The organism is Paraburkholderia fungorum, assembly GCF_003610895.1.
GTDB lineage: Bacteria > Pseudomonadota > Gammaproteobacteria > Burkholderiales > Burkholderiaceae > Paraburkholderia > Paraburkholderia fungorum_B.
Genome location: NZ_MCAS01000014.1, coordinates 1 through 56145, shown reverse-complemented (window position 1 = coordinate 56145; position 56145 = coordinate 1). Strand labels below are relative to the sequence as shown.

The window sequence follows — 56145 nt, the reverse complement described above, 5'->3', positions numbered from 1 at the left end:
CCCTCGCACCAGTTGCCCGCATGCGCCGCGGAGGCCGCAGCCAGGCTCGCGACGAGCGCCACGGCGCTACGCCGAATGTTCTTCTTGATCTGCCGAAAATGCATGTGTTCTCCGTCACCGGTCGAGCGCCGGTGTCATCTACGTTCTGGTTATTTCCGCTTGCCGTCCGTCGCGCACTGTACCTCAACCCGCACGGACGATGTGGAGGACACGCTCGGACACACGGGCATAGCATGTGCCGCGCGGCGCAGACGCAACCATAACGGACAACCGATGGCAGAGCGGTGAACATCCGGCAGATGTTCACCTTCGATGGAGGAAAAGGGGGCTAGAGGCCGAGGTCGGACAAACCCGGATGGTCGTCGGGACGGCGGCCGAGCGGCCAATGATAAAGACGGTCGGCTTCGCGAATCGGCAGATCGTTGATGCTGGCATGACGGCGCGCCATTAGTCCGTGTTCATCGAACTCCCAATTCTCGTTGCCATAGGAACGGAACCAGTTGTTCGAATCGTCGTGCCATTCGTAGGCGAAGCGCACGGCGATGCGGTTGTCCGTGAACGCCCAGAGTTCCTTTATCAGGCGGTAGTCGAGTTCCTTCGCCCATTTGCGGCGCAATAGTCCGACGATCTCCGCGCGCCCACGCGTGAACTCGGCACGGTTGCGCCAGACGCTGTCGGGCGTATAGGCGAGCGACACGCGCTCGGGGTCACGGGTATTCCAGCCGTCTTCCGCGGCGCGCACCTTCTGGATCGCGGTTTCCCGTGTGAAGGGCGGGAGTGGCGGGCGGGTTTCGATCGGTTCGGCCATAGTGGTTCCTCAGTCAGGTTGTGGTGCGCCGGGAGGGCGGTCGTTTGCCTGGCGCTTTGCCGGGAGACCCGCTCGCTGATCGACCTGCGGGCGGGTCGGATTCGCTTGCGAACCCGGTATCGAGCAGCGCTTGCGCGGCGGCTCGCGCGTCGAGCGCGGCGTCAGCTTCGCCGCTCACCAGCGCCACGGCGATGGCGCCGTCGAGCAGGATCAGCCATTGGCGCGACAAGCGCGCGGCGCGGCGCACGTCCATGCCCGATTCGCTTGCGTATTCGTCGCACTGGCTTCGCACGAAGGCGAGCAGGCGTTCCTTGTGTTTGCGCGCGACGATCCGGATCGGGTCATCCGCGGCGGCGATTTCGCCGGCGGCGTTCAGGAACGCGCAACCATGGAAATCGTCCGATGCAAACCATTCGCGCAGCACGTCGAACATGCCGAGCAGGTGTTTGCGAGCCGTCTTGCCATGCTTCAGCGTGCCCGCGATAAACCAGTTCATCCAGCGTTCGTCGCGCCGCTCCAGTGCGGCGACGACAAGCGCATCTTTCGATTCGAAATGCGTGTAGAAGCTTTTACGGGCCGTGCCGGACTGCTTGACGATCGCATCTACGCCGGTGGCGTGGATGCCGCCGGCGTAGATCAACGCCTCCGCGGTGTCGAGCAGCCTTTCACGCGCGCTGCCCGGTGCGGCAGATTCGATTGGGTTCTGAGTAGCCATGTGCGAAGGGTAGAACGATCATTCTCCTTCGTCAAGTTTTTGTGCACTTCGGCGGATGAGTACGCTTGCTGTTATCGTGTTGACGATCGATCAACTGGAACGAATCTCATGAGTCGCTCTACCCTGCGCGCGATGTTTTTACCCGTGCTGTTCAGTGCAACGCTGCTGACCGTGGCGGCCTGTACGCCTGTGCGCGTGCTGACTCACACGGTCAGCCAGAATGAAACGCGCGTGCCGCCCGGACGCTACGACATCGACCCGGACCACACCAGCATTACGTTCGACATCGATCACTTCAAGTATTCGCGCTTCACCATGCGCTTCGACCGTAAGCAGGGGCAGCTCGACTGGAATGAAGGGGGGCTGGACCGGAGTAGCGCGACAATCACGATCGACGCCGCGAGCATCGACACGAATGTGCCGCTCCTCGACAAGATGGTGAAAAGCGAAAGCATGCTCGACGTGTCACGCTATCCAGACCTGCGGTTCGTCACCACGCACTTTGAGCGCACGGGCGAATCGCGCGGCATGTTGAGCGGCGATCTGACGATTCACGGCGTCACGCAACCCGTGACGCTAGACGTGAGCTTCAATGGTTTCGCGCCTGATCCGCTCACGAAGAAAGACACGCTCGGTTTTTCCGCGGACGGTCATTTCAGCCGTGCGAAATTCGGTTTGGCAACCTGGTACCCGGCTGTCGGCGACGATATTCATGTGCGCATTCAGGCCGAGTTCGTTAAAACGCCCGCAGGCGCGTAAGCGCGGTGCGGGCGTTTCTTTGTCTGCGGCTGCTTGAGCGCGCCGTTTTTAGCTTACGCAGCAGTCCAGTCGAGAATCACCTTGCCGCTCTCACCTGAAAGCATCGTGGCGAACGCTTCCTGATAGTCGTCGACCTTGAAATGATGCGTGAGGATCGGCGACAGATCCAAACCGCTTTGCAGCATCGCGACCATCTTGTACCAGGTCTCGAACATCTCGCGGCCGTAAATGCCCTTGATTTCGAGGCCCTTGAAAATAACCTGGGTCCAGTCGATCGCGGTTTGCGCCGGTGGAATGCCGAGCAGTGCGATCTTGCCACCGTGGTTCATTGCTTCGAGCATGCTGGTGAAAGCGCTCGGTACACCTGACATTTCCAGTCCGACGTCGAATCCTTCGGTCATGTGTAAATCCGCCATCACGTCGCGCAGCGATTCACGCGAGACGTTCACCGCGCGCGTCGCGCCCATCTTGCGCGCGAGCTCGAGGCGATAGTCGTTGACGTCGGTGATCACCACATTGCGCGCGCCGACGTGTTTCGCAATCGCCACCGCCATGATGCCGATCGGCCCCGCGCCCGTGATCAGCACGTCTTCGCCCACCAGGTTGAACGACAGCGCCGTATGCGTGGCATTGCCGAACGGGTCGAAGATCGCGGCGAGATCGTCGGATATCTCGGGCGGAATCTTGAATGCGTTGAACGCCGGAATCACGAGGTATTCTGCGAATGCGCCTTCACGATTCACACCGACGCCTACTGTATTGCGGCACAGATGGCGGCGTCCTGCCCGGCAGTTGCGACAGAAGCCGCAGGTAATATGCCCTTCGCCCGACACGCGATCGCCGATCGCAAAGCCGCGCACTTCCTGACCCATTTCGACGATTTCACCGACGTATTCGTGGCCGACATGCATCGGCACCGGAATCGTCTTTTGTGCCCAGTCGTCCCATTTCCAGATATGAATATCCGTGCCGCAGATCGCAGTGCGCGTGATACGGATCATCACGTCGTTGTGACCGACTTCGGGCTTCTTCACATCCGTCAGCGTGAGGCCCGGTGCGCGCTCGAGTTTTGCCAATGCTTTCATGTGCGCCTCCGCTTCAGATGACGCCGAGTTGACGGCCGACGCGTGCGAACGCTTCGACAGCCCGATCGATTTGTTGCGGCGTATGCGCGGCGCTCATTTGCGTGCGGATTCGCGCACGGCCCTTGGGCACCACGGGGAACGAGAAGCCGATCACGTACACGCCTTCCTTCAGCAACGCGTCGGCCATATTCGACGCGAGTTGCGCGTCGCCCAGCATGACCGGAATGATCGGATGCTCGCCAGGCACGAGCGTGAAGCCGAGTGCGCTCATTGCGCGGCGGAAATGTGCACCGTTTTCGCGCACGCGCGCGCGCAGTTGCGCGCCTTCGTCGCTAGCGAGCAATTCGAGTACTTTCAGCGAAGCGGCCGCAATGCTCGGCGTCAGCGTGTTCGAAAACAGATAGGGGCGCGAACGTTGGCGAAGCAGATCGACAACTTCCTGGCGCGCGGCGACATAGCCGCCTGATGCGCCGCCCAGCGCTTTGCCCAGCGTGCCGGTGATGATGTCGACGCGCGAGAGCACACCGCAATGCTCCGGCGTGCCGCGCCCATGTTCGCCGACGAAACCGACCGCGTGCGAATCGTCGACCATGACCAGCGCGCCGTAGCGGTCAGCCAGATCGCAGATGCCGGCGAGGTCGGCGATGATGCCGTCCATCGAAAACACGCCGTCGGTAGCGATCAGCTTGAAGCGCGCGCCCGCGGCATCGGCTTCTTTCAGCCTGGCTTCGAGATCGGTGAGGTCGTTGTTCTTGTAGCGAAAGCGCTTCGCCTTTGAAAGCCGCACCCCGTCGATGATGCTCGCGTGGTTCAGCTCGTCGCTGATGATCGCGTCGTTTTCGTCGAGCAAGGTTTCGAACAGACCGCCGTTCGCATCGAAACAACTGGAGTAAAGAATGCAGTCGTCGGTTTGCAGGAATGCGGCCAGCGCTTTTTCGAGGTCTTTGTGCACGGTTTGCGTGCCGCAAATGAAACGCACCGACGCCATGCCAAAGCCGTCGTTATCCAGACCGAGCTTGGCGGCCTCGATCAGCCGCGCGTCGTTGGCGAGGCCGAGATAGTTGTTCGCGCAGAAATTCAGCACTTCCGTGCCGTTGGCGAGACGCACGTCAGCCGACTGCGGGCTGGCGATCACGCGCTCGTTCTTGTAAAAACCGTCAGCGCGGATCTGCTCGAGAGTGCCGCGCAGATGAGCGAGGTAAAGGTCACGCATGAACCAGACTCCTGAAAGGGTGGTGCGCTCCGACACGTCCGGCATCTGCTGACGTCTGCTGGCATCTGCGGCATATTCGACGTCGAGGCGGGCTGTTATAGTCGGTCGTCAGTTTTATCGGATATTTTCGTTTTTCCGAACTAAAATCCGGTATGTCGAACAACTCTAAACGATAGGTCAGTAAATGGCAAGTTCGGGAAACCGCCGTGCAGCAGCCAACACGGCACCTTCTTCCGGCGCGGGCACGGTAGCGGCGATCGCGGCGCCGCCTCGTGTGGGCGAGCAGATTCAGCGTCTGCGCGCCGAACGGCGCATGACGCTCGACGACCTGTCGCGCGCGGCCGGCGTATCGAAATCGATGCTCTCGGAGATCGAGCGCGACAAGGCCAATCCGACGATCGCGGTCGCGTGGCGCCTGACCAACGCGCTCGGCGTCAGCCTCGATTCACTGTTCGCGCCGCAAAAACCGCCGGAGGCGATCGCCGTCTCCGGTCCGCACGACATCCCGACGTTGAGCGGGCACGAGGCCAAGTATCAGTTACGTGTTTGGGGGCCGATCGAGTTGGCCGGCAAGTTCGAGTGGTATGAACTGACGCTGCAAGCGGGCGGGGCGCTGGTGTCGAACGCGCACGAGCCCGGCACGCGTGAGCATCTGACGGTGCTGCAGGGATCGATCGAGATCGAGGCGGCGAGCACGACGAAACGGCTCAAGGCTGCGGACACCGCGCGTTACGTCGCCGACGAGCCGCACGCGATCCGCAACGCCGGCAAGGGCGAGGCGAAAGCCCTGCTAGTGGTGATTCACGGCTGACAGGCAGGCGCACCGTTGCGGGCTTTTGGCGGAATTGTCCGTTCGGCCAAGGTTGCACGAGACACTGTATATTTGTACAGTACAGGGTATCGACTGGAGCCGATAATGAACGACCTGACGACCGACCAAACCGAGCATGCTCTGGCCGCGCTGCGCTATCAAACCGCGGCGCGCGATCTTGAACACATCGTACGCAACATCGCTGCACGCTACATCGTTCAGCAGGTGCCGCTCTCGTGGCGCCTGCTCCATGCAATCGAAGCCGAAGCGCTGGCGGATCTCGGGTTTGCCAGCCGTCACGACGCCATCATGCTCGGCCTGTTCCAGCGGCCGTCGGAGCTGCCGTATCCGGAAACGGACGAAGCCGTGGACTTCGGCACGTCCACCGCGTTGCCTGCGGTGTTTGCATTTGCCGTCTCGGCCTATGAAGAGGCGGCACGCCGCGCCGCGCAACCCGCCTCCAAAGACGCGCCGCTAAAACACGCGCGGGCCTGGGGCGACTGATCTCAGGCGCTGTACTTTCACCGGTTGCCACCTACAATATGCGCAACTAACGGAAAGCTAGCGCATGTCACCTCCCAATCTGTCCGACCCGGTCCCTCGCCCTGCGCCGTCAACCGATCTTTTCGATCGGGAACGCGAAGACTGGCGCCGCGATCCTCAAATTGCTTTCGACGCATGGCTTGCCAAGCAGCATTTCCGACGTTCCTCCGCGGAAGTCTATCAAGCGCAGTGGGGGCTTTTCCTCGACTGGCTTGCCGTTCGCCGAAAGAGTCTGGTCACGGTCGATACCCAAACCATCGCTGAGTTCGTGGGCGGCCTTGCGATCAGAAAACCGCAACGCGTCAGGTATTTGCGGCTCATTGAAAGGGTGTTGGACCACGTGCGCGAGATTGAATCCGCGTCCACCAATCCGGCACGTTTCATTGCTCAGGATGGGGACGCGGCATGGCGAAATGCACGCGATAACGAGCCAACCGGTTTTCTCAACCATGCCGAACGGGCCGCGCTCATTGCACAACTGTTTTCGCCTTTGCCAGCCTTGTCCGCAGCGCAACGCTGGAGAGAGCGACGCGATCGTGCGTTGATTGCAGTGTTTCTTGGTGGTGGGCTAAAGACAGGGGAGGCCGCCGTTCTTACGGTTAGTTGCGTGAATGTGGGATCCCCCTGGGTCACGATCGAATCCGCGAATCCGATGCTAACGCGGCGTACGCGACTCGCGCCTTTTGCGGCCGCGATTCTCGATGCATGGCTCGCCGAACGGCGCCTGTCCGAACTGGCCGGCAATCTCGTTTTTCCCGCTTCACCTTCCGGGCGGCCAATGCACAAGGCAACCATGCTCCGCGCAGTCGACGCATTGATCGACGCGGCGGGCGTTGCGGCGTCGCGAGTTTCACGCGCGAGTCCGCAAACCTTGCGCAACACCTTTGCTGCAGACCTGTTCGAGAGCGGGGTTGAGGCGGAACTGGTTGGGCAATGGTTGGGATTTGTGCAGGCGGTGTCTTCCAACCGTTTGTATCGAGCGTGGCAAAAGTGGATGGATCAGCAGGATTCGCCGATCGCCGATGCACCGGATCCAGCCGCTCCACCATTGCCGACGCCTAGGCACGACGGGCGTTTGACGAGAAAAGGGTGATCGGGCGAGCCCTGAAAATACTCACCCTTGGGGTCCCGAATTTCCTCACCTTTGACGATTTAGCCGCTATGACGGCCACGCCGGGCCGTCATGCCGACGCCGCAATCGAGCCATTCGACAGAAACCGGCTAACCGCCTCCAGCCTTGATTCGCCGAGTCCTGACGAGTGATCGCACTCGGGGCACTGTAGTTCGAAGCGGTGATCCACTTGGGATAGCTCAGGCTCACCTTCGTCACATTTCGGGCAGCGCAGCGGCAGAGTGACATGACCGTCTGCTGCGGTGCCGATCACGGACAACTCGGTGCTCGTGAGGCGGCCCGCTTCGACCAACGAACACAGCAGGCCCGCGATCGCCGGGTCGATACCTTGCTGGCCGCGCAACACGGCGATTTCCTTTGTCAACGCGTCCACTTCGTCCGATTGCTCGCGCAGTTGCGCGTCGAGCCGGTCGCTGCGTGCCTTGGCTGCGGCGATCTGCTGGATAAACTCGAACTCCTTGCGGCTCGCGTCACGTACCCCCGATTGATAGGTGGCCGCCATGCTGCGCAACGAATCCAGTTCGACGAGCATTGGCTTCACACGCCGTTCGGCTTCCGCGACTGCGTCTTTGATCTGCTGCGCATAGTGTTCGGTGCTTTGGCGCAATTCGACATGCAGTGCATCAATTCGGTCGCGAAGCGTCGCGTTGGTCGCCTGTTCGGTTTCGAGGCGTTGACGCAGCGTTTCGTTCTCGCTGTCGAGCCGGCGCACTGTTGCCAGCAAGCCTTCCTGGTGAGCGGCCCCGTGTGTTGCGCTGCTGGATAGCTCAGTCTCCAGCGCGCGAACCCGTTCCCACGCGACTTCCGCTCTCAACTCGCTGCGTTTGATGGCCTCTTCCGACACGTCGCGGCGAATTTCGGCTTCTCGCGCAAGTTGGTCCGCGGCGGTGAGTTGGGCCCGAATTTCTTCGCGTTCGCTCTCCATGGTCGCACGCGCCTGGACGACGGCTTCTTCAAAGAGCGCCCCCAACAATTCTCCGGCACGCTCTTCCAATGCTTTCGGAATGGCGCCGGCACCGACTTTCACGCGCGACACCGTTCTGATGCGTTCCCAAAAGTGATCGATGTCCTTCGGAATGTCGCTTGCACTGCCTGTTTGGGTCAGGTCACGAACGGCAGCCATAGACGGGCGAATGCCCAAATCGAAAAAGAGTCGCTTGCAAGCATGCAGCGACAGTTCTTGACGTCGCGCCCCACTTGCTCTCAACGACTCAAGCTCGTGGCGGATCGCTTGCCGCTCCTGGTCCAGATTCATGTACACCTCGATATCGCACGAATTGGATGAATCATAACAATTTACGTATCGTTTGCTACGTATTTATTGATGGAGGGTGTTAGTCGGGCAATTAGCGTGTTTCTGAGCCGCTGGAAGGTGGCTAGATCGGGGCAAGCCTGGTTTTTCCGTGAAACAAAACGAAGACTAGCCAATAAGCCTTTGTAAATAAAGCGCTTTCAGTAGTTTCTTTCTGATCGCGCACTGTTTCACGGGCGAATGATGAGAGCGGGGTGGTGGAGAGGTTTTGTCCGAAGGACACGCGGGGGGAATTCTAGAGAGTAATAAAAGTAAACACCTTTGAACCCATGTTAAAAACGTTAACGCCATGGCAAACCCTTACCTGGCGGGAGTTTCAGCCCGGTAAGGTGAAGCTTTGCGGGAGAGGTGGTGAGGTCTTGCGGGAGCATTGAGTGATGAGGTTCGGGGACCTCGGTGAGTGGGTCCGGGACAGAACGTGAGCGGGTTCAGGAGCCTGCCCCAAAGTGCAGTTTGGCTAAAGGTGAGATTTTGCGGGACCTGGTCGTCCGGGATCGCCCGGCAGCGCTCAAAAGTTGATGCTGAGGGCGGCAATCGTAAAGGTGAGCACTTTCGGGACCACCTTGGATCCCGTTTTTTGACCTTATTTGGGCCTCGTAAACCCCATTGGTGAGTCGAGACGGGAGAAAACGCGAACTGAAGGTGAGGCTTTCCGGGGTTGGGGTGTCATTTTTGCCTCAATTTTGTGCATTTCGAAGCTTAAGGTGAGCGTTTTCGGGAGCCGGATCGGATTTGGGCCGAAATCCAACGCATCTGCGTCGACGGGTTCTCAACCACGCTTCAGGAAAGGTGAGCGAATTCGGGAGATGAGGATCAGTACGAATGCTGGGTCATCGGATAGCCTGTTTTTGGCTAAAGGTGAGGTTTTTCAGGAGCCTTTTGGGGCGCTCGCGATCGCTAAGGTGAGGAAATACAGGATCGAAATCGTCGTAATGGGTCGGAAAAGCCCTACAGACGCTGTTGGAGTCGTTTGGATTTTGAGGCTGCTCAATTCTTAAGGTGAGGCTTTTCGGGGCTCCTTTGGCTGCAATCGGAAACGCCGGATTTCGATGAAAAGCTGCTAAAGGTGAGGAAATACGGGAGCATGTGTGCGGGAGCTGGCTAGAAGTGATTGGCTAACCCAATGAAATCATTGGTTATTTTTTGTGCGCTGCGCAAAGGTGAGGTTTTTCGGGGGGCCGTTTTCAGGACTCGGAAAACCTCTTTCCAGCTCATTGGTGAGACTTTTCGGGAGTATTTATCGGTGCTTTTTAGGACCTCCAGGTCTGAAGGCCTCGTCATTCCAAGCGCTCAGCTTGGGCTAAGGTGAGCTTTTTCGGGGGCATTTGTCCCGCGTTGGATATATCGCCTGCGTTGCCGCGCGCTGTTTGTCTGTTTATCTGCTTGCGAGCACGGCATCCGTTTACCCAAACGGACGTGTAGTGGTTGCGGTATGTCTCTCCGCACGACGAAGGCCACAGGATCACAAGCGAGGGATGCCGGGGCCGACGAGCTTCGCTGCGGTGCACACGTGGATAGGAGGCCCGATGGCCTTGCCGGGCGCCTACCCCTTCCCTCTCCGCTGAAATAGGCCGAAGCGCTTTCGCGCCATCAGCTCGGTGCAAGTGCGCGCTATTCGTTACGTGCGCCTCGCCAAAATTCAAGAGAATTTTTTTGAGGTGAGAAGATTCGGGATCGGATAGCTGCCATTCGCCGGAGGCCGAAATCGGTCGACATTTCGGGAGGCCGCGGCCTGTAAGGATGCCCTGAACCTGGTGTGAAACGCGTGAGGTGAGGGTTTTCGGGAGTTGCTCGAGGTGAGTCACGCCTCGTAAGCTCACTTCACCGGGAACGGTGAGACCCATGCTATAGACGCCTATCACCACAGCCGGTATGCTCTCGCCAAATCCCTCCCCGACCAGACGCATGGCCACGAAGCGCGCGAAGAAGACAGATGTAGTCAGCCCGAGCTCGGCCGAATTGCGCAAGGCCGTCGAGGCGATCGCTATCCAGCCCAAGAGCGGCAAGATCACGCTCCTCACCCGCAAGCTGTTCAACGTTCTCCTTGCCGTCGCTCAGCAAGCTGACGAGTCCGGCGACACTTATCGGGCCTTGCTCTCCGACATCGTTGCCAATTCCGCGTTCGATTCGAATGACACGGCGCTCGTGAAAGAGCACCTGCGGCGTATGGTGTCGGTGCAGGTCGAATGGAGTACCGGTACATCCAGCCAGAAGCCGGGCCGGAAATGGGGTATCTCCACGCTGATTGCCGACGCGGAAATTCTCGAAGATCCCACCACTCGCCGCGTCTGGGTAGAGTTCTCGTTCGCGCCAAAGATCAAGAAGAAGCTGCTCGATCCGGTTCAGTATGCGCGGCTGAGTCTGCAGTTCCAGAGCCAGTTGCGCAGCAGCGCGGGTCTCGCACTTTACGAGATTTGCGTTCGCTACCTGACTAACCCGAGCCATCTCACGATGCGCGAGTCATGGGAATGGTGGCGCCCTATCCTCTCCGGCACCCCCGACACCGAAGCGGGCGACGAGGCGAAGCGCGAGTACAAATACTTCAAGCGCGATTACCTGCGCCCGGCCATTGCCGAAGTGAATGCAGTCACCAATATCTTTGTCGAGTTGATCGAGCATCGGGAAGGGCGGCGGGTCGCCGAGATCCAGTTCCGCGTGACCGAGCGCAAGCAGCCCATGCTTGCACTCGACGAACACCCGAATGTGTTCGACAGCACCCTGGTCGACCGGATGGTGAAGATCGGCATTCCGCTGAAGGAAGCACAAACGCTGTATGCCGATAGCGAAGAAAACCGCATTCGCGCGGCTCTTCAGATGACCGAGCAACGCATGCGCAGCACGTCCTTACCTGCGGTGCGCAGTGCACCGGCTCTGTTCAAGGATGCGTTGAAGAAGGGCTATGCGCCGCCGGTTGAGGCGCTGCCGTCCGGAAGCGGTGGCAAAGCCGCGGTGGCCGCGCCGGCAGACGATCTGAAGGCGCGTCTGCTTGGCGAGTACTCGGCGGTTCGCCGCAAGGAAGCGCGGGGGCTTTACGAAGAGCAAGGTGAGTCCGAGCGGGAGCTCGCACGCAAGTCGTTCGAAGAGGACGAGTTGCCGGATCTCGGCACCCATATGCGGGACGACTGGCGCCGGCGCGGGCTGGACTCGAAGATTGTCGAAACGGCGTTCTTCGATTGGCTGGCTCGCAAAACCTGGGGCGAACCCACCGACGGCGACCTGCTCGCCTTCACGCTGAGCCAATCGCGCGCGGCGTAATCGTCAGATCGCATCAAAAAACGGCGGCCACTTTCGTGTGCCGCCGTTTTTTTTCCCGCTAAGGCTTTCCCTTCCGTTACTTCAACATCTTTTCGATCTGGCGAAGAATGTCGTCCCGCTTCTCACGCGTAAGGCCCTTCAGACGAAGTTCGATCCGATCGTCCCCATACGATTTCAGATCGCCGACGGCGACACCGCCAAGCTTGATTTCCAGACGCTGCGCATAGCGCTGCCGGCCTGCTGGCTTGGTACTTTCCTGGGCGCTCGCCCTGCCCTTCACGATGTCCGCGACTTGCCGCGTGCTCAGGTCGTCCGAGAGGATCTTGTTGATCAGGCGCAGCGTAGCGTCGGCGCCGCGGGCAGTGTGATATCGGCCCACCTGATACGCCATGTTTGAACCAAAGCGGTCAGGCCGCGCGACCATCTCATGCATTACCGCCTCGGGCAGCTTTGCGATCGACAGGGCGACCGCGACGGTCGACTCGTCCAGGCCAAGATGTTCGGCGAGCTCCTTCTGGCTCTGGAAATGCCGATCGTCGAGAAAGCGTTTCCAGACGACGGCGTTATCGAACACCGTCTGCGAATCGCGCTGGACGTTGAGGTCGTAGCCGAGCTTGTAGCTTTCGAGGCCGATCGGCAGATCGATAACGATCGCCTTCACGGCTTCCTTGTTCGCTTCTTTAAGTGCGCGTACGCGTCGGCCGCCATCGCTGACAAAGTAGCTGCCGGGATTGTCGTAATCGGGGATGACGTGAATCGCCTGCTGCTGCCCCTGCTTCGCCAGATTGACGGCGAGTTCGGCAATCGACGATTTCAGATAGAAATGGCGCGGATTGAATGGACTCGGCTTGATCGTTTTGAGCGCAAGGTCGATGACCTGGCCCGGACGGTAAGCGTGTTCGATCCGCCACGCGCGATAGGCCGCTGACTCATTGGCGGTATCGATGTTGTCGGCTTCCGCGGCGTCCTGCGCTACCAGGGGTTGAGTGGTACGGCTCGGTACCTCGCCGGTCTTGACCATGCTGTCGATCGCATTCAGGCGATCGAGGGCGGTTCGCTTTTCACTGCTGGTCGTATCAGGACGTGCTTGAAAGCCTTTGGCGAATTGGGAGGGTTTCATTCAGGGTCCTTTATGCGCATAAATTCAGGGGAGCAGGGCTGCGATCTCATTGGCGCACGCCCGTACTTCGATGGCGGCGAGCTTGGCACCGCGATCGTTCATCTGAAGCACTGTTTGTCCTAACGCCATCGCCTGCTTGTAGGCTTCGCGCGTTGGGATCTGGGTCTTGAGTAGTGGGAAACCGAGTTCTTCCAACGCGCGCTTCAGTTCGCGCGTCAGCATCCGTTTCTCTTCGGTCTTATTCAGCAGAAAGACTGCGCGCAGGTCTTCGTTCATCACCTGGGCCTGTTGTACGAGCTTCACCAATCCGACGCTGGACCAATAGTCCGCTGGCGACGACGACGTCGGCATAATCGCTACGCTCGCTGCGAGCAACACGACGCCGGACACTTTCTCGGTGATCGAGGGCGGGCAGTCGACAACGATGATGTCGTAGTCCGCCACGAATTTCTTGATCTCGCGATGGATCTGGCTGCCGGCTTCGGAGAGATTGACGACCGGAAAAGGGATGCCGGTTTCGCCGTCGGATGATGCGCTGGCCCAATGGATCAGCGTGTTTTGACCATCTGCGTCTACGACAAGGACACGCTTGCCTTTCTCATGGAACGCAGCCCCGAGATGCATCGCGATTGTGCTCTTCCCGACCCCGCCCTTCTGCTGAGTTACCGCGATGATTTCTGCTGCCACAATCTTAACCTCCTCTTTTTAGACGCAAATGGATTTTACCTGGTTGAATTTTCATTTCAATCGTTTTTGTGTAAACACGAGAAGAACTAGCCGTTCAGGATAGGTTTATGCGCATAAAGGATGTGGGCATGGCTGGCGATGGCGCCACAGCAATGGTGACGCGAGCAGTTCTAACACCGCGGTGAAGTCCGGGAGATGTCAGAAGGTGTGAGGGCGAAGAGAATGAAGAGGCCGCGATCCAGCCGATTGACGTGCGCTCGGAGATGGACCGGGAAGTGTCAACCATGTCCCCGCACACCTGTCTGTTATGTCTCCGGTCCATACACTGAGCCAGGTCTGGTCTTGTTACCCCGGGTTTTGCATGACCAGGTCAGGCTGACGACCCTAATGGGTAGGTGCGCATCGCTATCGCCCGCCTGCCGCTTCGCGTAGACACCTTTATGCGCATAAACCTTTCGGACATGGCTCATGGGCCGATTCGGCGCAGAGCTTGCCCGCGCGCGGGGGGGGCGGCGCATGATCTCGTTGGCTTGGCTTGGCTTGGCTTGGCTTGGCTTGGCACGGCACGGCACGGCACGGCACGGCACGGCACGGCACGGCACGGCACGGCACGGCACGGCACGGCACGGCACGGCACGGCACGGCACGGCCACCTGGGACCAAGGCCGGCGATAGTGCTCCCTCCTCAACGCAAACAGATGCGATTCCACACGATACGAACCGAAGCATCGCGCGGAGCAACCTACGCCGTGCCCAATCACGTGGCGGCAAAAACGCCAGCCGGTACTTTATGCGCATAAACCGGACGGCTTCACTCGCCAACAGACCAGGGCCAAACCAAACTCAATCGCCCCAACACACCGCCTCGGCTAGTGCCCCACTCGATCCGTCGCTCCCGCTAAAATCTCCGCAAGAATCGCCACGCAACCCAGAACCAACACAGCCCAGCCAACCATGATCACCATCTACCACAACCCTCGTTGTTCAAAATCTCGCGCCACGTGTGACCTGGTCGCCAGCGCCTACAACAGCACAAGCGAACCAACGGAAATTGTCGAATACCTGAAGCAGCCACTCACGGTCGCGCAGCTTGAACAACTCCACGCGCAGTTAGGCTGCACAGTCCGCGAGATGATTCGCGACACCGAAGCCGAATACAAGACGCTGGACCTCGCCAACCCCACGTTGAGCGACGCTCAGTTATACGAAGCATTGGCAACGCACCCCATCCTCCTGCAACGACCGATCGTCGTGCGAAACGGGCGAGCCGTGATTGGCCGCCCGCCGGAAAATGTCGAAGCGCTATTCGCCTGAACGTCGAAACATCACGACCCAGGTGATCTCTAGGCCTTGGCCGGCAAGGCAGCGTCTTTCGTCACGATCTTTGTCGGGATGATGCGTAATTCGCTGAACGTGTCGGCGATACGTTGTTGTTCCGCGAGTACGTTCGCGTCGATGGGTTTGTAGATGTGCGCGTAATGCCGCAAACCCGCTTCGATCACGCTGGCGTCGAGCCCTTGAATCGGCGCGAGCTGTGCGGCCGCTTCGCTGTAGTGACCGCGCACCCACACCCCCTCCTTGCCCACCTCATCCATCACGATCGCGAGCACGTCACCGTTTTGTTCTGCAAACGGCCGCGCGCTCAGGAAGAACTGGTGGTGGCTCACGATACCTTCGGCGTCCGCAAGCAGGCGGGCGTTCGACTGACGTTTTGCCGCCTCGAGGAAAGGATCCCAGATCGCCCATGCGTCGATCGACCCGCGTTCGAAGGCCGCGCGCGCATCGGCGGGTGCGAGAAAGACGGGTTGAATTTCGCTGTATTTCACGCCGTTCTTCTGTAATGCGGCAACCAGAAACCAGTGAACGTCCGAGCCCTTGTTGAAGGCGATTTTTTTGCCCTTCAGATCCGCGAGTGTTTTGATCGGCGCGTCCTGATGCACGAGGATGCCTTCGGCGTGCGGCGTCGGGATCTCATAAGCGGTGTAGACGAAATTCGCGCCGGCTGCCTGCGCGAATACCGGCGGCGCCTCGCCGACATAACCGAAGTCGATCGCGCCGACATTCAATCCTTCGAGCAATTGCGGCCCGGCGGGAAACTCCGTCCACTTGACCGTGATGCCAAGCGGCGCGAGCCGCTTTTCGAGCGTGCCATGCGCTTTTAGCAGCACAAGCGTGTTGGCCGCCTTCTGATAGCCGATGCGAAATTCCTTCGCATGCGCATCCGCCGCGAAGACCGACGTGGAGACAATGGGCAAGGCCGCGGCGGCCAGCGAGGCGCCCACGCCGGCGATGAACGCGCGGCGATTGAGCTGCGGATGACGGGACATAAAAGTGCTCGTTAAAAAACGGACGCAAAACGGACCGATTGGCTCCGACGATAATTCGTCTGCAAGCCTGGATGAACCGATAAATTCGCATAAGCAAATCACTCGCAAGGGCACAGGCACATCCGCGGTTCCTGGCTGCGCGCCTCGCAGCGTCAAATCATCGTGCCCCGCTACAATCCGTCATCCGCGCGCAGTAGCGGCTGCGTCTATTGAAAAAAGGGACATCGTGCATCTGACGACAACACTCGCGCCGTGGTCATCCCACGACACTCAACTGATCTTGTCGTGCTTGCTTGGGCTCGCACTGATCATCGTCTTCATTAGCGTGCTGAAGCTCGCGCCGTTTCTCTCGATTCTGGTCGGCACGTTCGCGGCCGGCTTTTCGGCCGGTCTGCCGCTGGAAGCGGTGGCCAGCGCATTCAGCAAAGGTGCCGGCGCATTGCTCGGGGACGTCGGCATCATCATCGCGCTTGGGGCGATGCTCGGTGCGCTGATGGCGGACTCAGGCGCCGCCGACCGGCTCGTCTCGACCATCCTGAAGCACTCCACGCCACGCACGCTGCCGTGGTTGATGGCGCTCGTGGCGATCATCGTCGGCTTGCCGCTCTTCTTTGAAGTCGGTCTGGTGATGATGGTGCCGATCATCTTCGTTATGGCGCGCCGCTCGCAGCAGCCGATCCTGCGTATCGCGATTCCCGCGCTGGCCGGCATGACCACGCTGCACGCGCTGCTGCCGCCGCATCCGGGTCCGCTGATTGCGGTGAGCGCGCTGCATGCCGACCTCGGCCTGACGCTCGGTTTCGGCCTGATCGTCGCGATCCCGGCGGTCATTCTCGCGGGTCCGGTCTACGGCATCTGGTTGTCGAAACGGATGCACGTGGTCGAGCCGGAAGAAATGGGCAAGCTTTTCAGCGCGTCGCAAAACACCGGTGAGCCGCCGAGTTTCGCGATCTCGCTCATCACCATCCTGCTGCCGGTCGTGATGATGCTGGGCCGCACGGTCGCCAAACTGCTGCTTCAACCTGAGACCTTCCTGTTCAACGCGCTCAATTTTCTCGGTGAGCCTCTGGTCGCGCTCGGCCTCACCGTGCTATTCGCGGTGGTGGCGCTCGGCTGGTCGCGTGGCATGCCGCGCGACCGGGTCGGCGGAATTCTGCGCAAGAGCCTGCCGCCGATCGCCGCGCTATTGCTGACCATCGGCGCGGGCGGCGGCCTCAAGCAGGCGCTCGTGGTGGCGGGCATCAGCACGACGATCGGCAAGATCGCGGTCGGCGCGCACGTGCCGCTGATTCTGCTGGCATGGCTGATCGCCGTCGCGCTGCGGCAGGCCACCGGTTCCGCGACGGTGGCGACCACTACCACCGCCGGTATCGTCGCTCCGGTCGTCGCGGGTCTCAGCGCGACGCACAATTCGCTGATGGCGCTTGCGATCGGCGCCGGCTCCGTGTTCTTCTGCCACGTGAACGATGCAGGCTTCTGGATGGTGCGCGAGTATTTCGGCTTGCAGTTGAAGCACACGGTAATGGTCTGGTCGGTGCTGCAGACGATCGTATCCGTCGTCGGCCTCGTCTTGACGTTCGCGTTGTGGACCGTGTTGACCTGAGTTCGCCAACCTGAGCCTGGCTGCAGGAATGGCAAACCAACGTGGCAGGAATTAAACCTGGCAGGAATTGACGCTCTGCTGTCAATTCCACGCGGCCCCGTCCGCTTACACTGCTTCGGTATAGGCGAGGTGCAGAACCGCACCTCGCTCCCCTGCCAACGTGGAGCCACCATGCTTGAACTGAGACCATCCTGCGAAGGGTGCGGCAAATCACTGCCGCCAAACGCACTCGACGCGATGATCTGCACATACGAGTGCACCTTCTGTGAAGCGTGTGCGCTCAGCGTGTTGCGCAACGTGTGTCCGAACTGCGGCGGTAATTTCCAGCATCGGCCGATCCGTACGCGTGCGCAGTTGGTCAAACACCCGGCTGGCGCCAAAGCGCATCCCATTTCCATCGACGAAGCGTCGCACGCCGGCTTCTTCGAACGCTACCGGAACACGCCGCCGGGCGAGCGCTAAAGAAGCCGAGGGTCGATGGGCAAGGGCAACGGTCCAATGCGCAGCCTTCCCCCGCCACCCCACCGTCGCCTGCCGCGCGGTTCAAAGTGCCGCTCAAACGCCGACGCCGTTTCAGTCGTCGCCGCCGTTCGCCCCCGGTGTCGCAATCCCGCTCACCGTATGCGCAGCCACGCGCAACAGGCGGATCTGTTTGCGGTAATTGCGGCAGCCGCTGCAGGTCGGCAGATGCAAGCGGATCGCGACCCATTCGCCGGTCGTCAAAGGACGGTCGAGCGCGTCCGACAGTAGGCGCGTGATGTTCTTACACTTCCCCATTCGCATCCTCTCTGGATAGGCCTTTTTCGCTCAGGCAAGTGCGTAGGCGCAGCCGCGCACGGTAGATCAGCACGCTGCAGTGGTTCGCGGTCATCTGCAATTCGGTGCAGATTGCGTCGGTATCGAGATCGAGAAATTCGCGCATCATGAATACGCGACCGATGTGCTCGGGCAGGTGTTCCAGACACATCTCGAACAAGGTCCAGAATTGCTGTTGACGCAGCGCGGTCTCCGGCGTCGGCCAGGGTTGCGGCTTGGCTTCGCGCGACCAGTGGCCGTTGTCCTTGAAGAGCTCGCGATCGAGCAGCGCTTCGCCGTCGATTTCGGATTCCAGCGCCGACAGGTTCACCGTGCGCTGCCGGGCGCGCAAGGTGTCGACCAGCTTATGCCGCAGGATGCCGAATACCCACGTCTTGTGTTCCGATTGCGCGGCAAACCGGTCGGCTTGCGTCCAGGCTGCGGCGAGGGCCTCCTGGACGGCGTCTTCGGCGGCAGCGGCATCGCGTAGTTGCAAACGGGCGAAGCGCACCAGGTCGCGCCGCAGCTGCGTCAGGTAGACGGGATCGTCGAGCGCCGGCCCGCTTACTTGCGCCATGGCAGGCTCCGTCGCCGCGCTTGCGGTTGCCGCATGTTTTCTTCTGAATCGTTGTGGTTCATAGGCGGGTGAGTTTCCTTGCGCAGTTCCCGGACGTGTGCGCCATTCTCCCGCACGTTCCTGCACAAGCGAATTGGTATTGAACATGTGCCCGCCAGCAAGCGATGACCTGATGACCTTAGTCGTGCCGCGACGGGGCTTATGACGGAACTGATGAAAGCAAAAAACATTATTGCGCAAAATGAAATCTACGCTGCAAGAACAAATTGCAACGTAGACGACACGTACGCTCATGCACGTCGCAAGGCAGGCCTCAAATCCGCGCCAATGTACGCCTGAATTATTTCACTATTTGAAAAAATGTCTTCTTCTCTTCGGTGTTTTTATGCGGACACTGAATCGCTATTCTTCAGTCCATCGATCGCATCCGATCGCAAACCAACGCACTGAAGAGGAGCTGCACCATGAAACGCATTCTTTCCGCCCTGATCGCTTCCGTCGCCCTGTTTGCCGCTGCTTCGGGCGCCGCCCAGGCGGCCGCACCGGCTCAATGCAGCGGCCCGGCATCGTACTGCAACGTGTTCTTCGGCAACTAATCGTCTGGGGAACGCAGCCGGACGCATGTTCCGCGATGTCCCGCGCGAATCCGCTGAAGAGGCAGGTTTTCGAAGTCAAAAAGGGCGCCAATGAAGGCGCCCTTTTTTGCATTTCACTCCGATACGTTCGACGCCTGAGCGCAGGGCTTGAGCGTGCTGAGCGTCGCCAAACGGTAAGCGGTACACAATACGCGGCACTCCGAAGCAACACCCGGGCCTGGTGCGCAAATGCGTCGAATGCCTGGGCTTCTAACGTGTTACAGTGGTTCATCAGCTTGCAGTTCTCCTGCGCGCCTTGCGCAGTCCCTCAGGCATCTGCCTCTGCATCGGCCTCTTACCACCGCGCCCTGAATCGAACGGGGTCCTTTCCTTCTACCGTGTTTTGCGATGTCGTCGGCATGGCCTGACAAAAGCGGCCGCTCGTCACGCGCATCACCGATCAACACGATGTTTTCGCTGCAACGCCGCGACTCGCCCGGCGTCACGCCGCACATATCAACGATACGTTCCAGGCGAGATCCTTCACAGGAGACGACCACTATGAACAATACGATCAGAAGCTACCGGGGCCTTGAGATTTATCCGCTGGTTTATCCACACCAGCCGCGCTCTCCCGATGGCGCCCGCCACTACGATGCAGGCTTCGACGCTTCCGTGCGAATTTGCCGGCGCGGTACCGACGACACGTTGACCAGCAGCCGTGTCTTTCACGTGCCGAGCCGTTCTCCGTTTGGCGCGGCCGGCGATGCGCGCATCGCATCGACGAGTTACGCGGAACGGGTGATCGACGGCATGGTTGCCGGCCAGTCGATCGCCGGCCTTTGATGCGCGCGCCGATGGCAAGTCATGTTTCCAGGCGCTCGCAGAGCGCGAGTTCCCCGCCACTCACTGGCCGCGCGAACTATCTGGTCGCGGTGTCGTCGCGTCGAACCTCCAGCGGGACCGTGCCGACGCTGAAAGTGACCCGCTTGAGCGACGAGCGCGTGATCTACCCGTTTCGGGGCCACGCGGATATGCCCTTCTTTGAAAATGCCGATGCCGCTCATCTGTTTGCCGAGACGTATGGCTGGCAGCTTGTGGATGGCGACATCGCCGTGCCGGAATGACGGCGCAAACGCGCGTTTGCCTCAAATCGTCCTAGGCCGAAGGCACGCTTGATTGACAAGGCAAAAGTACCAGTTATCCACAAGGTTATTCAGTGAATCTGTGGATAACTTTGGGTGCTACCGGGTTATCCACTGGCCGCAACTTTCGGTACGGAAGTCCGGGCAGCCGGATGCTGCGGTTTTTTTACCGGCTGTCGTCATCGCGACGCGGCTTTTGCCTATGATGGACAGTTCGTACCCTTTAGCGCGTCAAGCGCCTTACCTCAAGGAAGCGAACATGGCCTATCACATCGCAGTCGTTGTCGGCAGCCTGCGCCGCGAGTCGTTCAACCGCCGGTTGGCGCAAGCCGTGATTTCACTGGCGCCCGCAGACTTCACGTTCGAATTCATCGATATCGGCTCCTTGCCGCTTTACAGCCAGGATTACGACGCCGACTATCCCGAAGTCGCCAAACAGCTGAAACAGCGCGTCGAAGCTGCCGACGGCCTGCTGTTCGTCACGCCCGAGTACAACCGCTCCATGCCAGGCGTCCTGAAGAACGCGCTCGACTGGGGTTCGCGGCCGTGGGGCACCAATTCGTGGGGCAACAAGCCCGGCGCGGTGCTCGGCACCTCGCTCGGGGCGACCGGTACGGCGCTGGCACAACAGCATCTGCGCAATGTGCTGGCTTATCTCGACGTCGCCACGCTCGCCCAGCCGGAAGTGTTTATCAAGCACGACCCGGCGGTTATCAACGAGAAAGGCGAGATATTGAACGACGGCACCCGCCAGTTCCTGCAGACCTTCGTCGACCGCTACGTCGAGTGGGTTAGCCGTCAGACCGCTGCCTGACGCTCCATTCGCGTACGCGTCCAGATGAGAAGGCGCTGCCGTGACCTCACGGCCCGGCAGCGCGGCCACCGGGCCGGCCTACATGCGGCGATGTCCTGTGACCCTTTCCCAGCCGTGATGCACGGCGAGCTTGAAGCGCTCCCACGTGCTGTCTGGCGAGGTGGTTTCCCAATGACGGCGAGCCTCCGGTTCGATGTTGTCCCACTGCCGGTCGTGATAGTCCACGTCCCGGCCGATCTCCGCGCCGTAGCGGTAGGCCGGCGCGTAATCCTCATAGCGTGAGTTCTCGGCGGCGTATTGCTCGTCGTAGTGCGCGCGAAAATCCTCTTCGTATTCCAGATACTCGTTAGGAACCTGGCCGCCCAAACCCGCGGCGGCCTGCCCCGTTTCGGGAAGCACCTCCGAGGGCTGCAAGATCGCGCCCGAACCCGGCATCGAACCGGCGGCGATCGCGGTACGTCCCGCATCGTCGGCCAGCGGTGCGACGGACGGGCTAACGGGCTCGTACAGCGGCCGCTCCGTCAGCGGCGGCGGGATGAACGGCTCGGCATCGGTGCCCATGAGCGGCGGCGGATAGAGCGGATCGGACGGCGTGGCAGGCGGCGTGGTTGAACGGGGCGTCCCGGCGTCGGGCATCGCCGCGTCGCGCGGCGCCACGCCGGATGTCGTCACGCTCGATGTATGAGGCGTGCCGGGCGTTACCGCGCCGATACCGAGCTCGTCGAGTATCGAATGATCGCGGCTTGATTCCGACGGCGTGTCCCAATCGGGCGAGCGCTCGCCGATGTCGGTCGCGCCCAGCCTCTTCAGGGTATTGCGAGCGAGTTCCGCGTGCGATTCGCTTGCGGCGTTCACGCAGACCAGCACGGCGCCGCGACGCACAGCCTCGGCGTAACGGGCTGTCTCCGGCGCGCGCGTGCCGGTTGCAAACAGACTCGAGAGAAAACGTTCGATATTGGCGAGCACGCCGGAATTGGCGACCTCGTCGGTTGCGGAGCCGACGGAGGGTTCTGGATTTGCCTGCAACTCTATCGTCTCGCGTGCAAAACCGGTTTGCACAAGCGTGTCGCGCGCGGTTTCGGCTTGAGAATAGGTCTCGAATAAACCAATCACAGTGTGTCGCATGGTTGCCTCCCGACGGTTTTGCAGGAGCAGACGGCGCAACAGCGCGTCGGTCCCCTCAGAACCGTTGCAACGATCATGCCGGGCCCGGTCCACGGCATCCGCGCGCCTGCTGCTGGCCGCGGCGCCGATCGGGCTACGTGGAAAGCGCGGCATACCCCTGCCGCGCTTTTACAACCGCCGGTAATTGGCGGCGACGCTGACGCGCCTGGATTTACCCGGCCGGATGCTGCGCCGCGGCCGGATCAGCGCCGGTCTGCGCCAGATCGCGCTGGATGCCTTGAAGGAGTGTTTCCAGCAGCGCGATATCGAAAGGTTTAGGCAGCACCTTCACGTTCACATGCCGGGCGCGGTCGAGCTCTTCCGCGTAGCCGGTGACCAGGATGACGGGTAGCCGGGTGTCGAAAGCCAGCACCGCTTCGGCGAGATCGATGCCGTTCATCGTGCCGGGCATGTGGATGTCCGACAGCACCAGATCGAACGGCAGCGGCTCGCCGGTGCGTGCCTGCCTTGCGTGGGCGTCGTCGAACAGGCGCAGCGCGGTGTCGGCGTTGAATACGTTCGTGACCTGGTGGCCCATCATCTGCAGCAGGGCTTCGGTGCCGGCGGCGACTTCATCGTTGTCCTCGACCAGCAGAATGCGCAAGCCGTGTGGCGCGCTGCTTTCCTCGACGCCTGGCGCCGCCTGCACTTCGTCCGCAGGCGCGGCAGTGGCGCGCGGCAGATAGAGGCGCACCGAGGTGCCCGCGCCGATGGCGCTGTCGATCGCAGCAAGGCCGCCGGAGCGCTCGCAGAAGGCGAAAACCTGCGGCAGCCCGAGACCCGTGCCCATACCATTGGATTTCGTCGTGAAGAGCGGTTCGAAGGCGCGCGCGAGCACTTCAGGCGGCATGCCGCCGCCCGTGTCTTCCAGCGAGAGCTGCACGAAGTCGCCGGTCAGCGGAAAGCCGTCCTCGCGGCGGAAGCTGATATTGGCGGCGCGAACCGTGAAGCGGCCGCCGTTGGGCATCGCGTCGCGCGCGTTCACGGCGATGTTGATCAGCGCCAGTTCAAGCTCGGCGACGTCGACACGCATCGGCCAGATATTGACGCCGATGTCGATGACCAGCGAAATCTTCGCGCCGAGCGACGCGCGCAGCAGTTCGCGGCAGGCCGGCAGCCAACGCTCGAGCGCCAGCGTCTCGTTGCGCAGCGGCTGCTTGCGCGCGACGCCGAGCAATTGCCGGGTGAGCGACTGACCGCTCTTGAGCGCCCGCTCGATTGCCGACAACTCGCGGTCGAGCCCCGGCGTGCCGCGCCGCCGGGCGATCTGCACGTTGGCCGAGACGATCATGAGCAGATTGTTGAAATCGTGCGCCACGCTGCCGACCAGATTGCCCAGCGCCTCCATCTTGCGCGACTGGCGGTACGCGGATTCGATCGAGCGGCGCATCGAAGCCTCCGCCTGCCAGCGCTCCCACGCTTCCTCTTCGGCGCCAAGGCGGCGCAGCGACAGCCAGATCACGCACCACAGCACGACGGACGGCGTGAACATCGACAGGATCAACACGGTGAGATGCCGGTACCAGGCGCTCCAGATCGCCGAGGTGCGATAGGCGCACGACACGTACACCGGGTAGGCGCCGATGTGCCGGAACGCGAGGATTACGTTGTCCCCGTCGATGTCGGAACGCATCCGAACGACGCCGGCCCGCCGCCCCTGTTCCATTGCTACAGCCAGCGGCGACGCCGGCGCTAACGCCGTCGGCTCGCCAAGGCGGCGCGGATAGTGCGCGAGGACCGCGCCGTCAGCGCGCAGCAGGCTCATGGTCATCGGCGTGCCGTCGCTGCCGCCGAGCAGTTCGCGGTAAAAGGCGTCGAAATAGCTGGGTCGCAGCGCCACCGAGACAATTCCGGCAAACGCGTTGTCCGCGGTGCGGCGCTCCACGCCGGTGTTGAACACCTGCTCGCCCACCACATGTCCGGCCATGACTCTGGAGACATGTTCGAGGCCCTTGCCGTCGCGAATGCCGACGAAATCGTCGTGATCGGCAATCGACGACACCGGCGCGGGATAGAAACGGCTGGTGGCGAGCAGATCGCCCTCACGGCCGAAAATCGAAACGGCCGCCACCTGAGGGTAGCCGCCCCCCATGACGCGCAGCTTTTCGTGAATCTCGCTTTCCTGAGCGCGAACGCCGCTGTCGTCCAGACCTTGCGTCAGATCGACGATGCGCGCGTCCAGCGTCTCGTTCATGTCGAACACTTTGAGCGCGTGCTCTTCCGCCACGCGCACGGTGCGCAGCGTCACGTCGGTTGCGTCGGCCATGCGCCCGCGCAGATCGGTGAACGCCATTGCCGCGACGTACACGCACGGCAGCACGATGGCTATGATCAGCAGCGCGATCAGCGTGATGCGCCGGACGTGGAAATTCTGCTCCGGCACGCCAGGGAAGCGCGCCTCCTCCTGGCGGCTGGCAGGACGGCGGCTCGCGTCGGACGGGTCGAACCGGTCTGGTGTCATGGTCGATAACGCTAAGTCGTTCGGGGCAAAGGGCAGCGAGTCGGTTCCATACAAAAGCATAGACACGCAACGGCCGCTCTGGGTTACTGTGGCGAATGGTCGGCCCCTGATTTGTCTGCAGTTTGAATCAGTGACAAATCGAGAAGCGCAAACGTACACAAAAGTATAAATGTAAAAGAAAGCCTTCCAAATCTACCAAAATATTTTCAAAAATAGCGATTAATAGGGAAATCTCTTTAATCAATGCAAATTTGGCGTGTTGCCTTTCCACCGTTTTGCTTCGAAAATCGACGCCATCACAAAAATAATGCGTCCGCCATGTTCGGATGCATCTGCCGCGAGGACCGCCAGACAACGCGCACAACGCGTGACGAAGGCGCTCGCGGGAACAGAGCGCGGCAAGGGGACCAGCCCGATCCATGAAGCCGCGCGGATTCATCTACGGGGTAGGCTTCGAACATGCCGGTCATAGCCGTCGTCCACCGTGCTCGCACGCATCCATGCGCGCCCACGGCTTCCGTCAACAGCGCCTCACGGCGCGCTCCCCCCGCTCGTTTGCAAGCTGCATTCTCGCAAGCTTCAACCTGCTTTACCGCCGCTCGACAGATTGCGCGCTAAAGAAGCCGACGCTATCCGCCGTTAACCCGTACGAGCTAATTTTGCTTACCGACCCGCCCATGTCTTTGCCCATTGTGATCGCCGACGATTCGCTGCTTGCCCGCAAGGTGCTCACCAAGGCATTGCCGCCGGACTGGGATGTCGACGTCTCCTATGCGACGAACGGGCGCGAAGCGCTCGGCCTGTATCGCGAAGGCAAAGCGTCGGTGATGTTCCTCGATCTGACGATGCCGGACATGACCGGCTACCAGGTGCTGGAAGCTTTGCAACATGAGGACCTGAACACCTTCGTCATCGTCGTTTCCGCCGATGTTCAACCCATGGCGCAGTCACGCGTGCGCGCGCTCGGCGCCGCCGCATTCATCGCCAAGCCCGTGACGCCCGAGGCGGTACTACCCATCCTCAAGGAGTACGGGTTGTATGTCTGAGCCAGTCCTCAACGAAGACCGGCGCGACGCGCTGCAGGAGGTCGCCAATCTGGCGATGGGCCAGGCCGCGACGCGTCTCGCGCGCCTGCTCGACGCCTTTATCGAATTGTCGGTGCCGCGCGTGAAGGTGGTGGCGGTGAGCGAGGCGGCGGCGGCACTGCGCGAGATGACCGGGATCGAGGACACGGTGAGCGCGGTGCGCCAGGGGTTTCGTTCCGACATCAAGGGCGAAGCGCTGGTGATCTGCCGCAGCGACAGCATCGACCAGTTGTGTTCGCTCGTGAGCGATCCCTATTCGCGCTCGAGCTACGAGGCGGTGAGCCAGCAGGAACTCGTGTTCGACGTCGCGAACGTGCTGACGGGCGCGTGTGTCTCGTGCATTCTCGACCAGCTCGGCCGCACGCCGGTCTTTTCCGCGCCGGGTCTGCTCGGCGAAGCGATGACGCTCGACGAAGTGTTCCAGCCCGGCGTGCTGCAGTGGGAGGTTGCGCTGCTGGTCGAAGTCAATTTCACGCTCGAGGACCAGAGCTTTCGCGCTCACCTCGTGATGCTGATGGCCGAAGAGTCGATTAGCCATATGAACGAGGCGCTCGACGAGCTGTTGTCCAGCCTATGAATGTGCCTGTGGACTCATTGAGCGATCTGGTTGTCGAACGTGTCGGTTTTGGCATCTTCGTGCTCGATCGCGAGATGAACGTGCTGATGTGGAACCGGTTCATGCAGGACCATAGCGGGTTGTCGCCGGAACAGGTGGTTGGCAGATCGCTCTTCGCGCATTTTCCGGAATTGCCGCGCGTGTGGCTCTCGCGCAAGATCGAAAGCGTGTTCCAGCTCGGCAGTTTCGCGTTCAGTTCGTGGGAGCAGCGCCCGTATCTCTTCAAGTTCGATCACGACCGGCCGATTACCGGCGGTGTCGATTTCATGCAGCAGGACCTTACGTTCATGCCGCTCATGCGTGATCGCGAAGTGGTGGCTGTGTGCGTAACCATCTCCGATGTCACGCACGTGAGCATCGTGCAGCGCGAACGGGAAGAAGCGGTGGCCAAGCTGCAGGAATACGCCGACCGCGACGGTTTGACCGGCATCGCGAACCGGCGCTATTTCGAAGCGCGTCTGCGCGATGAGTACACGCGCTGGCAGCGCTACGGCGGCGAGATGTCCGTGCTGCTGTTCGATCTCGATCACTTCAAGAAGATCAACGACCAGTTCGGCCACGGCGTCGGCGATACGGTGTTGCGCGTGATGGCGCAGCGGGTCGCCGAGGTGGTGCGGGCGCAGGATACCTTCGGGCGCTTCGGCGGCGAGGAGTTTGCCTTGCTGCTGCCGTGTACGCCGCTTGAGGACGCCATGCGGGTCGCCGAAAAGATCCGCTGCACGATCGCCGACACGCCGGTCGAGGTGCAGGGCACGAGCGTCCCGGTGACCGCCAGCGTCGGCGGCGCGGCGGCGCGCGTGGGCGTGCCGGCCTACGACGTGCTCATCAACGAAGCCGACGCGGCGCTGTATAGCGCGAAGCGGCAGGGACGCAACCGCTCGGTGGCTTTCTCCTGATTTTTGCTGGCGACGCCGCTGTGCGGTGCCTCGCAGGCGCGCTTGCCGTCAAGCGCCCCGGTCCTTCTTCCGGCCCCTTATTCACCCTCGAAACTGCGGCATCTCACAAACGTTGTTATACTTTTCGCCGTTTCCGGCATCCCTGCCGGGTGTTTCGCGCGTGTCCGCGCGCGCGGGCCATCTGCGTTGCGCAGTAGGCATTAAAACTTCTTGAACGCCTTTCAGCGGGCGCCTCCAGCGGAGATCGTCTTGGCTGTTTCCAATCTTGTCGTGGACGATACAGAAATCGACGCCGCTGCCGCCACATCCGGCAGCTCGTTTTATCTCGCAATGCGCATCCTGCCGGCCGCGCAGCGCGATGCGATGTATCAGGTCTACGCCTTCTGCCGCGCTGTCGACGATATCGCCGACAGCGACATGCCGCGCGCCGAGCGCGCCGCCGCGCTCGAGCGCTGGCGTGCCGACATCGACGCGTGCTATGCCGGGTCACCGCGCGCTTCCCTGCGCGCGCTGACGCGGCACATTCATACGTTTCATCTGCAACGCGAAGATTTCCACGCGATGATCGACGGGATGGCGATGGACGCCGCCGCCGACATCTGCGCACCCGACGAAGCCACGCTCGACCTGTACTGCGACCGGGTCGCCAGTGCGGCGGGCCGTCTGTCGGTGAGGATATTCGGGATGCAGGAAGAGCCGGGTCATCTGCTCGCGCATCATCTGGGCCGCGCGCTGCAACTGACCAACATCCTGCGCGATATCGACGAAGACGCCGGTATCAATCGCTGCTACCTGCCGCACGAGTTGCTGGCGCGCGAAGGCATCGCCGTGACGAACCCGCTGCAGATCGCCGACGACCCGTCGCTGCCGCGCGTCTGCGCCACGCTCGCCGAACGGGCCAAGGAACACTTCGCCGCCTCCGACGCGATCATGGACCGCGAAGCGCGCAACCACGTGCGTGCACCGCGCATCATGTCGGGTGTCTATCGCGTGCTGCTCGAACGAACGCTCGAGCGCGGTTTCGACATTCCGCGTACGAAGGTCAGCAAGCCGAAACTGCGCATGCTGTGGATCGTCGCGCGTTACGCGCTCTTCTGAGCTGATGCCGAAGCTCATCCATGTGATCGGCGCCGGCCTCGCCGGCCTGGCCGCAGCGGTGCAATTGCAGCGCCGCGGCGCCCAGGTCGTGCTGCATGAGGCCGCCTCCGAGGCGGGTGGCCGTTGCCGTTCGTACTACGACGCGAGGCTCGGAGCGACCCTCGACAGCGGCAATCACATGGTGCTGTCGGGCAATGCCGCCACGCTCAACTATTTGCGTGCGATCGGTGCCGCCGACGAACTGGCCGGCCCGGCCCAGCCCGACTATCCGTTCGTGGATCTGGCAACGCGGGCGCGCTGGACCGTGCGCATGTCGCCGGGCCGTCTGCCGTGGTGGATTTTCGATGCGAACGCGCGCGTGCCCAATACCGGGCCGGGCGACTATCTGGCGCTGGTGCCGTTGCTGTTCGCCAAGCCCGCGCGCACTGTGGCGCAGACCATGCTCTGCAACGGGCCGCTGTGGGACCGCCTGCTGCGGCCGCTGTTTCTCGCCATGCTCAATGTCGAGCCGCGTGAGGCATCGGCGGCGTTAGCGGGCGCACAGCTCAGGGAAACGCTCCTTGCCGGTGGTGCGGCATGCCGGCCTCTGGTGGCGCGCAACGGTCTGAGCAGCGCTTTTGTCGACCCGGCGCTGCGTTTGTTGCAGCACGGCGGCGCGGCAATCCGGCTCGGCTCGCGCCTGCAGGACATGGTGTTTGCCGACACGGGCCCCGCTCGGGTGTCGGCACTGAATTTCGCGGACCAAAGCATCGCGCTCGACGCCAGCCAGGCCGTGGTGCTCGCGGTGCCGCCGGACGTTGCACAGACGCTCGTGCCCGGTTTGCGCTCGCCGAATCGCTTCGCGGCGGCCGTCAATGTGCATTTCGCCGTCGAGCCGCCGCTGGGTATGGCGCCGGTCACCGGGTTGCTCAATGCAACGGCCGACTGGCTATTCGCCTTCGAAGGCCGCGTATCGGTCACGCTTAACGCCGCTGAGCGCCGACTCGACACGCCGCATGAAACACTCGCGCAAACCGTCTGGGCCGAAGTGGCTCAGGCAGCCAATCTGCCGGCCGAGCCGATGCCGGCCTGGCAAGTCGTGATGGAACCTCGCGCGACGTTTGCCGCGTTACCGGATCAGGAAACGCTGCGTCCCGGCACGCGTACTCGCTGGAACAATTTGATGCTCGCGGGCGACTGGACGGCCACCGGCCTGCCCGCGACGATTGAAGGCGCGATCCGCTCCGGCCAGAAGGCCTCGGACACGCTGCTGAATCAACCGATGGAACGCCGATGAACGATTTATCTCAAGCCCAGCCGCTGGACGCCGTCCTGCCTGAATCCGACGATGCGCCGAACGTGATGCCGAACGATGCGTCCTTTGCCGCGCCGCAAGCGGTCGCTGCGTCGCTCGACGCCGCGATCACGCGCGCCACCGACGCGATCCTCGCCGCGCAGAAGCCGGACGGCCACTGGGTCTACGAACTCGAGGCCGACGCGACGATTCCCGCCGAATATGTGCTCCTTGTCCACTATCTCGGCGAGACGCCGAACGTGGAACTGGAGCAGAAGATCGCCCGCTATCTGCGCCGTATCCAACTGGCGGACGGCGGCTGGCCGCTCTTTACCGATGGCGCGCTCGACATCAGCGCCAGCGTGAAGGCATATTTCGCACTGAAAATGATCGGCGACTCACCGGATGCCGAGCACATGGTCCGCGCGCGCGAGGCGATTCTGGCGAACGGCGGCGCGGAAACGGTGAATGTGTTCACGCGGATTCTGCTTGCGCTATTCGGCGTGGTGTCCTGGCGCGCCGTGCCGATGATGCCCGTGGAAATCATGCTGTTGCCGGCATGGTTCCCGTTCCATCTGTCGAAGGTGTCGTACTGGGCGCGCACGGTGATCGTGCCGTTGCTGGTGCTCAACGCGAAGCGGCCGGTCGCACGCAATCCCCGGCGCGTGCGTATCGACGAGTTGTTCCGCGGCGCGCCGGTCAACACCGGCATGCGCGAGCGGGCACCACATCAGCATCAGGGCTGGTTCCGCTTTTTCAGCGGTGTGGATGTGATGTTGCGCATGATCGACGGCCTGTTCCCCAAGGCGACGCGCGACCGCTCGGTGCGCGAGGCCGTGCGCTTTGTCGACGAACGGCTGAATGGCGAAGACGGCCTCGGCGCGATTTTCCCGGCCATGGCCAACTCGGTGATGATGTACGACGTGCTCGGCTATCCGGCCGATCATCCGAATCGCGCGATTGCCCGTCAGTCGATCGAAAAGCTGCTCGTCATCAAGGACGACGAAGCATATTGCCAGCCCTGCCTGTCGCCGGTGTGGGATACCTCGCTCGCCGCGCACGCGCTGCTTGAAACCGGTGAGGCACATGCGGAACAGGCGGCTGAACGCGGGCTCGCCTGGCTGCGTCCGTTACAGATTCTCGACGTGCGCGGCGACTGGATCTCACGCCGCCCGAACGTGCGGCCTGGCGGCTGGGCCTTCCAGTACAACAACGCGCACTATCCGGACGTCGACGATACGGCGGTGGTGGCGATGGCGATGCAGCGCTCGGCGGCGCTGACGCAATCGGACGTCGATCGCGAAGCCATTGCGCGGGCGCGCGAATGGGTAGTCGGCATGCAAAGCAGTGATGGCGGCTGGGGCGCGTTCGAACCGGAAAACACCCAGTACTACCTGAACAACATTCCGTTCTCCGATCACGGCGCCTTGCTCGATCCGCCGACCGCGGATGTGTCGGGCCGCTGCCTGTCGATGCTCGCGCAACTCGGCGAATTCCCGCAGGGCAGCGAACCGGCGCAACGTGCGTTTGACTACATGCTGAAGGAGCAGGAGTCGGACGGCAGCTGGTATGGCCGCTGGGGCCTGAATTACATCTACGGGACGTGGACCGCGCTGTGTTCGCTGAACGCCGCCGGCCTGCCGCACGACGACCCGCGCATGAAGCGCGCCGCACAGTGGCTCCTGTCGATCCAGAACGCCGACGGCGGCTGGGGCGAGGGCGGTGAAAGCTACAAGCTCGACTATCGCGGCTATGAGCGCGCGCCGAGCACGGCTTCGCAAACCGCATGGGCGTTGATGGGCCTGATGGCGGTGGGCGAGGTGAATCACGAGGCGGTGGCGCGCGGCGTCGAGTATCTGCAACGCGAACAGCGCGAACATGGCCTGTGGGACGAAACGCGCTTCACGGCGACCGGTTTCCCGCGGGTGTTCTATCTGCGTTATCACGGCTATCGCAAGTTCTTCCCGCTGTGGGCGCTGGCTCGCTTCCGTCATCTGAAACGCAACGGGCTGACCCGCGTCGCGGTCGGGATGTAACGCATGACGTTTCCGACCACGCCGCTAGCTGGCGACGGCCATGACACCTTGCCGGTGATCGTGGTGACGGGAATGGCGTTCGAAGCGCGCATCGCGCGCGGCAAGGGTGTCGAGGTGGTCTACGCGGCGCGCGCCGATCTGCTGGAGCGGGCGTTGAGCGCGGCGGTGGCGCGCGGTTGCTCGGGAATCGTCAGTTTCGGTACCGCGGGTGGTCTGGCGCCCGATCTCGCGCCGGGCACGCTGATCGTCGGGGAGGCCGTCGAGGGGCCGTTTGGGCGGCTCGAGACCGATCGGGCATGGGCGGACAGGCTCGCCGCCGCGCTGTCGACTGGACCGCTCACGGTGCGTCTGCGGCGCGGGCTGATGGCTGCCGTGACCGCGCCTTTGGTCACCGCCGACGATAAGCGTGTGCTGCATCGCTCGACTGGGGCTTTGGCCGTTGACATGGAGTCGCACATTGCCGGCGCGACCGCCGCCGCGCATGGCCTGCCGTTCGCTGTGTGCCGGGCGATTGTCGATCCGGCGTGGCGGACGTTGCCTTCTGCCGCGACTGCGGGCTTGCGGGACGATGGCACGACGGCGTTAGGGCCGATCCTGCGGGAGCTGTTGCGGCAGCCGTCGCAGCTCGGGGCGCTGATTCAGGTTGCTGTCGATGCGCGGGCGGCGCGGACTTCGCTGGTGCAGGCGCGGCATGCGATGGGGGTGGCGGGGGTTTTGCTGATGGCGATTGCCTGAGGGCGGTTTTTTTGCTGCTTTTGGCCTTTGCTTGTTGTTTGTGTTAGTGGTTTATTAGTGTTGCCCCTGTGCGGGGCGGCACCTACTTTTCTTTGCCTGCCGCAAAGAAAAGATAGGCAAAAGAAAGCGGCTCAAACCGCCAGCTCTTAAGCGGGTCCCCCGCGCAGCCACGGTAGTGGTGCATCTGGAATCTGTGCTCTCGCACATTCCGCCCTGGTGACAAGGCAGTCATTCTTCCGGCAGCGCTGCGCGCGCCGACGCGGTACCTCATGAAACCGCTTCGCTTCGGTCTGCTTACGCCCGCTTTCATGGCGCGCCGTCCGCGCGCGCCCGGTCGTCTGATACCCATCCCCTATTGCGTCGCAGGGACCGCCTCCGGCGGTTTCTTGCTCGCGGGCGTGGTTTGTTCGGCTGGGGCCGGCGTTGCTACGCCCGATGCCGCCGCTGGGGCGCTTGGCGTCTCGCCTGGGTCTGTGTAGTTCGGGACGCCCGCGGGGGCGCCTGTGGCGCTTCCTGAGGCTGCGTTCGGGGCTTCGGCGTCGCCGGGGTCCGTGTAGTTTGGGACGCCTGTCGCCGCGCCTGAGGCGCTCGAGGCGCCGGCGGCCGGTGCGGCGGCGCCGGAGTCGCCGCCCTGGTCGTCGTAGTTCGGGAGCGGCGCGGCGTTGTCGCTCGTGCCGCGCAGGCGCGCCTTACGCTGCTGGGTATAGGCGTCGCGTACGAACGAATACTTGTCCAACGCGGCCTGCTCCAGCAGACTCGATGCCCCCAGCAGGTCGGAACGCACGCTCACGAACTGCAATACGTACAGCGGATTGCGCTCCGCCGGCTCGATGTAGTTCAACGGGTTGAACTTCACGTCCACCACCAGACCCATGCTGTCACGCACCGTGCTCGGGCCGAATAGCGGCAGGACAAGGTAGGGGCCCGACGGAATGCCCCAGTGACCCAGCGTCAAACCGAAATCCTGGTGGTGCTTGGGCAGGCCGGCCGGCGTCGCCCAGTCGAGCAGGCCGCCAAGTCCAAAGGTCGAGTTGAACGCGAAGCGCACAATGTCTTCGGTCGCGTCGGTGATCTTCAGTTGCAACAGGTTGTTGGCGGCGTTGGTCAGGTCGCCCAGATTCGAGAAGAAGTTGCTCACCGCCGTGCGCAACGGCTGCGGTGTCACCTTTTGATAACCCTTTGCGACTGGAACGGCAACGAAGCGGTCCAAACCGTCATTGAACTTGAAAATCACACGGTTCGCCGGCTCGAACGGGTCGCCCGGTTTGCGGTCGGGGCCGGTCGCGCAGCCAGAGATCAGACCGGTGGCGGCCAGCGCCAGCACGGTGGTTCGCAGCTTCATGCTTATATTCCTTTCTGCTTCGCGCGACGTTGGCGCGGCTTGCCCATCAGGACGGGTTGGAACACCACCGCGCCGATCAGCGTGCAAAACAATGAGAGTGCCAGCAAACGCCCCATACTCGACGTCCCCGGATGGTGCGATAGCCAGAGGCTGCCGAACGCCGTCGCCGTGGTCGCCGCGCTGAACAACACGGCATGCGTGAGGCTCGACTGCAAAAGGCTAGTCTGCCCGTGGCGCCACGCCATGACGAAGTAAATCTTGAATGCTACGCCAACGCCCAGCATCAGCGGTAACGCAATGATGTTCGCGAAGTTCAGCGGCATGCCGAACACCACGCACAACTCCAGCGTCACCAGCGCCGACACCAGCAGCGGAACCAGCGTGCGCAGCATGTCGCTGAGGCGCCGCAGCGCAATCCACAGCAGAATCGCGATCGACAGCAAGGCCCAGCAGGCAGCCTGGAGGAATGCCTTGATGATCGTGTCGGCGGAATGCAGGATCGAGATCGGGCCGCCGATCGCGCCCGGCTCGGCCTTCTTCACCGCGTGGGCGAAGCGGGCGAGCATGGCGTCGTCGTTCGGATCGACACCGGGTTTGACCTTCGGTGCAATGTCGACAAGCGCGTGACCGTCTTTCGAGACCCAGCCCGTGGAGATCTCCTTGGGCAGGTTGTCGCGCGTAATCTCGGTCGGCTGCAGCAGATCCGCCAGTTGCTTCAGGGCGATGCGCAGCGGCTCGGACATCGCGGTTTCGGCGCGCTCGCGCGTGGCGGCGTCGGCGGCGGCCAGCTTTTGCAGCGTGGCGGACAGATGCTTGGCTTCGGCGGCGCCCGGCCCCGGGTGGTCGTCGGCTGCGAGCGAAAGCTGGTTCGACGCGCGCTTCAACGCGGCGACGCGCACCGCGTCCGTGGCCTGGGGCGCGGGCTGCTGTTGCAGCGCCGGCAAGAGTTGCTGCGCCGCACTCGCAATCAGCATCAGCTTTTGCTGCTGTTCGATCGGCACGAAGCTGTCCAGCGTGGTCACGCGGCCCACTTCCGGCAGCGTGCGCAGACGTGCGGCCTTCTGGTCCGCGTCGGCCAGAGTCGGCGCCAGCACGCTCACGTTGTTGACCGCCGCTTCCGGCGAGTCCTTCAGCGACAGCAGCGTTGCCATCGATTCCGTATGCGGGTCCTTCAGATGCAGCGGGTTGAAGTCGAAACGCAGATGCGTGAGCAAGGGCGTCGCGCCGATCACGACGATCAGCGTGCCGATCAGCACCGGCTTGCGATGGCGATCGAGAAAATCGTCGACGGGGGCGAGTTGCTTGAAGCCGGGGGAAACGGGCTCGACGGGCGGGTTGAAGACCTTCAGCAACGCGGGCAGGAGCGTCATGTTGGTGAAGTAGGCGACGAACATGCCGACGCCGGCGATCTCGCCCAATTCCGACACGCCACGGTACGCCGTCGGCAGGAACGAGAAGAAGCTCAACGCGACCGCCACGGCAGCGAGCGTCAGCGGCACGCCGATGCTGTGCGCCGTATGCATCAGGGCGGCGGACAGGCGGTCGTCGCGATTGCGCTCCTCACGGTATTTGACGCCGAACTGCACGCCGAAATCGACCCCGAGTCCGACGAACAGCACCATGAAGGCGACCGAAATCATGTTGAGCGCGCCGACCAGCAGCAGGCCGAGCGCTGCGGTGATGGCGAGCCCGACGAACAGGGTGATGAACACGGCGAGAATCATGCGGCCCGAGCGCAGCGCCAGCCACAGAATGACCAGCACGACGATGAAGGTGCCGATGCCATTGAGCACGGCGCCGTCCTGGACCGACGCGAACTCCTCGTCCGCGAGCGGCTGTTCGCCGGTCAGGCGCACCGTGGCGCCGTAGCGCGTGTCGAGGTGCAGCGAGGCGGCAGTGGCGCGGATCGCTTTCGATGCGCTCGCGCCCGGCTCCAGCGCGTCGTAGTTCACAACCGGCTGCACCGTGACGAAGGCGCGCGCCGGATCCGTGGCGACGCCCTTGTCGACCAGCGCACGCCACGAGAACGCCGCGGGCTGGCCGGCCAGCACGCGATCGAGCGTGGTGGCGCTTTGCGACAGCAAATGACTCATGTCGGCCAGCTTGACCTGGCCGAGCTGCAGCGGCAGCAGCAGACTCGTGGTGAGCGTGCCGGCGAGACCGGTCAGGCTTGGATCGTGCGCAAGTGCATTGACGAGCGGACGCGACTGGACGAGCTGCGAGGTGGTCGAGAGCACTTCATCGGTCGACGGGAACAGCAGGCCATTGTGTTCGAAGAACGGGCCGCCGGCGGGCTGCGAAACCGCGACGAACTCCTTCGGATCGGCCTTGAGCGCGGCCGTCAGGGCATTGGCGGCGGCATCGGCAAACTCCGGGGCGCGGGCTTCGATCACCACCAGCACGGTGCTGCCGCGATCGGGGAAGGCTGTGTCCATGGCATGTTCGAGCGACGACCATTGCTTGTCGGTCTCGATGAGACGGCTGATGTCCGTGTTGATCTTGAAGTTATGGGCGACGTAGACGCCGCTCAAAATGGCGAGCACGACTGACAGGGCGATGATCCGTAACGGATGACGCACCGAATAGGCGACGAGACGGACGATAGATGACTTCAGCATGTAGGCGGAGGTGGCCTTATCACGAATGGTGTTTTTGACGAAAGTGCACAAGTATACAGAGCCGGAGCGACTCGGCTCCACTTCGGTAGCAAGCCAGGCTCCCGGGCGGCGCGACTGGGGTGGGAACGCAATATCGGTATACTGGTCTATCCTGCTTTCGCCGTGGGCTCGTGAGCCTGCCGGCGCTTACTTCCTGGGGTTTTGGCGAGCGTATGAAACGTTATCTGTCTGCTTTTCTGGCTGCGGCCGTGGTGTCCACTGCAGCCTATGCGCAAAGCGCGCCTGATGCGGTGGTGAAGAGTGCTGTCGAAGGAACGGTTTCCGCGATGAAGGCCGATCCGCAGGCGCGCGGCGGCGATATGGCCAAGATCACCGAGCTGGTTCAAACGCGCTTTGTGCCGGCTACCGACTTCCAGCGGACCACGCGGATCGCGGTCGGCAAGGCATGGAGTACGGCGACCCCGGAGCAGCAGAAGCAGTTATATGACCAGTTCACGCTGCTGCTGGTACGCACTTATGCTGCTTCGCTTTCGCAGTTGCGCGATCAGGACGTGAAGTTCAAGTTCTTGCCCGTCAACGTGGCGGCCGGCGCCAAGGACCTGGTTGTGCAGTCGCACGTAATCAGCAATGGCGGCGATGATGCCATCGATTACCGGCTGACCAAGGGCGCCAACGGCTGGAAGATTTACGACATCAACATGATGGGCGCCTGGCTGATTCAGGTCTATCAGACCCAGTTCGCCGATCAGATTTCCAAAGGCGGCGTTGACGGGCTGATCAAGTTCCTGACCGCACATAACGCGCGAAGCGACGGCTAACGTTACGTCACGCCCAAAGAAAAAGCGCGGTGGCAATCAGGCCACCGCGCTTTTTTTACAATATGCCCGTCATGGGGCGGACAAAACTGCACCAAGGGCGGCCTGGGCCGCCCCGCTGACAGCTTAGTGTGCGGAAGCGGAAGCCGCCGTCTGCACCTTCTTGCCCTTACCCGCACGCCCAATCTCTTCCAGCTTGATCTCGACGTGGCGCGAGAACACGTACTCGGCCGGACGTTGCTTATCCAAAGCAATATCCTTGACGAAAGCACCGGAAGTCTTCGGACCGCGCAAGCTGACCTTCAACGCCTTCAACGGGTGCGCCACCGTATCCATCACGGCAGTCGCCTCGAAGCCGCAGTGCACCATGCAATCCGCGCACTTTTCGTAGTTGCCCGTGCCGTACTTTTCCCACTCCGTGGTTTCCATCAATTCCTTGAAGGTCTTCACGTAGCCTTCGCCGACCAGGTAGCACGGCTTCTGCCAGCCGAACACCGTACGCGCCGGGTTGCCCCAGGGCGTGCACTCGTACGTCTGATTGCCGGCCAGGAAGTCGAGGAACATGCCCGACTGGCTGAACGACCAGTTCTTGCCGTTGTTGCCGCGCTTGAAAATCTCGCGGAACAGTTGCTTGGTCTTGTCGCGGTTCAGGAAGTGCTGCTGATCCGGCGCGCGCTCATACGCATAACCCGGCGAGACGGTGATGCCGTCCACACCCATCGGGCCGAGCGTATCGAAGAATGCAGCCACGCGTTCCGGCACGGCGTCGTTGAACAGCGTGCAATTGATGTTCACGCGGAAACCGCGGCGCTTTGCTTCCTTGATCGCGGCGACTGCCTTGACGTACACGCCTTCCTGCGAAACGGAGTGATCGTGCGCCTGCTCGTCGCCGTCCAGGTGAACCGACCAGACGAAGTACGGATTCGGCTCGTAGTCGTCCATTTTCTTTTCCATCAGCAGCGCATTCGTGCACAGGTACACGAACTTCTTGCGCGCGATGATGCCCTTCACGATCTGCGGCATTTCCTTGTGCAGGAGCGGTTCGCCGCCCGCGATCGACACAACCGGCGCGCCGCATTCGTCGACTGCGCCAAGGCATTCTTCGAGCGACAGACGCTGATTCAGGATGGGATCCGGATAGTCGATCTTGCCGCAACCATTGCAGGCAAGATTGCAGCGGAACAGCGGTTCCAGCATCAACGCGAGCGGGTAGCGTTTATTGCCAGACATATGCTGGCGCATGATGTAGGCGCCGACCCGGACTTTCTGTAGCAGCGGAATAGACAAGACGTCCTCCTTAAACTTCGCGTGCAGCGAGTGGTTGCATCAGTTTCGATGGCAACTTGAATTCGACTTTTTCTTCACGGCCCGCCATCGTCGTGACATCGACAGGCCCCAATGCGCGCAGCGCATCGATTACGTTCTTCACCATTTCTTCCGGCGCCGAAGCACCGGCCGTGATGCCGACGGTTTGCACGTTGGCAAACCACTCCGGCTTCACTTCCGAACCGTCGGCGACGAGATAACTCGCCACGCCGCTTTCGCTGCCGATCTCGCGCAGCCGGTTCGAGTTCGAACTATTGGTGGCGCCCACTACCAGCAGCACCTCGACCTCTTTGCTCAGCTCACGCACCGCCGCCTGACGGTTTTGCGTGGCGTAGCAGATGTCGCGCGTGTCGGGGCCGACGATGTCGGTGAAACGGCGCAGCAGGGCGTCGATGATGCCCCGTGTGTCGTCGACCGACAGCGTGGTCTGCGTGACGTACGCAAGCGGCGTATCGAGCGGCAGGTCCAGGTGCGCGACCTCGGCCTCGCTCTGCACCAGCAGCACTTTGCCCGGGATCTGGCCGATCGTGCCTTCCACTTCCGGATGGCCCGCATGGCCGATCAGGATCAGGGTACGACCCGCAGCCACATATTGGCGCCCTTGCACATGGACCTTGGTCACGAGCGGGCAGGTGGCGTCGAGCACGTCGAGGCCGCGCTGTTCCGCGTCGCGCTCGACGGTCTGCGCAACGCCGTGTGCGCTGAAAATCGCTACGGCGCCATGCGGCACTTCATCGAGTTCTTCGACAAAGCGCGCGCCTTTCTGGCGTAAGTTGTCCACCACGTGGCGATTGTGAACAATCTCGTGGCGAACATACACGGGCGCGCCGTGTTGCTGTAACGCGCGATCGACGATCTCGATTGCACGAACAACACCCGCACAAAAGCCGCGGGGTTGAGCAAGGATGACTCGCATAAATTGGCGAACTCCGACTGACGCGGGTTTCGAAGAAGCCGGTAAATCTGACTTTATCGCCGCGACCATCTATCTAGTTGACGTCTTGAGCCCCGGCGACGAGCCGGTACAGCAAAACCAAACGCGCATTCTAACGCTATCAGGCCGGCTTTGCTCTGACCGGCCCGTCAGGGTGTTGGGCCGCCGCCGCGCCATGGGTTCCCGGCGGTGGGGGCCATATCCATGATGCATGCGGTAATCCTCAGGTGATGACGCGTGGTGAGTAATGATTACACGCCGATTACACGCTGCACTGGTTTGGCGGAACCCTTAAACTACGTGGTCCTGCGGCACATATTGGCTGCCGCATTACAGAATGGTTTCGAGGCTCGCTGGATGGACGTCGATCAATACGAAAACTTTCCGGTCGCGAGCGCGTTGCTGCCAAAGGCGCTGCGCGCGCCTATCGGCACTATCTATCAGGTTGTCCGCACCGCCGCCGACATTGCCGATGAAGGCGACTGGAGCCCGGCCGAGCGGCATGCCCGCCTCGCCGACTTTCGCGCCGGCCTCGACGCGATAGCGCAGCGGCGCGCGGCACCAGTGCACCCGCTGCTGTTCGGCAAGCTTGCCGGCGTGATCGCGCAGTATAAACTGCCGCTCGCACCGTTTTACGATCTGCTCCACGCCTGCGGTCAGGACATCGACAACAACCGCTATGCGGACCGGGCCGCCTTGCTCGACTATTGCCGGCACTCGGCCAGCCCGATCGGGCATCTGATGCTGCATCTGGTGGCCGCCGCCACGCCGGAGAATCTCGCCGACGCCGATGCGATCTGCACGGCGGCGCAGCTCATCAGCTTCTGGCAGGACGTCGCCGCCGATTGGAAAAAAGACCGTCTGTATCTGCCGCTCGCGGATCTGCGGCGCTTTAACGTGACCGAGGCGCAAATCGAGCAAGGCGTCGTCGACGATGCGTGGGTCAAGCTGATGACCTACGAGATTTCGTTTGTTCGGGCCACGCTGGTGCGCGGCGCGCCGCTCGCGCTGCGCATTCCCGGGCGGCTCGGCATCGAGTTGTGCGGCGCCATCCACGGCGGACTGCGCATCCTCGAGCGGATCGAAAAGGCCGGCTACGATGTGTTTCGCGTGCGGCCGGTGCTCAACACTTTTGACTGGTGCGTCGTCGCGGTGCGCACGGTGGTGATGCGTCTGTCGCGGCGCGTCGGCGTAGAAGCGGGTTCACTCGAGGGTAATGCTTAATGGCGGTGGTTCTGTTTCTTCTTTCATGTCTTTCCCTGCTGATCTGGTGTGTGTTGCTGTTCGCGCGCGGCGGCTTCTGGCGGGCGCGCCCCGCTGCGGCGCTTACGCCCGAACGGCGCGAAACGTGGCCTGCGGTTGCCGCCGTGGTGCCGGCGCGCAATGAAGTCGATGTGATCGCGCAAGCGGTCACCACCCTGCTCGAGCAGGACTATCCGGGCGAATTCCACGTGATCGTGGTCGACGACCACAGCACCGACGGCACCGCCGCCGCCGCCCGCGCGGCCGCATTGCAGCTGCAATGCCCGGATCGCCTGACGGTGCTGGGCGCGAAGCCGCTGCCGCCGGGCTGGTCCGGCAAGGTGTGGGCGCAATCGCAAGGGATCGAGGCGGTGCGCACGCTTGGCCTGCCCGCCGATTTCCTGCTGCTCACCGACGCGGATATCGGCCATCCCGCCGACGCGGTCACGCAACTCGTGGCCCGCGCGGACGCGGAAAAGCGCGACCTGGTTTCGCTGATGGTCCGTCTGCGCTGCGATTCGTTCTGGGAGAAAGCGCTGATTCCGGCCTTCGTGTTCTTCTTCGCCAAGCTGTATCCGTTCTCGTGGGTCAACAACCCGCGCAATCGCACGGCCGCGGCTGCGGGCGGCTGCATGCTGGTGCGGCGCAGTGCGCTCGAAGAAGCGGGCGGCATCGAATCGATTCGCGCCGAACTGATCGACGATTGCAGCCTTGCCGCGCGAATCAAGCATCGCGGCACGGGGCGTCACCCGATCCGTCTGGATGTGGCGGCACGCAGCGTGTCGCTGCGCCCTTACGATAGCTGGCGCGATATCTGGAACATGATCGCGCGCACGGCCTTTACGCAATTGCATTACTCGCCGCTGCTGCTGGTGGGCACGCTGCTGGGCATGACGATCATCTACCTGATGCCGCCGGTGGCCGCGCTGGTGCTGGGGCCGCTGGGCTGGCCCGCATGGCTTGCCTGGGCGCTCATGTGCTGCGCGTATGCGCCGATGCTCAGTTATTACCGCCGCTCGCCGTTGTGGGCGCCGTTTCTGCCGCTGGTGGCGCTGTTTTATGTCGGCGCGACGTTTGCCTCGGCGGTGCGCTATTGGCGCGGCAAGGGCGGGCAATGGAAGGCGCGCGTGCAGGCGCCGGTGCAGGAGCGCTGAGACACGCGCGTGCACGATTTGTCGGAAGAATAGAAAAGCGGCGCTCTCAGGCGCCGCTTTTTTTTGCATCGACCTCTGCCGACCTGAGCATCAAGCCTTGGTGAGCATCATGTACATCTGGATCACCATGTCGGGCGAGAACGTGAACGGCACCCAGCCGTGGCCGGTATGCCGCATGATCAGCAGACGATCGCCATTCGACTGTTTCTGCACGGCCATGACGGGATTTTTCGTCGAGACGAAGCGCCAGCCCGGCGGGATGCCTGGCGGCGGTTCCGGCGTCATCGAGGCGCGTGCGTTCGCCAATTCCTCGATCAACTGTCCAATCTGCTCGGCACGCAGCGCCACTGTCTGACCGCCGATGGTCATCGTGATCTCGTTCTGTGCGGGGCGGTTGATTTCGAGCGTGGGCAGCGGCTTGGCGGCCGGTTCTTCAGCGGGCGCAGGTGCGGGCTCCGCGGCTTCGACCGCCGCGCTTGCGCCTTCAGGCGCAACGTTCTCCGCTTTCGATTCGGACGCGACGTGATTGACCGCCGGCGCTTCCTGCGCTGCGATTCCTGCGGATGTCTCGGGGGTGTTTTCGGCCTGCGGGGCCACGACAGCCTGGATGAGCTGATCGACGCCCATTTCCAGCGCGCCGAGCTGTTCGTGAAGATTCATGCGAGGTTTCTCTGGTAAGACCTACGATTTTACCTGCTGCGCGTAGGCTTTTACCTGTCGCAAACACAGTGACGTTGTAACAAAGTGCATGCAGGCCACGCCGGAATGCCCGGCGCGCCCTGCGTGAGCCTGGTTGATACTGCCGAAGCGGCCCGGTGCTGATTGTGCTGCTTGTGCTGCTTATCCGGCCTGCGCCAGGGCTTGGTCAGCGCTGCAAATATCCGGCTTGCCGGAACCAGTCGAGCGCATCGCTCAAGCCCTCGCGATACGGCCGCGCGCGATAACCGAGTTCGCGTTCCGCTTTAGCCGACGTGAAGTACATCTTGTTCTTCGACATCTTCAGACCGTCGACGGTGAGGAACGGTTCGCGCTTTGTGATCTTGGCGACGGCTTCGGCACCCGCGGCGAGCGGATAAAGCGGCCAGCGCGGCAAACTCAACGTGGGCGCCTTGCGGCCGGTCAGCGCCGCGATATCCGCGAGCATTTGTTGCAGCGGCAGATTTTCGCCGCCGAGAATGTAGCGCTCACCGATCTTGCCGCGTTCGAGCGCGAGAAAATGGCCGGCCGCCACGTCATCCACGTGCACGAGGTTCAGCCCCGTATCGACGAACGCTGGAATTTTGCCGAGCGCCGCTTCGACGATGATGCGCCCGGTCGGCGTCGGCTTGACATCGCGCGGACCGATCGGCGTGGACGGATTGACGATCACGGCCGGCAGGCCGTCCTCGGCGATCATCCGCTCCACCGCGCGCTCGGCGAGCACCTTGCTGCGCTTGTACACGCCGATCGCCTGATCGGCTTTGAGCGGCGAGGTTTCATCGGCGGATTGGCCGGAGCTGGTAACTTTCAGCGTGGCCACGCTGCTCGTGTAGACGATGCGTTCGACCCCTTCCTTCAACGCGGCGCGCATGGTCGCCTCGGTGCCTTCGAGATTCGAGCGCTCGATTTCGCCCGGGTCCGGCGCCCACAGGCGATAGTCGGCCGCTACGTGCAGCAGATAGCGCACGCCGCGCAGCGCGTTGCGCATCGAGGCTTCGTCGCGCATGTCGCCAATGACGATTTCCGCATCCAGCGCCTCGACGTTTTTGCGCGGACTGGTGGCGCGTACCAGCACCCGCACCCTGAAACCCTTCTGCTGCGCGATGCGCGCCACCGACGAGCCGACAAAGCCGGAGGCGCCGGTCACGAGCACGAGATCGCGATTCTGTTCGGTCATTCTGTTTGATTCCCTGCGTGACAGTCGACGGATTGTACGTGTCGCGCGTGCCGCGTGTCGCGCCAGGCGGCCTCGGCGCGTAGGTGAACCGAGATGCGGCCGAGCATTCTCGTCGCGACGCGTCTAGAATGCCGGCTTGAAAGAATGTATGGAGAAGACGGCATGGCCCCGGATCTGGACCAGCGGATCGAAACGTATTACGTGCGGGTGCGCGGCACCGTGCAGGGCGTGGGTTTTCGCCACGCCACCGTGCGGCAGGCTCACGCGCTCGGTATCAAGGGATGGGTGGCGAATCTCGAAGATGGTTCCGTCGAAGCCATGTTGCAGGGCTCGGCTAATCAGGTCGACCGGATGCTGTCATGGCTGCGTCACGGGCCGCCGGCGGCGCGCGTGACCGAGGTGACCGGCGAAGAGCGCGCCACCGAAAAGCGCTACGAACGTTTCGAGCAGCACTAAACGGCTTCACGCGAAAGAACAGGTGGCGCGCCATCATGCGCCATGGCGCGCCGCCTTGTCGCGTGTGCCCGGCCGCTTGCTCCAGTCAGCAGTCAGCGGCCGGACTGCGTTCAACGTGCTACCAGCAAGCTTTCCGCAAAGCCCCAGCCATCTTCGATCCACTGATGGCTGCACACGAAGCCCGCGTCGTCGGCGATCGCGGGCATCTCGTCCACGCGATATTTGTGGCTGCTCTCGGTCCAGATGGTTTCGCCTGCTTTGAGCGAGACCGTCAATTGCGCGGCGCCCACATGCGCGGTGACATCGCGCTTTGCACGCAGATGCATTTCGATGCTGCGCGCGTCCGGATTGAAGCGCGCGACGTGCTCGAATGCGTCGAGCGGAAAATCTCCATCGAGTTCGCGATTGATGCGCGCGAGCAGATTCAGATTGAACGACGCGGTCACGCCGATCGCATCGTCGTACGCGGCCACCAGCACCGGGGTAGGCTTGATCAGATCGGTGCCAAGCAGCAGTGCGTCGCCGGGCGCAAGCATGTTGCGGATATCACGCAGAAAACGCGTCGCCGCCAGTCTGCCGAAATTGCCGATCGTACTGCCGAGAAACAGCACGAGTAAGCGTTCGCCCGCCGCGCGGTTCTTGCTGACTTCGGCCAGTCCCGCCAGGTAATCGCGCTCATAACCGACGATCGAGATGCGCTCGATGTCGCCGAGTTCGCGCCTGCACAACTGCAGCGCGCTGCGCGATATTTCAATCGGGCAGTAAGAAGTGGGGCGCTTTTTACACAGTGCTTCCAGAATGCGCCGCGTTTTGCGGCCGCTGCCGCTGCCCAGTTCGGCGACCGTCACGTCGTGCGGCAGATGCGCGACGATATCCGCCGCGTGCTTCGCGAGCAGCCGTTCTTCAGCCCGCGTCACGCCGTATTCGGGCAGCACGGTGATCACTTCGAACAGCGCGGAGCCGACTTCGTCATACAGATACTTCGACGGCAGTTCTTTCTGCGGCGTGTGTGTGAGTCCGGCGCGTACGTCGGCGGCAAAGGTCGCACGAAATAGATCGGGCGATGCGTCGTGCGAGAGGGCTGGCTGGGTCATGCTGGCTCCAGTAGTCACATTCGATGAGCGGGATTGCTGGCCGGGCGGCGGCATGCGCGGGAAACGCTGTTGATGCATGCCGCGGGAAACGCTGTTGATGCATGCCGCGGGAAAGATAGGCCGGCTCGGTCCGTATGGACTGCCTTTGCCGGCCCGGCTCGTTGATGCTGCAGATGACAGTTGCGAATGACGGTTGCAAATGACGGTTGACCGTTACTACGGATATCCGCGATGTCCCGGATGACGTTGCAAACGGCGTCGCCAGACTTCGAAGCAAGATTCGCGCTTGAGCGACTGCACGGGACATTGCCGGCGTTGCAGTTGCTGATTTTCCTCGCGCGCGTGAAGTTATGTTCTAGTGCATCCGCGCATGATGCGCACGGGAAAAGTTGCTGCTGATTGCAATGAGCGAGCGGGCACGATGGCCGCGAACCCGTCTAGAATGCCCGCTTGCATCGCCGATCGACGATAAAAACGCAGCGCTGATTCACACGGCAAGCCGCGCTGCCAGACGCATTTCCAGATTCAGAGACTTCACTTCCAATGACAACAATTCGAGGCGCGCAGCCCTATGTTGCGCCGCACATACCTGCACCGCACGCCAAGGTCATTGCATCGCGGGCCGCGCAATGAACCAGTATGACCCAAAGCGCGGTATCGCGTTGTCAGTCGGTGCGGCCGCGATGTTTGCATTACTGTCCGCTTACGCCAAACTGCTCGCGCCGTTGAGCGGTCTCGACATTTTCGCGTGGCGTGTCGTGTGGACCGTGCCCGGCGCGCTGGTGCTGATCGTATTGCGCAAACGTCTGCCCATTCTTCGGCAACTTCTTTACCGTATGGTGACCGAGCCGCGGCTCGGCCTGGCGATGGTCGTCAGCGCGGTTCTGCTGGGCGCGCAACTGTGGGTGTTTCTATGGGCGCCGCTGCATGGGCGCATGCTCGAAGTCTCGCTCGGCTATTTCCTGCTGCCGCTCGTGATGGTGCTGGTGGGGCGTTTCTACTATCACGAGCGCCTCGACGGATTGCAGTGGCTCGCTGTGATCTGCGCCGCGTTGGGGGTTGCGCACGAACTGTGGGTGACGGGTGCCTTCTCGTGGCCCACCTTGCTCGTCGCACTCGGCTATCCGCCGTATTTCGTGCTGCGTCGCAAGATCAATCAGGATTCGCTCGCCATGTTCACCGTGGAAATGGCGCTGCTGTTGCCGGCGGCGGCGGTGTTCATCGTTATCGGCGGGTCGCTGGCGATGATCGGCGGGCGCATCGACATGTGGTGTCTGCTGTTGCCCGGACTCGGCGCGCTCAGCACCCTTGCGCTTGCTTCGTATCTGAAGGCGAGCCGTTTATTGCCAGTCGCGTTGTTCGGCATCCTCGGGTATGTCGAGCCGGTGTTGCTGGTGTTTGTCTCGATCACGTTGCTTGGCGAGACACTCAGTGCCGCGCAGTTGGCCACGTATATTCCGATCTGGATCGCGGTTGCGCTGACGGCATTGCATAGCGTGCAGCTCGTTCGGCTTGCGCCGCGTTGACCTTGGACTGCAGTTCAGCGGTGCGCTGCGGCGTGATCCGCATTGATGCGCGTTGCGCCGACTTGCGCCTCGATCGCTTCGCGCAGCGCCGGCCGCCAGCCGAAACCGAACAACGCTTCAGCGAGCACGAATAGCGGCCCGATCAGCAGGCCGATCACGTCATCGACAAATGCCGGCTTGCGATGTTCGTATGCGACGTGGCCGATGAACTGAAACATCCAGCCGACCACGAAGAGGCCGATGCCCGAGGCGAGCCAGGTAAGCGTGGCCTGTGCGGCGAGCCATTGCCCGCATGCGACGCACAGTACCGATACCACGGCCATCATGACGCCGAGCGGCACGTCGAGCACGAGGTAATAGATGGTCGCCGCAATGAACAACACCCACGCCGGCGACAAGGCAAACGGCAGCGAGCCGAAGCCGAAAGCCGGCCGGCTCAACAACACCGCCAGCGCCAGCACGATCATCGGAATACCGACGAAATGCGTGGCGATATTGCGCCGGTCGCGATGGTAGGCCGCGTATTGCGTAAGCTGTTGCGTCAGCGTTCTCATGGATGCCGCTCCTCAATCAAAGTCAGCATAATCGCGGGCAGCGGAAATTGAAACCATCGGGTAGCCGACAATTGGGCACGGATGCCGTCTTATGACTGCGAGTTTTTCATCGAATGAGCCTGGCCGCCTGCTTGAGCGCAGCGCGTGGTTTCGCTCGGCGCCCGCTGCCATGCAGGCGCAGCTGATCCAGGCCGGGCGCGTCGAGCGTCTCGCGGCGGGTGAACGGCTCTTCACGCGCGGCGATTCCGACGACGGCCTCTATTGTGTGCTCGACGGTCTGGTGCGCATTGGGGCGGCGAGTTCGGGCGGCAAGGAGGCCTTGCTTGCGGTCATCGAACCGGTCAACTGGTTCGGCGAGATCGCGCTGTTCGATAACCGCCCGCGAACCCATGATGCGTATGCCGAGCGCGATTCCGCGCTGTTTCATGTGCCACGCGCCGCGCTTGCCGCCCTGCTTGAACGCACGCCCGAGTATTGGCACGCCTTCGGTTTGCTGTTGACGCAAAAACTGCGGCTCGCTTTCGACGCCATTGAAGAAGCCGCCTTGCTGCCCGCCGCGCAGCGCGTGGCGCGCCGCCTGTTGCTGATGGCAGGCGGCTACGGCGAACCCGGTGCAATGCGGCGCGTGCTCAAGGTGCCGCAGGAGGACCTGGCGATGATGCTGGCTTTGTCGCGCCAGACGATCAATCAGGTGCTCAAGCAATTCGAAACGCAGGGCGCGTTGAAGCTGCGCTATGCGGAAATCGAAATTGCCGATGTGCAAAAGCTCCGCGCACTAGCCGATCTGAATCCGGCAGCGGATTGATCGAACCGGGTCGTGCCGAGGTCGCGCACGACACCGCGTCTTTATAAGCATTTTACGGCGCACCCCTATTTCTTTGGCGATTCGCTACACCAAGCCCGGTAAGGTCGAACCACCCCGGTCAGGAAGCGAAAATATGCATGGAAATAGCGCTCTGGATGGTGTGCAAACACAACAAGGTCCTTGTTCCAAATTCAGTCTGAGGGCCGTATTCACGGCAGTTGTCTTCTCGCTTGCCGCAGCGGCCCACGCCGCCGATGATGCGCCGTCGACGTTGACCGCGCCAATTGCCGCGAGCGACGCAACACCTGAGCCCGGCTTGCCGGCGCTCAGCGATATCACCGCCATGCTGCGCGCGCAGTTTCGCGTGGCGCCCATGGAATCCATGAAGATTGCCCGCGCGGTGTTGAACGAAGCCGAGCGTCACGGCATCTCGCCGGTATTGCTGCTTGCCGTGATGTCGGTCGAGTCGAGTTTCGATCGCCACGCGGTCAGCAACGCAGGTGCGCGCGGGTTGATGCAGGTCTTGCCCGCCGCGCATCCGCAATTGATTGCGAACACAACCGATTTGTCCGATCCGGCGATCAACGTGCGGATCGGCACGACTATTTTGCGTGGCTACCTCGACGAGAGCGGCGGCGATCTCGACGCCGCACTGCTTCGCTATAGCGGCGGCGGCCGCGGTTACGCCCGGCGTGTCGTGCTGCGCATGCAGCGTCTCGACGCAAGTTTGCACCACGAATGATTCAGGCATTCGTGGTGCATGCGTTCCCGGATCTTCCTGTTCCTGGTTGGGCGCTTTAGCTCATCGCCCCGGCGAACTCGGCGCGCAGGTCCTGCAACCTGTCGCGCGCGGTGCTCAGGCGCTCGACGAGTTGTGCCGAAGCGCGCGTGATCGGCATACGTGTTTCGTCGGTCATGGCGTGGTCGAATGCGAGCATCGCCTTGATCGCGGACGGGTTGGGCGCGGCGAATAGCAGGCGCAACACGGGCAGCAGGCTGGCGAACAGATTGCGTTCGTCCGGATCGCGATCGGCGCGGATCAATTCCTGTACCGCAACCAGAAGATCCGCGCAAACATGGGCGCTAGCCAGAATGCCACCTGTGCCGCCGTTGTGCAGACAGTCGTCCAAGGCTTCATCGGTGCCGCACAGCACGTTGACCGGCAGGCCGCGCAGTTTGCCGAAATGTTCCTTGACGCACTCCTTGATCGCGACGATGTTGCGATGCTCGACCAGGCGCGCGACGGTATCCGGCGCAATCGCCACGCCGGTTCGATGCGGCACGTCGTACAAAACGATGGGGCGTTCGGTGGCGAGTGCCGCTTGTTCGAAATGCCATTGCACACCAGCCTGATCCGGACATACGTATGACGGCGCAGACACCAGATAACCCGCACAGTCCCAGCGCTCGTAGCGCTGAATATCGTGCAGGACGTCGCGTGTATTCGAACCGCCGACGCCGATCAGCATCGGCAAACGGGAGCCGATCACATCGGTTAGCACCTGCAACACGGTGAGGCGTTCGGATTCCTGTAACAAAGCGGCTTCGCCCGTCGTGCTCAAGGCGACAAAACCGCTGATTTCCGTGCGCAGGTAGTAGTCCGCGAGGCGCTGTAATGCGTCTACGTCGACTTCGCCGTTACGGAACGGCGTAACGATAGGCAACCAGATACCGGAGAACATGATTAGCGCGCCTTTGCGACGGCGTGGCGGCGCTTCAGAGGTCCGATCAGTGCTGCGGGGAGTGTCGAAATCAGCGTGTGCAAGGTGAAGTCGAGGTCGTCGAGCGCGATGTCGAGTTGCACGCGTACTTCTTCGCGCACGGCCTCGGTGCTCACCACGTACACGCCGAGCGGAGAATGAAGCAGTGTGCGCAGCTGGGTGCCAGGAAGGTCGTGCGAGGGGTGGGGTAGTGTTACCTGCAAGCGGGCGCGGGCCGCAGGGAAGGGAATGACATTGTTGCGCTGGACCGGCGGCGCGCTGAGCGGCTGCGTTTCGAAACTGTCGATGGGTTGCGTGAGTGCCATTTAATGCGGCGTTCGTTGACGCCATGGTTGATCAGGACAGTTCGAGATTAGACGTCTACGGGTAAACGCAGTGCAAAAATCGGGGTGGTTAACGAAAAAAGAAAAAAAGGCGAGTCATGAGACTCGCCCTCCCTGAACGGCACAGTTCGGCTTCGATTAACTACGCATGCCTGGCCGGTGCGTGCCGAAAACCGATCGCGTGTTATTGCGTCTTCGTCGCGTCGGTCTTTGCGCCGTCGGCTTTTGCCGGGGCATTGCTGGCCTCTTTCGCACTCTCCGTCTTTGTCTTGCTTGCGCTCGGCTCTACAGCGGCCTTTTTGGTGGCTTTATGCGCCTTCGCCGTATGCGTGGCGGTGACCTTCTTCACATGCGCCTTCGTCGCGGCCTTGGTCGGCGCTTTCGTTGCCGCGGTGCCTTCAGTCGTGGCGCCGGTTTGCACGGCGGTGCTCGCCTTCAGATTCGCTTGACCGGCGGGTTGCGTTTGCGCGGGTTGCGCGGCCGACGGCGCTGCGGTTTGTGCGAATGCGGTCGACACGACGAGAGCGGAAGCGAGAGCAGCGAAAAGCGTCTTCATGATGTAACTCCTGGTTGAACCGGTTGTTCTTTGCGTCGAGGCTGAAATGTCTCAGCGCTGCCGGTTTAACGCTGGCCGGAAGACAGCAGTTGACGATGCTCTGGTGACAAAACGTAACGGCGGATACATATCGGGATCCTGAACCATCGAAGGCTGTTCCCGTGGATGAACTGTGCGAGGGGGCGGTTTGAGTGGCGGCGCGTGCGAAAGACGACGCCGGATACTGCCGTCAAGTTTTACGCGTTGACGCTGACGGATCAGCAGGCTGCTGGTTCATCCATGACGATCCCGCCGCCCTGCACGAAGGTGCAGGGTGGCAAGGACGCGGGGGGCGTAAGGAGAACACGCGGAACAGGCTCAGCGGGTATTGCCGAGTACCTTATCTGCAGTTGCATCGACAGCCTGGCGCATCTTGTCGACCAGTTCGTCGATTTGCGCGTGGTCGATCACCAATGGCGGAGCGACGATCAGCCGGCCATTCGTCGAGCGTACGACGGCGCCCAGTTCGAAGCCGACAGTGCGGCTATGCCAGGTCAATTCGGCTTCGTTGCTGAAGCGCTCGCGCGTGGCCTTATTTTTTGCGAACTGTATCGCGGCCACTGCGCCCACCCCCTGGATCTCGCCAATCAACGGGTGATCGGCGAATGCATCACGCAAGGCCTTCTGCAGATACGGACCGGTGTCGTTCTTCGTGCGTTCGACCAGACGGTCCTTCTCGAGGACATCGAGATTGGCCAGCGCGACCGCCGCCGCGACTGGGTGACCCGAGTAGGTCAGTCCGTGCGCATAGACGCCGCCCTTTTCAACCAGTGCCTCGCCGATTCGCCGGCTCATCACCAGACCGCCCATCGGCATGTAGCCTGACGTCAGGCCCTTCGCAATACAGATCAGATCGGGCTCGAAGCCGAAATGCCGATGCGCGAACCATTCTCCGGTTCGCCCGAAGCCGCCGATGACTTCGTCCGCGCACAACAGCACGTCGTACTGACGGCAAATGCGCTGGATCTCCTGCCAGTAGCCGTCCGGCGGGAAGATCATGCCGCCCGCCCCCTGGAATGGCTCGGCGACAAACGCGCCCACCCGGTCAGCGCCCAGTTCGAGAATCTTCTTCTCGAGCGACAACGCGGCCTGCTTGCCAAATGCTTCGGGGCTCAGGTCGCCGCCGTTCGCGTACCAGTAGGGCTCGTCGACGTGCGTAACGTTCGGAATCGGCAGGTCGCCCATCTCGTGCATGAAGGCCATGCCGCCCAACGACGCGCTGCCGACGGTCGAGCCGTGATAGCCATTGATTCGCCCGATCATCACTTTCTTGCCGGGCTGGCCCTGGATGTCCCAGTAGCGGCGGACCGTACGAATGAGAACTTCGTTCGCCTCCGAGCCGGAGTTCGTGTACACGACGTGGCTGAAACGATCGCCCAGCAGTGAGAAGAGTCGTTCCGACAATTCGATCACCGCGGGATGCGTGGTGTGGAAGAACATGTTGTAGTACGACAGGTCTTTCATTTGTCGCGACGCTGCGTCGATCAACTCCTGACGACCGTAACCGACGTTGGTGCACCAGAGGCCGGACATGCCGTCGATGTAACGGTTTCCGTCGTTGTCCCACAGATAGACACCTTCGCCTCGAACCATCACGCGCGCCCCTTCGTCGTTCAGGGCTTTCTGATCGACGAAGGCGTGCAGGTGATGGGCTGCATCGCTTTGCTGATAGTCGCGAGTGGCGCGGTGCGGAAAGTTAGGAGCGTTCATGTTCAAGGTTCCTTTGTGTAACGGACAGATTTCGCTTTTCACGTCCGGGTGCGGCGAGTCGCCTGTACCCGGACGGAGCTCTCAGGCTCATTGCAGGGTTGACTCGGGGCGTTGATCGCCGGCTCAGTAACTGATCCATGTCGTTTTGAGCCCCGTGTACTTGTCGAGCGCGTGCAACGACAGGTCGCGGCCGAATCCCGACTGACGGAAACCGCCAAACGGGGTTTGCGCGCTGAGCGCATCGACTGTGTTGACGGACACCGTGCCGGCACGCAGGCGCGACGCCACGCGATGTGCGCGTGACAGGCCGCCGGTCCAGACCGATGCGGCGAGCCCATAGATCGAATCGTTGGCGAGCGCGATTGCCTCGTCCTCGGTGTCGAACGTGAGAACCGACAGTACCGGCCCAAAGATTTCCTCGCGCGCAATCGGATCGTTTGCGCTCACGCCGACAAAGATGGTCGGCTCGATGAAATACCCTTTGCCGTCGACAAGCCGTGTCCCGCCGCCGGTTGCGAGCGTCGAGCTCGTGCGTCCTCGCGCGATCCATTCCTTGACCCGCTCGAACTGCGTGCGGTCGACGATCGCACCCATGCCGCTGGCGGGGTCGAGCGGGTCGCCCGGCATGAAGTTGCGCGAATGGGCGATCAGGCGCTCGACGAACTCATCATGGATTGAGCGCTGCACCAGCAGTCGCGAATTGGCCGAGCACACTTCGCCCTGATTGAAGAAGATGCCGAAGCATGCTTTGCGGGCCGCCAGATCGAGATCGTCCGTGTCTTCGAAAACCAGATTCGGACTCTTGCCGCCGCATTCGAGCCAGACCTGTTTCATATTCGATTGCGCGGCGTACTCGAGAAATTTCTTGCCGACAGCCGTCGACCCCGTGAATGCGAGGACGTCGACGTCAGGGTGCAGTCCGAGCGCGCGTCCCGCCGTCTCGCCGAACCCGGGCACGACGTTCAGCACGCCCGGTGGCAACCCGGCCTCGAGGGCGAGTTCTGCAAGACGCAGAGCCGACAATGGCGATTGCTCCGCGGGCTTCAACACGACGCTATTGCCTGCAGCAAGTGCGGGGGCGATTTTCCAGGCCACCATATCGAGCGGGAAATTCCACGGCACGACCGCACCGACCACGCCGAGCGGTTCCCGTGTGACAACGGCGAGATTGCCCGGATCGGTCGACGCGACCTCGCCGTTCAATTTATCCACCGCCTCGCCATACCAGCAGAACAGGCTGCTGGCAGCCGGCACGTCGATGTCGAATGCGTCGGCCACGCGTTTGCCCATGTTGAGCGAGTCGAGCAGGGCGAGCTCCGCGCCGTGGGTCGCAATCAATGCGCCCAACCGGCACAGGACGCGCTTGCGTTCCGCCGGCGGACAACGCGACCAGTGTCCCGCATCGAACGAAGCACGGGCAGCACGAACGGCGTTGTCGACATCTGCCGCGCTGCACGATGCAACCTGGGCAATCACCGCCTCAGTGGCCGGATTGATCGCCTCAAAGGTCCCGCCGTCCTGCGCGTCCGTGAAGCGGCCGTCAATGTGTGCCTGTGCTCGCGGGCGAACGTCGGCGGCGAGACGCCGCCAGTCCATATGGTTGCGAATATCAGCTGAAGAATGGCTCAAGGAATGACTCCGGTCTGGAGATGGGCAGGGATGCCTGTCCATCTCGTGTATCGATGATCGAGACAGCTACTGTTCTAAGCCCTACTGTCGATTAACAAAAAGGGACGGGAAAGAACATATTTGCTGTTCATTGCATCTGTTTTTCCTATCCATTTTCAGAGTTGCATCCCTTTCCGGTTTCTTTCAACGATCGGTTCCTCGAACGCGGGATCAGATTGTGAACACACATTTATAGGCGAGCAGGAACGGGAGAATTTTGCATCTGAAAAAACTATCCATAAGGTAGGAAAACTATTTTTATTCAATAAATGCGCGATGCTACGCTCCATCCGTCGTTCGCCACACGTCGCTTGCATCTCGGGATTCGTGGCGCCAGCAACGGCATGTTGCAAGAGCCGCGCGCACAGGGGACGTGCGCCGCGTCGATGGGTAGACGGATAAAGAGCCATGAACGCAATCGACGACTTCCTGAAACAGAACCGCGTCACCGAAATCGAAGCGATCATTCCGGATATGGCCGGGATCGCACGCGGCAAGATCATTCCGCGCAGCAAATTCGAATCCGGCGAGTCCATGCGCTTGCCGCAAGCGGTGATGATCCAGACCGTCACAGGGGACTATCCGGAAGACGGCACGCTCACCGGCGTCACCGACCCGGACATGGTGTGCGTACCTGACGCCAGCACCATCCGCATGATTCCGTGGGCGGTCGACCCGACTGCCCAGGTGATTCACGACTGCGTTCACTTCGACGGCACGCCCGTCGCCATCTCGCCGCGCCGCGTACTGCGCCGCGTGCTCGAACTCTACAAGGCCAAAGGCTGGAAGCCGGTTATCGCGCCCGAGCTCGAGTTCTACCTGGTCGACATGAACAAGGACCCGGATCTGCCGCTGCAACCGCCGATCGGCCGTACCGGTCGTCCGGAGACCGGGCGCCAGGCGTATTCGATCGAAGCGGTCAACGAATTCGACCCGCTCTTCGAAGACATCTACGAGTACTGCGAAGTGCAGGAACTGGAAGTCGATACGTTGATTCACGAAGTCGGCGCCGCGCAGATGGAGATCAACTTCATGCACGGCGACCCGCTGAAACTCGCCGACAGCGTGTTCCTGTTTAAGCGCACGGTGCGTGAAGCCGCGCTGCGTCACAAGATGTACGCGACCTTCATGGCCAAGCCGATGGAAGGCGAACCGGGCTCGGCCATGCACATGCACCAGAGCCTCGTGGACGAAGAAACCGGCCACAACCTGTTCACCGGCGCGGACGGCAAGCCGACATCGCTGTTCACCGGCTATATCGCCGGCCTGCAGAAATACACGCCGGCGCTCATGCCGATTTTCGCGCCGTATATCAACTCGTATCGCCGCCTGTCGCGCTTCATGGCCGCACCGATCAATGTGGCATGGGGTTACGACAACCGTACGGTGGGTTTCCGGATTCCGCATTCGGGGCCGGCTGCGCGCCGCATCGAGAACCGCATTCCGGGTGTTGACTGCAATCCGTATCTGGCGATCGCAGCAACGCTGGCCGCTGGTTATCTCGGCATGACGCAAAACCTGGAGCCGACCGAGCCGCTGCTCAGCGACGGCTACGAACTGCCCTACCAGTTGCCGCGCAATCTGGAAGAGGGTTTGACGTTGATGGGCGCGTGCGAACCGATGGCCGAGATTCTCGGCGAGAAATTCGTCAAAGCCTACCTCGCACTGAAAGAAACCGAATATGAGGCGTTTTTCCGCGTGATCAGCTCGTGGGAACGCCGGCATTTGCTGCTGCACGTTTAAGAC

53 protein-coding genes (1 of these 53 only partly in view) are annotated in these 56145 nt (G+C 62.1%); 27 read left to right on the top strand and 26 right to left on the bottom strand.

The features are described from left to right. The 3 genes from BCY88_RS15905 to BCY88_RS15895 form a co-directional block, all read right to left on the bottom strand. Positions 1-104: the start of a hypothetical protein gene (locus BCY88_RS15905; protein ID WP_120345212.1), read on the bottom strand. The gene continues 415 nt to the left of window position 1, outside the view; only the first 104 of its 519 coding nucleotides appear in the window; its start codon is at positions 102-104; its stop codon lies beyond the left edge, outside the window. Between the two features lie 224 nt (positions 105-328). Next, positions 329-808 (bottom strand): nuclear transport factor 2 family protein, encoded by a 480-nt coding sequence (locus tag BCY88_RS15900; RefSeq protein ID WP_120345211.1) that lies wholly within the window; start codon positions 806-808, stop codon positions 329-331. A 13-nt stretch (positions 809-821) separates the two neighbouring features. After that, entirely contained in the window at positions 822-1523 is a 702-nt protein-coding gene (locus BCY88_RS15895) for a TetR/AcrR family transcriptional regulator (RefSeq protein ID WP_120345210.1), read from the bottom strand. Between the two features lie 108 nt (positions 1524-1631). Between BCY88_RS15895 and BCY88_RS15890 the strand changes: the two genes are divergently transcribed. Beyond that, positions 1632-2282, top strand: a complete 651-nt coding sequence (locus tag BCY88_RS15890) for a YceI family protein (RefSeq protein ID WP_120345209.1) — start codon at positions 1632-1634, stop codon at positions 2280-2282. A 53-nt stretch (positions 2283-2335) separates the two neighbouring features. Here BCY88_RS15890 and tdh read toward each other — a convergent pair whose 3' ends face one another. Then, the gene (tdh, locus tag BCY88_RS15885; RefSeq protein WP_012428787.1) at positions 2336-3367 is read right to left on the bottom strand and encodes an L-threonine 3-dehydrogenase; all 1032 of its coding nucleotides are present in this window, start codon (positions 3365-3367) and stop codon (positions 2336-2338) included. A 13-nt stretch (positions 3368-3380) separates the two neighbouring features. After that, positions 3381-4580 (bottom strand): glycine C-acetyltransferase, encoded by a 1200-nt coding sequence (locus tag BCY88_RS15880; protein ID WP_120345208.1) that lies wholly within the window; start codon positions 4578-4580, stop codon positions 3381-3383. 184 nt (positions 4581-4764) lie between these two features. On the opposite strand from BCY88_RS15880, the gene BCY88_RS15875 reads away from it, so the two are divergent. The 3 genes from BCY88_RS15875 to BCY88_RS15860 all read left to right on the top strand — a co-directional run bounded on the left by BCY88_RS15875 (position 4765) and on the right by BCY88_RS15860 (position 7027). Then, on the top strand, positions 4765-5391 hold the full coding sequence (locus BCY88_RS15875; RefSeq protein ID WP_120345207.1) for a helix-turn-helix domain-containing protein: 627 nt from the start codon (positions 4765-4767) through the stop codon (positions 5389-5391). Between the two features lie 105 nt (positions 5392-5496). After that, positions 5497-5895 carry a DUF2471 family protein gene (locus tag BCY88_RS15870; RefSeq protein ID WP_120345206.1) on the top strand — a complete coding sequence of 133 codons (399 nt, stop codon included), beginning with the start codon at positions 5497-5499 and terminating at the stop codon, positions 5893-5895. 64 nt (positions 5896-5959) lie between these two features. After that, positions 5960-7027, top strand: a complete 1068-nt coding sequence (locus BCY88_RS15860) for a tyrosine-type recombinase/integrase (RefSeq protein ID WP_120345205.1) — start codon at positions 5960-5962, stop codon at positions 7025-7027. A gap of 88 nt (positions 7028-7115) precedes the next feature. Here BCY88_RS15860 and BCY88_RS15855 read toward each other — a convergent pair whose 3' ends face one another. Further along, a complete protein-coding gene (locus BCY88_RS15855) occupies positions 7116-8321 on the bottom strand; it encodes a DNA-binding protein (protein WP_120345204.1) in 1206 nt (401 codons plus the stop codon). Positions 8322-10283: 1962 nt separating this feature from the next. Here BCY88_RS15855 and BCY88_RS15845 point away from each other — a divergent pair. Beyond that, positions 10284-11633: a replication initiation protein gene (locus tag BCY88_RS15845; RefSeq protein WP_120345202.1), complete on the top strand. Its 1350-nt coding sequence runs from the start codon at positions 10284-10286 to the stop codon at positions 11631-11633. A gap of 76 nt (positions 11634-11709) precedes the next feature. Here the strand turns inward: BCY88_RS15845 and BCY88_RS15840 are convergent, their stop codons facing one another. After that, positions 11710-12753 carry a ParB/RepB/Spo0J family partition protein gene (locus tag BCY88_RS15840; RefSeq protein WP_120345201.1) on the bottom strand — a complete coding sequence of 348 codons (1044 nt, stop codon included), beginning with the start codon at positions 12751-12753 and terminating at the stop codon, positions 11710-11712. A gap of 24 nt (positions 12754-12777) precedes the next feature. Continuing rightward, positions 12778-13440: a ParA family partition ATPase gene (parA, locus tag BCY88_RS15835; RefSeq protein ID WP_028195981.1), complete on the bottom strand. Its 663-nt coding sequence runs from the start codon at positions 13438-13440 to the stop codon at positions 12778-12780. Between the two features lie 954 nt (positions 13441-14394). Here parA and arsC point away from each other — a divergent pair. Then, positions 14395-14754 (top strand): arsenate reductase (glutaredoxin), encoded by a 360-nt coding sequence (gene arsC / locus BCY88_RS15830; RefSeq protein WP_120345200.1) that lies wholly within the window; start codon positions 14395-14397, stop codon positions 14752-14754. A gap of 29 nt (positions 14755-14783) precedes the next feature. Here the strand turns inward: arsC and BCY88_RS15825 are convergent, their stop codons facing one another. Continuing rightward, positions 14784-15767, bottom strand: coding sequence for a sulfonate ABC transporter substrate-binding protein (locus BCY88_RS15825; protein WP_120345199.1), 984 nt, complete (start codon positions 15765-15767; stop codon positions 14784-14786). Positions 15768-15993: 226 nt separating this feature from the next. Here BCY88_RS15825 and BCY88_RS15820 point away from each other — a divergent pair, with 226 nt between their 5' ends. Then, on the top strand, positions 15994-17370 hold the full coding sequence (locus BCY88_RS15820; protein WP_120345198.1) for a GntT/GntP/DsdX family permease: 1377 nt from the start codon (positions 15994-15996) through the stop codon (positions 17368-17370). A 171-nt stretch (positions 17371-17541) separates the two neighbouring features. Then, entirely contained in the window at positions 17542-17832 is a 291-nt protein-coding gene (locus tag BCY88_RS15815) for a DUF1272 domain-containing protein (protein WP_120345197.1), read from the top strand. A gap of 111 nt (positions 17833-17943) precedes the next feature. Here BCY88_RS15815 and BCY88_RS15810 read toward each other — a convergent pair whose 3' ends face one another. Together BCY88_RS15810 and BCY88_RS15805 are read right to left on the bottom strand one after the other, a co-directional pair. Next, entirely contained in the window at positions 17944-18147 is a 204-nt protein-coding gene (locus BCY88_RS15810) for a zf-HC2 domain-containing protein (protein WP_120345196.1), read from the bottom strand. Next, a complete protein-coding gene (locus BCY88_RS15805) occupies positions 18134-18742 on the bottom strand; it encodes an RNA polymerase factor sigma-70 (RefSeq protein WP_120345195.1) in 609 nt (202 codons plus the stop codon). The genes BCY88_RS15810 and BCY88_RS15805 overlap by 14 nt, the downstream gene beginning before the upstream one ends. Before the next feature lie 464 nt (positions 18743-19206). Between BCY88_RS15805 and BCY88_RS40365 the strand changes: the two genes are divergently transcribed. The 4 genes from BCY88_RS40365 to BCY88_RS15790 all read left to right on the top strand — a co-directional run bounded on the left by BCY88_RS40365 (position 19207) and on the right by BCY88_RS15790 (position 21276). Next, on the top strand, positions 19207-19338 hold the full coding sequence (locus BCY88_RS40365; RefSeq protein WP_259461420.1) for a hypothetical protein: 132 nt from the start codon (positions 19207-19209) through the stop codon (positions 19336-19338). Positions 19339-19878: 540 nt separating this feature from the next. Continuing rightward, on the top strand, positions 19879-20163 hold the full coding sequence (locus BCY88_RS15800; protein WP_120345194.1) for a hypothetical protein: 285 nt from the start codon (positions 19879-19881) through the stop codon (positions 20161-20163). Next, positions 20163-20444: a DUF6723 family protein gene (locus BCY88_RS40710; protein ID WP_120345193.1), complete on the top strand. Its 282-nt coding sequence runs from the start codon at positions 20163-20165 to the stop codon at positions 20442-20444. The genes BCY88_RS15800 and BCY88_RS40710 overlap by 1 nt, the downstream gene beginning before the upstream one ends. Before the next feature lie 277 nt (positions 20445-20721). Further along, a complete protein-coding gene (locus BCY88_RS15790) occupies positions 20722-21276 on the top strand; it encodes an NADPH-dependent FMN reductase (RefSeq protein ID WP_120345192.1) in 555 nt (184 codons plus the stop codon). Positions 21277-21354: 78 nt separating this feature from the next. Here BCY88_RS15790 and BCY88_RS15785 read toward each other — a convergent pair whose 3' ends face one another. Continuing rightward, positions 21355-22401, bottom strand: a complete 1047-nt coding sequence (locus BCY88_RS15785; protein WP_120345279.1) for a hypothetical protein — start codon at positions 22399-22401, stop codon at positions 21355-21357. Positions 22402-22612: 211 nt separating this feature from the next. Continuing rightward, positions 22613-24901, bottom strand: coding sequence for a hybrid sensor histidine kinase/response regulator (locus tag BCY88_RS15780; protein WP_120345278.1), 2289 nt, complete (start codon positions 24899-24901; stop codon positions 22613-22615). 677 nt (positions 24902-25578) lie between these two features. On the opposite strand from BCY88_RS15780, the gene BCY88_RS15775 reads away from it, so the two are divergent. From BCY88_RS15775 to BCY88_RS15745, 7 genes are all read left to right on the top strand, one after another. Continuing rightward, on the top strand, positions 25579-25947 hold the full coding sequence (locus tag BCY88_RS15775; protein ID WP_120345191.1) for a response regulator: 369 nt from the start codon (positions 25579-25581) through the stop codon (positions 25945-25947). Beyond that, complete coding sequence (locus tag BCY88_RS15770) at positions 25940-26563, top strand: chemotaxis protein CheC (protein ID WP_120345190.1); 624 nt, start codon at positions 25940-25942, stop codon at positions 26561-26563. The genes BCY88_RS15775 and BCY88_RS15770 overlap by 8 nt, the downstream gene beginning before the upstream one ends. Continuing rightward, positions 26560-27498 carry a sensor domain-containing diguanylate cyclase gene (locus BCY88_RS15765; protein WP_120345189.1) on the top strand — a complete coding sequence of 313 codons (939 nt, stop codon included), beginning with the start codon at positions 26560-26562 and terminating at the stop codon, positions 27496-27498. The genes BCY88_RS15770 and BCY88_RS15765 overlap by 4 nt, the downstream gene beginning before the upstream one ends. Before the next feature lie 249 nt (positions 27499-27747). Next, positions 27748-28596, top strand: a complete 849-nt coding sequence (gene hpnD, locus BCY88_RS15760) for a presqualene diphosphate synthase HpnD (protein WP_120345188.1) — start codon at positions 27748-27750, stop codon at positions 28594-28596. 4 nt (positions 28597-28600) lie between these two features. Then, on the top strand, positions 28601-29872 hold the full coding sequence (hpnE, locus tag BCY88_RS15755; protein WP_120345187.1) for a hydroxysqualene dehydroxylase HpnE: 1272 nt from the start codon (positions 28601-28603) through the stop codon (positions 29870-29872). Next, positions 29869-31905, top strand: coding sequence for a squalene--hopene cyclase (shc, locus tag BCY88_RS15750; protein ID WP_120345186.1), 2037 nt, complete (start codon positions 29869-29871; stop codon positions 31903-31905). Before hpnE ends, shc begins: the two co-directional genes overlap by 4 nt. 3 nt (positions 31906-31908) lie before the next feature. Further along, positions 31909-32640, top strand: coding sequence for a phosphorylase (locus BCY88_RS15745; RefSeq protein ID WP_120345185.1), 732 nt, complete (start codon positions 31909-31911; stop codon positions 32638-32640). A 352-nt stretch (positions 32641-32992) separates the two neighbouring features. On the opposite strand, the gene BCY88_RS15740 is transcribed toward BCY88_RS15745, so the two are convergent. Together BCY88_RS15740 and hpnN are read right to left on the bottom strand one after the other, a co-directional pair. After that, positions 32993-33982, bottom strand: coding sequence for an MlaA family lipoprotein (locus BCY88_RS15740; RefSeq protein ID WP_120345184.1), 990 nt, complete (start codon positions 33980-33982; stop codon positions 32993-32995). 2 nt (positions 33983-33984) lie between these two features. Beyond that, the gene (gene hpnN, locus BCY88_RS15735; RefSeq protein ID WP_120345277.1) at positions 33985-36600 is read right to left on the bottom strand and encodes a hopanoid transporter HpnN; all 2616 of its coding nucleotides are present in this window, start codon (positions 36598-36600) and stop codon (positions 33985-33987) included. A 212-nt stretch (positions 36601-36812) separates the two neighbouring features. On the opposite strand from hpnN, the gene BCY88_RS15730 reads away from it, so the two are divergent. After that, positions 36813-37418: an MlaC/ttg2D family ABC transporter substrate-binding protein gene (locus BCY88_RS15730; RefSeq protein ID WP_120345183.1), complete on the top strand. Its 606-nt coding sequence runs from the start codon at positions 36813-36815 to the stop codon at positions 37416-37418. Between the two features lie 123 nt (positions 37419-37541). Here BCY88_RS15730 and hpnH read toward each other — a convergent pair whose 3' ends face one another. Both hpnH and ispH read right to left on the bottom strand, forming a co-directional pair. Beyond that, positions 37542-38702: an adenosyl-hopene transferase HpnH gene (gene hpnH / locus BCY88_RS15725; RefSeq protein WP_120345182.1), complete on the bottom strand. Its 1161-nt coding sequence runs from the start codon at positions 38700-38702 to the stop codon at positions 37542-37544. Between the two features lie 10 nt (positions 38703-38712). Next, complete coding sequence (gene ispH / locus BCY88_RS15720) at positions 38713-39657, bottom strand: 4-hydroxy-3-methylbut-2-enyl diphosphate reductase (protein ID WP_120345181.1); 945 nt, start codon at positions 39655-39657, stop codon at positions 38713-38715. Between the two features lie 375 nt (positions 39658-40032). Between ispH and hpnC the strand changes: the two genes are divergently transcribed. Together hpnC and BCY88_RS15710 are read left to right on the top strand one after the other, a co-directional pair. Further along, on the top strand, positions 40033-40899 hold the full coding sequence (gene hpnC / locus BCY88_RS15715) for a squalene synthase HpnC (protein ID WP_120345180.1): 867 nt from the start codon (positions 40033-40035) through the stop codon (positions 40897-40899). Next, positions 40899-42071: a glycosyltransferase gene (locus tag BCY88_RS15710; protein ID WP_120345179.1), complete on the top strand. Its 1173-nt coding sequence runs from the start codon at positions 40899-40901 to the stop codon at positions 42069-42071. Before hpnC ends, BCY88_RS15710 begins: the two co-directional genes overlap by 1 nt. A gap of 90 nt (positions 42072-42161) precedes the next feature. Here the strand turns inward: BCY88_RS15710 and BCY88_RS15705 are convergent, their stop codons facing one another. Further along, positions 42162-42731 carry a hypothetical protein gene (locus BCY88_RS15705; protein ID WP_120345178.1) on the bottom strand — a complete coding sequence of 190 codons (570 nt, stop codon included), beginning with the start codon at positions 42729-42731 and terminating at the stop codon, positions 42162-42164. Positions 42732-42936: 205 nt separating this feature from the next. Next, positions 42937-43947, bottom strand: coding sequence for a hopanoid-associated sugar epimerase (hpnA, locus tag BCY88_RS15700; protein ID WP_120345177.1), 1011 nt, complete (start codon positions 43945-43947; stop codon positions 42937-42939). Positions 43948-44109: 162 nt separating this feature from the next. Here hpnA and BCY88_RS15695 point away from each other — a divergent pair, with 162 nt between their 5' ends. Next, a complete protein-coding gene (locus tag BCY88_RS15695) occupies positions 44110-44403 on the top strand; it encodes an acylphosphatase (protein WP_120345176.1) in 294 nt (97 codons plus the stop codon). A 110-nt stretch (positions 44404-44513) separates the two neighbouring features. On the opposite strand, the gene egtD is transcribed toward BCY88_RS15695, so the two are convergent. After that, entirely contained in the window at positions 44514-45497 is a 984-nt protein-coding gene (gene egtD / locus BCY88_RS15690) for an L-histidine N(alpha)-methyltransferase (protein WP_120345175.1), read from the bottom strand. 629 nt (positions 45498-46126) lie between these two features. Between egtD and rarD the strand changes: the two genes are divergently transcribed. Beyond that, complete coding sequence (gene rarD, locus BCY88_RS15685; protein ID WP_120345174.1) at positions 46127-47023, top strand: EamA family transporter RarD; 897 nt, start codon at positions 46127-46129, stop codon at positions 47021-47023. Between the two features lie 14 nt (positions 47024-47037). Here rarD and BCY88_RS15680 read toward each other — a convergent pair whose 3' ends face one another. Beyond that, positions 47038-47577: an Mpo1 family 2-hydroxy fatty acid dioxygenase gene (locus BCY88_RS15680; protein ID WP_120345173.1), complete on the bottom strand. Its 540-nt coding sequence runs from the start codon at positions 47575-47577 to the stop codon at positions 47038-47040. A gap of 91 nt (positions 47578-47668) precedes the next feature. On the opposite strand from BCY88_RS15680, the gene BCY88_RS15675 reads away from it, so the two are divergent. After that, positions 47669-48382, top strand: a complete 714-nt coding sequence (locus BCY88_RS15675; RefSeq protein WP_120345172.1) for a Crp/Fnr family transcriptional regulator — start codon at positions 47669-47671, stop codon at positions 48380-48382. 133 nt (positions 48383-48515) lie between these two features. After that, the gene (locus tag BCY88_RS15670) at positions 48516-49124 is read left to right on the top strand and encodes a lytic transglycosylase domain-containing protein (protein WP_120345171.1); all 609 of its coding nucleotides are present in this window, start codon (positions 48516-48518) and stop codon (positions 49122-49124) included. A gap of 55 nt (positions 49125-49179) precedes the next feature. Here the strand turns inward: BCY88_RS15670 and BCY88_RS15665 are convergent, their stop codons facing one another. From BCY88_RS15665 to BCY88_RS15645, 5 genes are all read right to left on the bottom strand, one after another. Then, complete coding sequence (locus tag BCY88_RS15665; protein WP_120345170.1) at positions 49180-50064, bottom strand: 4-hydroxy-tetrahydrodipicolinate synthase family protein; 885 nt, start codon at positions 50062-50064, stop codon at positions 49180-49182. Positions 50065-50066: 2 nt separating this feature from the next. Beyond that, positions 50067-50408 carry a hypothetical protein gene (locus tag BCY88_RS15660; protein ID WP_120345169.1) on the bottom strand — a complete coding sequence of 114 codons (342 nt, stop codon included), beginning with the start codon at positions 50406-50408 and terminating at the stop codon, positions 50067-50069. Positions 50409-50610: 202 nt separating this feature from the next. Further along, complete coding sequence (locus BCY88_RS15655; RefSeq protein ID WP_120345168.1) at positions 50611-50982, bottom strand: hypothetical protein; 372 nt, start codon at positions 50980-50982, stop codon at positions 50611-50613. A 357-nt stretch (positions 50983-51339) separates the two neighbouring features. Beyond that, the gene (locus BCY88_RS15650; RefSeq protein WP_120345167.1) at positions 51340-52731 is read right to left on the bottom strand and encodes an aspartate aminotransferase family protein; all 1392 of its coding nucleotides are present in this window, start codon (positions 52729-52731) and stop codon (positions 51340-51342) included. A 123-nt stretch (positions 52732-52854) separates the two neighbouring features. Then, positions 52855-54327 carry an aldehyde dehydrogenase gene (locus BCY88_RS15645; RefSeq protein WP_120345166.1) on the bottom strand — a complete coding sequence of 491 codons (1473 nt, stop codon included), beginning with the start codon at positions 54325-54327 and terminating at the stop codon, positions 52855-52857. A 480-nt stretch (positions 54328-54807) separates the two neighbouring features. Between BCY88_RS15645 and BCY88_RS15640 the strand changes: the two genes are divergently transcribed. Then, positions 54808-56142 (top strand): glutamine synthetase family protein, encoded by a 1335-nt coding sequence (locus BCY88_RS15640; RefSeq protein ID WP_120345165.1) that lies wholly within the window; start codon positions 54808-54810, stop codon positions 56140-56142. The last annotated feature ends 3 nt before the right edge of the window (positions 56143-56145 follow it).

Excerpts from the sequence above, each read along its gene's own strand:
- BCY88_RS15900 (WP_120345211.1), bottom strand. The coding sequence starts at position 808 with ATGGCCGAACCGATCGAAACCCGCCCGCCACTCCCGCCCTTCACACGG.
- BCY88_RS15895 (WP_120345210.1), bottom strand. The coding sequence starts at position 1,523 with ATGGCTACTCAGAACCCAATCGAATCTGCCGCACCGGGCAGCGCGCGT.
- BCY88_RS15890 (WP_120345209.1), top strand. The coding sequence starts at position 1,632 with ATGAGTCGCTCTACCCTGCGCGCGATGTTTTTACCCGTGCTGTTCAGT.
- tdh (WP_012428787.1), bottom strand. The coding sequence starts at position 3,367 with ATGAAAGCATTGGCAAAACTCGAGCGCGCACCGGGCCTCACGCTGACG.
- BCY88_RS15880 (WP_120345208.1), bottom strand. The coding sequence starts at position 4,580 with ATGCGTGACCTTTACCTCGCTCATCTGCGCGGCACTCTCGAGCAGATC.
- BCY88_RS15875 (WP_120345207.1), top strand. The coding sequence starts at position 4,765 with ATGGCAAGTTCGGGAAACCGCCGTGCAGCAGCCAACACGGCACCTTCT.
- BCY88_RS15870 (WP_120345206.1), top strand. The coding sequence starts at position 5,497 with ATGAACGACCTGACGACCGACCAAACCGAGCATGCTCTGGCCGCGCTG.
- BCY88_RS15860 (WP_120345205.1), top strand. The coding sequence starts at position 5,960 with ATGTCACCTCCCAATCTGTCCGACCCGGTCCCTCGCCCTGCGCCGTCA.
- BCY88_RS15855 (WP_120345204.1), bottom strand. The coding sequence starts at position 8,321 with ATGAATCTGGACCAGGAGCGGCAAGCGATCCGCCACGAGCTTGAGTCG.
- BCY88_RS15845 (WP_120345202.1), top strand. The coding sequence starts at position 10,284 with ATGGCCACGAAGCGCGCGAAGAAGACAGATGTAGTCAGCCCGAGCTCG.
- BCY88_RS15840 (WP_120345201.1), bottom strand. The coding sequence starts at position 12,753 with ATGAAACCCTCCCAATTCGCCAAAGGCTTTCAAGCACGTCCTGATACG.
- arsC (WP_120345200.1), top strand. The coding sequence starts at position 14,395 with ATGATCACCATCTACCACAACCCTCGTTGTTCAAAATCTCGCGCCACG.
- BCY88_RS15825 (WP_120345199.1), bottom strand. The coding sequence starts at position 15,767 with ATGTCCCGTCATCCGCAGCTCAATCGCCGCGCGTTCATCGCCGGCGTG.
- BCY88_RS15815 (WP_120345197.1), top strand. The coding sequence starts at position 17,542 with ATGCTTGAACTGAGACCATCCTGCGAAGGGTGCGGCAAATCACTGCCG.
- BCY88_RS15810 (WP_120345196.1), bottom strand. The coding sequence starts at position 18,147 with ATGGGGAAGTGTAAGAACATCACGCGCCTACTGTCGGACGCGCTCGAC.
- BCY88_RS15805 (WP_120345195.1), bottom strand. The coding sequence starts at position 18,742 with ATGGCGCAAGTAAGCGGGCCGGCGCTCGACGATCCCGTCTACCTGACG.
- BCY88_RS40365 (WP_259461420.1), top strand. The coding sequence starts at position 19,207 with ATGAAACGCATTCTTTCCGCCCTGATCGCTTCCGTCGCCCTGTTTGCC.
- BCY88_RS15800 (WP_120345194.1), top strand. The coding sequence starts at position 19,879 with ATGAACAATACGATCAGAAGCTACCGGGGCCTTGAGATTTATCCGCTG.
- BCY88_RS40710 (WP_120345193.1), top strand. The coding sequence starts at position 20,163 with ATGCGCGCGCCGATGGCAAGTCATGTTTCCAGGCGCTCGCAGAGCGCG.
- BCY88_RS15790 (WP_120345192.1), top strand. The coding sequence starts at position 20,722 with ATGGCCTATCACATCGCAGTCGTTGTCGGCAGCCTGCGCCGCGAGTCG.
- BCY88_RS15785 (WP_120345279.1), bottom strand. The coding sequence starts at position 22,401 with ATGCGACACACTGTGATTGGTTTATTCGAGACCTATTCTCAAGCCGAA.
- BCY88_RS15780 (WP_120345278.1), bottom strand. The coding sequence starts at position 24,901 with ATGACACCAGACCGGTTCGACCCGTCCGACGCGAGCCGCCGTCCTGCC.
- BCY88_RS15775 (WP_120345191.1), top strand. The coding sequence starts at position 25,579 with ATGTCTTTGCCCATTGTGATCGCCGACGATTCGCTGCTTGCCCGCAAG.
- BCY88_RS15770 (WP_120345190.1), top strand. The coding sequence starts at position 25,940 with ATGTCTGAGCCAGTCCTCAACGAAGACCGGCGCGACGCGCTGCAGGAG.
- BCY88_RS15765 (WP_120345189.1), top strand. The coding sequence starts at position 26,560 with ATGAATGTGCCTGTGGACTCATTGAGCGATCTGGTTGTCGAACGTGTC.
- hpnE (WP_120345187.1), top strand. The coding sequence starts at position 28,601 with ATGCCGAAGCTCATCCATGTGATCGGCGCCGGCCTCGCCGGCCTGGCC.
- shc (WP_120345186.1), top strand. The coding sequence starts at position 29,869 with ATGAACGATTTATCTCAAGCCCAGCCGCTGGACGCCGTCCTGCCTGAA.
- BCY88_RS15745 (WP_120345185.1), top strand. The coding sequence starts at position 31,909 with ATGACGTTTCCGACCACGCCGCTAGCTGGCGACGGCCATGACACCTTG.
- BCY88_RS15740 (WP_120345184.1), bottom strand. The coding sequence starts at position 33,982 with ATGAAGCTGCGAACCACCGTGCTGGCGCTGGCCGCCACCGGTCTGATC.
- hpnN (WP_120345277.1), bottom strand. The coding sequence starts at position 36,600 with ATGCTGAAGTCATCTATCGTCCGTCTCGTCGCCTATTCGGTGCGTCAT.
- BCY88_RS15730 (WP_120345183.1), top strand. The coding sequence starts at position 36,813 with ATGAAACGTTATCTGTCTGCTTTTCTGGCTGCGGCCGTGGTGTCCACT.
- ispH (WP_120345181.1), bottom strand. The coding sequence starts at position 39,657 with ATGCGAGTCATCCTTGCTCAACCCCGCGGCTTTTGTGCGGGTGTTGTT.
- hpnC (WP_120345180.1), top strand. The coding sequence starts at position 40,033 with ATGGACGTCGATCAATACGAAAACTTTCCGGTCGCGAGCGCGTTGCTG.
- BCY88_RS15710 (WP_120345179.1), top strand. The coding sequence starts at position 40,899 with ATGGCGGTGGTTCTGTTTCTTCTTTCATGTCTTTCCCTGCTGATCTGG.
- BCY88_RS15705 (WP_120345178.1), bottom strand. The coding sequence starts at position 42,731 with ATGAATCTTCACGAACAGCTCGGCGCGCTGGAAATGGGCGTCGATCAG.
- hpnA (WP_120345177.1), bottom strand. The coding sequence starts at position 43,947 with ATGACCGAACAGAATCGCGATCTCGTGCTCGTGACCGGCGCCTCCGGC.
- BCY88_RS15695 (WP_120345176.1), top strand. The coding sequence starts at position 44,110 with ATGGCCCCGGATCTGGACCAGCGGATCGAAACGTATTACGTGCGGGTG.
- egtD (WP_120345175.1), bottom strand. The coding sequence starts at position 45,497 with ATGACCCAGCCAGCCCTCTCGCACGACGCATCGCCCGATCTATTTCGT.
- rarD (WP_120345174.1), top strand. The coding sequence starts at position 46,127 with ATGAACCAGTATGACCCAAAGCGCGGTATCGCGTTGTCAGTCGGTGCG.
- BCY88_RS15680 (WP_120345173.1), bottom strand. The coding sequence starts at position 47,577 with ATGAGAACGCTGACGCAACAGCTTACGCAATACGCGGCCTACCATCGC.
- BCY88_RS15675 (WP_120345172.1), top strand. The coding sequence starts at position 47,669 with ATGACTGCGAGTTTTTCATCGAATGAGCCTGGCCGCCTGCTTGAGCGC.
- BCY88_RS15670 (WP_120345171.1), top strand. The coding sequence starts at position 48,516 with ATGCATGGAAATAGCGCTCTGGATGGTGTGCAAACACAACAAGGTCCT.
- BCY88_RS15665 (WP_120345170.1), bottom strand. The coding sequence starts at position 50,064 with ATGTTCTCCGGTATCTGGTTGCCTATCGTTACGCCGTTCCGTAACGGC.
- BCY88_RS15660 (WP_120345169.1), bottom strand. The coding sequence starts at position 50,408 with ATGGCACTCACGCAACCCATCGACAGTTTCGAAACGCAGCCGCTCAGC.
- BCY88_RS15655 (WP_120345168.1), bottom strand. The coding sequence starts at position 50,982 with ATGAAGACGCTTTTCGCTGCTCTCGCTTCCGCTCTCGTCGTGTCGACC.
- BCY88_RS15650 (WP_120345167.1), bottom strand. The coding sequence starts at position 52,731 with ATGAACGCTCCTAACTTTCCGCACCGCGCCACTCGCGACTATCAGCAA.
- BCY88_RS15645 (WP_120345166.1), bottom strand. The coding sequence starts at position 54,327 with ATGGACTGGCGGCGTCTCGCCGCCGACGTTCGCCCGCGAGCACAGGCA.
- BCY88_RS15640 (WP_120345165.1), top strand. The coding sequence starts at position 54,808 with ATGAACGCAATCGACGACTTCCTGAAACAGAACCGCGTCACCGAAATC.